We start from the raw sequence: 57671 nt of genomic DNA, 5'->3' as shown, positions 1-57671 counted from the left end.
GGATACCCATCCCCGCAACCGTCTCGGCGACCCCACCGCTCCCTAATCCGAAAGAGGCGCATAACCCCTGCTCCCTGAGGTGCGAGGAGCGCAAGCGACGAGCCACGAAGGGTCAGCGCACCGTGATCCCGAAGCCCGCCACCGTCTCGCCGATCACCGGGTAGCCCGGGACCTCGCCGACCACGAGCAGCCCGCCCGAGGTCTGTGCGTCCGCGAGGAACAGCAGGTCGTCCTCGGCGACACCGGAACCGACCGTGAGGTGCGGACGCACCCAGTCGAGATTGCGGCGGGTACCCCCGGACACGAAACCGTCCCGAAGTGCCTGCGCCGCCCCGTCGACCGCGGGCACCGAAGCGCGGTCGACTACCGCGCCGACCCCCGACGCGCGGCACAGTTTGTGCAGATGCCCGAGCAGGCCGAAGCCGGTCACGTCGGTCGCCGCGCGGACGCCGGCCGCGACCGCGGCGCTCGACGCATCGCGATTGAGCGTCGTCATCAGGGCGATCGCCTCGTCGAACACCTCGCCGGTCTGCTTGTGCCGGTTGTTCAACAGTCCGACCCCGATCGGTTTGGTCAGGGTGATCGGCAGCCCCGGCTCGGCCGCGTCGTTGCGCAACAACCGGCCGGGTTCGGCCACCCCTGTCACCGCCATGCCGTACTTCGGTTCCGGATCGTCGATGGTGTGCCCGCCGATCACCGGACAGGCGGCCTGCGCCCCGACGTCGAGACCGCCGCGCAGCACCTCGGTCATCAGCTCCATCGGCAGCACCTCCCGCGGCCAGCCGACCAGGTTGATGGCGACGACGGGGGTGCCGCCCATGGCATAGATGTCCGACAGCGCGTTGGCCGCGGCGATGCGGCCCCAGTCGTACGGATCGTCGACGACCGGGGTGAAGAAGTCGGCGGTGGAGAGCACCGCGACGTCGTCGCGGATACGCACTGCCGCGGCGTCGTCGCCGTCGTCGAGTCCGACGATGATGTCGTCGCCGACCTGGCCGGTGAGTCCCGCGACCGCCTGCTCGAGCTCGCCCGGCGGGATCTTGCACGCGCATCCACCACCGTGGGCGTAGCCGGTCAGTCGGATGGGTGTCTCGCTTCGCACGGTCACCGTGTCGAGGGTAGCCCTCCGGTAATCTCCGATGCTGTCCTCCGGCGATCGCTACCATCGGGCTCATGAGGCAAGCAGACGGCGAGTACTACGTCACGGCCGGCGAGCTGCAGGCGTTCTGGGAATCCGGTCACCACTACTGGTACATGCGGGAGGACGGGTCGACCGACCTGTACGCCGACGAACTCGATATCACCCACGGCTGGCCCATCTTCCTGATGAAGCGCGACGAGGAGTGGTTTGCGAAGTGGGACGGCGATTTTGAGCGTGCCGTCGATGACGATCTCAACCCGAAGTTGATCCGCCACTTCGAGGAACTCATCACCGAGGGCAACTGGCCGCACCGGCAGGACTGACCCGGCCGCACGTCGGATAGGTTGGGACCGCGTGGAGGCGTATGGGTCCTGGTGGGCTCCCCGGTCTTCAAAACCGAGGAGGTCGAGTATCTCGGCCTGGCGGGTTCGATTCCCGTCCGCCTCCGCCAGGGGGGTCGACCGTGACCCCCGCCGGCTGAGCCGGTGACGAGCGAAGCGAGAGCCACCCCCGCCGGCTGAGCCGGTGACGAGCGAAGCGAGAGCCACCCCCGCCGGCTGAGCCGGAGACGAGCGAAGCGAGAGCCCACCCCCCGCCGGCTGAGCCGGTGACGAGCGAAGCGAGGAGCCGTGTCGAAGCCCCCCGTCACCGATCCGCGCCGTCGAATTCCGCGAACCGACGCACTGTTGGCCCTGCCCGCGGTGTCCGCGGCGCGTGCACGACTGGGCGACACAGCGATTCGCGACATCATTCGCCAGGCCCAGGACGCGGCCCGCCGCGGCGAGACGCCACCGGATGACGTCGAGCGGATCGTCGTGGAATCGGTCAGCGCGTCGTATGCCTCGTCGATCCGCCCCGTGCTCAACGCCACCGGGGTCGTCGTGCACACGAACCTCGGGCGGGCACCGCTGTCACCCGCGGCGCTCGACGCCGTCGGCGCGGCGTCGGGTTACGTCGACGTGGAACTCGATCTCGAGTCCGGCACCCGGTCGAAGCGCGGGGCGGCCACCCGCAGCGCTCTCCTACGAGCCTGTCCCGCAGCGGAAGACGCGCTGATGGTCAACAACGGTGCGGCCGCATTGGTACTGGCGACGACCGCGCTGGCGGCCGGGCGTGCAGTCGTCATCAGTCGTGGCGAGATGATCGAGATCGGCGCAGGTTTCCGGCTCACCGAACTGATCGCGTCGACAGGCGCCCGGTTACACGAGGTCGGCACCACCAACCGCACCCACGCACGCGACTACGCCGACGCCCTCACCGACGACGACGTCGGAGCAATTCTCAAGGTGCATCCGAGCAACTTCCGGGTCGAGGGCTTCACCAGCGAGACATCGCTCTCCGAGCTGCGCGGCCTCGCCCGGGCGCACGGCGTGCCCGTCGTCGCCGACATCGGCAGCGGACTCCTGCAACCCGACCCGCTGCTGCCCGACGAACCCGACGCCACCACGACACTCGAATCCGGCGCCGACCTCGTCATCGCCAGCGGCGACAAACTCCTGGGCGGACCACAGGCCGGACTCCTCCTCGGCGATGGAGCGCTCGTTCAGCGTCTCGCGAAACACCCACTCGCACGGGCCGTTCGCGCGGACAAGCTGGCACTGGCTGCGATGGAGGCAACCGTCGGCGGGCCACGACCCCCCGTCTGGGAATACCTCCACGCCGATCCCGACAGACTTCGCGTGCGTACCGAATCCCTGGGCACGGCAGTCGGATTCCCGATCGTCGCCCATGACGGACGGGTGGGTGGCGGTGGCGCACCCGGCGTGCCGCTGCCGGGGTGGGCGGTGCGGCTTCCGGTCGCAACGGCCGCCCGCCTACGCGTCGGCGATCCGGCCGTCCTACCCCGCGTTCACGACGACGCGTGTCTGGTGGACCTGCGCTGCGTTCCCGAAGCCGACGACGTGCGGGTACTCGCCGCGATCCGACAGGCTCTGGGCGCGTCGTGAAGTCGCGCTCGTGAAGTACGTGGTGGCCACCGCCGGACACGTGGACCACGGGAAGTCCACACTGGTGCGTGCTCTGACCGGGATCGAGCCGGACCGATGGGAGGAGGAACGACGCCGCGGGCTGACGATCGACCTCGGTTTCGCCTGGACCACACTGCCTTCCGGTGCCGACGTGGCCTTCGTCGACGTCCCCGGCCACGAGCGGTTCATCCCGAACATGCTGGCCGGCCTGGGCCCGGCGCCCGTCGTCCTGTTCGTCGTCGCCGCGGACGAGGGATGGAGCGCCCAGTCCGACGACCACCGTGATGCCGTCGCCGCCCTCGGCATCGAGTACGGGCTGCTGGTCATCACCCGAGCCGACCGGGCCTCGCCCGACCGCGTTCGTGAAGTGATCGATCTGTCGCGTGATCGCCTCAGCCGCACCGGCCTTTCCGATGCGCCGGCGGTCGTGGTGTCGGCGCCCGATCGCGTCGGAATCGACGAACTGCGCACACGGCTCGACGCCGTCTTGGCCGGGACATCACCGCCGTCGACCTCGGGGCGTGTCCGGTTCTGGATCGACCGGGTCTTCACCCGCACCGGCGCCGGCACCGTCGTCACCGGCACCCTATCCGCCGGGACCATCTCGGTCGGCGACACCCTGGACCTGCTCACGGTTGACGGCCGCCGGCGACTCGATGTCCGTGGATTGCAGAGCGAGGGTGCAACTCTCACCAGCGCCGGCCCGGTCAGCCGAGTCGCGATCAATCTGCGCGGCGTCGGCGTCGACGACGTCTCGCGCGGCGACGCACTCGTGACGCCCGGAGCCTGGCACACCTCCGCAGTCGCCGATGTCCGGCGCGTGAGCGGCATGTCCTTCGAGGAGGCACCGGAACACCTCGTCGCACACATCGGCACAGCGGCGCTACCGGTTCGGTTGCGCCCCTTCGACGGCGACCACGCGCGTGTGACCCTCGCCCGTGCCGTGCCGATGTCGCGGGGCGATCGGGTGGTGCTCCGGGATCCCGGCCAACGGATTGTTGGCGGTGGCGTCGTGCTGCACCCCGATCCCCCGGCGCTGACCCGGCGCGGCGACGCAACACGGCGCGCTGCCTCGCTGGCGGCCATGTCCGACGGCGCCGGGGCCGCCGAAGAAGTGCATCGGCGTGGCGCGATGCGCGTCACCGATCTGACGCGACTCGGCCTGGTCGACGACGCCGAGCCCGCTCCCCACGGCGTACGAGTGATCGGCGAGTGGTGGGTCGCCGAAACCTCCCTCACCGCCTGGGCGGAACGGCTTCACGCCGCCGTCCGCGAACTACATCAACGAGACCCGTTGTCGGCCGGGCTCTCTGCGGCCGGCGCACCCGCGCTGCTCGGGCTCCCGGACACGACGCTGCTGGCGACCGTCATCTCGGAAGCCGGGCTGTCATCGTCCGACGGGCACCTGGCAATCCCGGGTCACAAGCCCTCCCTGGGTGATGCCGACGACGCGGTCAGCGCACTGGAGCGCCGGCTCGCCGACCACCCGTTCCGTGCACCCGAGGCCGATGACCTCACCGCACTCGGCTTGGGCGCCCGAGAACTCGCCGCCGCCGAGCGCACGGGCCGAATTCTCCGTTTGCGCGACGGTGTCGTGCTGTTGCCGACCGCCCCCGCCCTGGCGATGCGCATCCTCGCCTCGCTCGATCAGCCGTTCACCACCAGCGCCGCTCGTCAGGCGCTCGGAACCACTCGGCGCGTGGTCATTCCGCTACTGGAGTACCTCGACGCCCGCGGTTGGACCCGCCGTCTTGACGCCGGGCACCGGGAGGTCGTGCGCTGAGCAACGGGCGGTGGTCCTGTCGTACAGGTCGCCGTGTGAATCGCGGGAAGAGCTTCCGTCCGAGGCCCCTACCACACGACACCGACAAGTCGACATCAACGAATAGCATTGCACAGCAGTATGTTTGGCCTTGCCGCACGTCTGGATTGGTGTACACTCGAACCTACATTCGCAGCAACGGTTCTCGGAGGAGGTGACCGTCATGCCCAGCACCGCACACGTCGGTGGCGACTCGACAGCGCCGCAACCGCGTGCCGTTGAGTTGGTGGCCGATCTCCACCGCACCCTCGACAAATTGCAGACCGTGGATCTGTCGCCGTGTACCGATGCCGAACTCGCTGAGGTGGCCGCGGAGACCGAACGCGCCATCGCTCGTCTGACCGTCGCCGGGGACCGGCAGATCGATCAGGCCGTCGCCCGCGACCTGCCACGCAAGGCCGGCTGCCGCACCCTGATGCAGTTCATGACCCACCGGCTACGAGTGTCGAACCCGATGCGCCGCCGTAAGCATATGGACGCCACCGCCCACCGGACCAGCCTCGGCGGCGAGGTCCTCCCACCCGAATACCCCTGTCTCGCCGAAGCGTTCGCACAAGGCACGGTCGGCACCGCGCACGTCCAGGCCGCATTGGACGTCCTCGACCGCATCCCGGGCACCATCGACCACGACATCAAGGTCGCCGCTGAACGACAGATGGCCGAAATCGCCGAAGCCCACACGCCTGCCGAGATCACCCGGCTCGGCGCGCGGCTGCTCGCCCATCTCGACCCCGACGGCACCCTGGCCGACGACACCGACCAGAAACGACGCCGCGGCCTGTGGATCGGTCGGCAACGCGCCGACGGCACCGCCAAGATATCGGGCACCCTGACACCCGAACTCGTCGCCCGGCTGACGATGATGTTCGCCGTCTGGGGCAAACCCGGACTCAACAACCCCGACGACCCGCAGTCGCCTCGCGGACCGGCCGGCACCGCCGACCCCGACGCCCTGGCCTCGGCAGCCGACCGCGACGGCCGCACTCTCGCCCAGACCAATCACGACGCCCTCGACGCCGCACTGGCCGCAGGCTTCGCCGACGGAACACTGGGAACCTCGCACCGAGGCCTGCCCGTGCAACTGATCATCAAAGCCGACCTCTCCGACCTGACCCGCGAAGCCGGACTCGCCACCACCGCCACCGGAACCCTGCTGCCCATCCGGGACTTGATCGCGATGGCCGCCGACATGCAACCCTGGCTCGCGATCTTCAAAGACGCCACCACCGTCCCCCTGCACTTCGGACGGGGCAAACGCCTCGCCACCCGCGAACAACGCCTGGTCTCCTTCGCCCGACCCGACGGCGAGGTGTGCTCGGCTCCCGGGTGCGATCAGCCCGCCACCCAGGTCGAGCTTCATCACGCCGAACGAGACTGGGCCAAGGGCGGACTCACCGACATCGATGACCTCGCACCGGCCTGTCCCCGCCACAACCGCATGGTCGGCGACCAACCCGGCCAGTACACCACCCGGATCGTCCGGTCCGGGCCAGACGAAGGCCGCTGCGCCTGGCGACTCAACGTCGAACCCGGCGCACCGCCCAACCCCGAATACATCAACCGCCGACCCGACATACCCAAGCGGTTGCAGGCCCACCTGGCACAGGTGCGGCGAGAGATCCACGGACGCACCACGTCCGGCGACGAGCCACGCCCACATGACGCGCGCCGCTCATGGCTGAAAACCAGCCACGTCATCGACGTCCGACCACCCCGACCCGGACCACGCACGCCCCGGCCCTCCCTCGTCGAAGCACACCTCATGGAGTTACTCGCCACCTCGTGAAGTTCGCCGGCTCATCCGCGGTGGTCAGCGCGTGAGGACCACCTTGCCGATCGCCCCTCCGGATTCGGAGACTCGGTGCGCTGTACGAAGATTCTCGATCGTGAAACCAGCCAGTTCACGGTTGACAGTGCTGCGAATCTTGCCGGCGTCGACGAGTTCGGCGACCCGGCCGAGGATCTCGTGTTGTGAGTCGTCTTCCGGTGCGAACAACGGCTTGGAGAACATCAACTCCCAATGCCAACTCTGGCTCTTCTGCTTCAGCGGGAGGGTATCGAGACCTTCGGGCTCGTCAATGGCGACGACCTGACCGTGTACACCCATGATGTCGGCATAGGACTCGACATTTCCGTCCGAGTGGGGCGAGAAGATGTAGTCCACACCGCGCGGAGCGTATGCCCGCACGTCCTCGCGCAGGCGTCTCGGGTCGACGACGTGGTGGGCACCGAGTCCTCGCGCCCATTCCTGCGACTCAGGCCGTGACGCGGTTGCGATCACGGTGAGATCAGTCAGGGTCCGGGACAACTGAATGACCATCGAGCCGACGCCCCCGGCACCCGCCACCACGACGATCGTTCCCGAGTCCGCGGAATCGACCCGCAGCTTCTCGAACAACGACTCCCAGGCAGTGATCGTGGTCAACGGCAGTGCGGCAGCCGCGCCGAAGTCGAGGGACGACGGTTTGCGCCTGACGATCCGCTCATCGACAAGATGGAACTCGGCATTCGTTCCCGGCCGATCGATCGAACCGGCGTAGTAGACCTCGTCCCCGACGGCAAACCTCGACACCTCGTCGCCGATCCCGACGACAATCCCCGCCGCGTCGAATCCCAGAACACGCGGCGGATCGGAGTCACGCAGGCCTGCACGCACTTTGGTGTCCACCGGGTTGACCGAGACCGCGCGGACCTCGACGAGGAGATCGTGCGGACGGGGGGCCGGCACCGGCATTGTCGTCTCGGCGAACGCGCTCGGGTCCTCGACGGAGTTCGCAGCGACCGCGACCAGGGCTGTCATCTCTCGTGTCATGGCGCTAAGGTATCCCCACGACCCCAGTTACCCGCAAGGGCTCCTAGTATCCAATAGAAAGCATCGAGGCCAGCGCCATGTCACTGCCGTCCCATCGCGGAGACGCCTACTCTGCGTCGTGTCCCTGCCGAGGGATGCTCGACCTTCTCGCCGACAAGTGGAGCGCCCTGGTCATCGGCGCCCTACGCGATAGACCGATGCGGTTCGGAGAGCTCCGCGTGCGGCTGGACGGGATCAGCCCCAAAGTCCTCACGGCGACTCTGCGTCGGTTGGAGACAGCCGGGATGCTCACCCGCACCGTCTATCCGGCGGTCCCGCTGCACGTCGAATACGAACTGACGGAACTCGGGGTGGACGCCGCCGGGCCGCTGGACGCACTGCGCCTGTGGGTAGAGGACAACCTCGACCGCTTCCCACATCCGTAGCCGGCGCAGACAAAGGGACCCATCCCGAAGGATGGGTCCCTTTGTCATTCACTTGTCAGTCACGAACTCAGCCCAGTACCAACGACTCTCCGTCGGCACTGACGTTGACCGGCACGACGTCACCGTCGCGGATGTCGCCGGCGAGCAGCTGCTTGGCGAGCTGGTCACCGATGGCCTGCTGCACCAGGCGGCGCAGCGGGCGAGCACCGTACAGCGGGTCGAATCCGCGTGCGCCCAGCCATTCCTTGGCCTTGGTCGACACCTCGAGGTCGAGGCGACGCTGCGCGAGGCGCTTCTTGAGCTGGTCGAGCTGGATGTCGACGATCGACACCAGTTCCTCCGGGCTCAGGGCGTCGAAGATCACCACGTCGTCGAGACGGTTGATGAACTCCGGCTTGAACGCCGACCGCACCGCCATCATGACGTGATCCTTGTCGCCCCCCGCACCGAGGTTCGAGGTGAGGATCAGGATGGTGTTGCGGAAGTCCACCGTCCGGCCCTGACCGTCGGTCAGTCGACCTTCGTCCAGTACCTGCAGCAGCACGTCGAACACGTCCGGGTGAGCCTTCTCGATCTCGTCGAACAGGACCACCGTGTACGGACGACGCCTCACCGCCTCGGTCAGCTGGCCGCCGGCCTCGTACCCGACGTAACCGGGCGGAGCACCGACGAGCCTTGCCACGCTGTGCTTCTCGCCGTACTCGCTCATGTCGATGCGGACCATCGCCCGCTCGTCGTCGAACAGGAACTCGGCGAGCGCCTTGGCCAGCTCGGTCTTACCGACACCGGTGGGGCCGAGGAACATGAACGAGCCGAGCGGCCGGTTCGGGTCCGCGACACCGGCGCGGGCACGACGCACCGCGTCGGACACCGCCTGCACCGCATCCTTCTGACCGATGACCCGGTGTCCCAGTTCCTCTTCCATGCGCAGCAGCTTGGCGGTCTCGCCTTCGAGCATGCGTCCGGCCGGGATTCCGGTCCACGCCGACACGACCTGGGCCACGTCGTCGGGTCCGACCTCCTCCTGCAGCATCACGTCCTGAGAAGGATCCGTGCCGGTCTTCTCGATCGCGGCCTCGAGCTCCTTCTCCAGTCCGGGGACGCGACCGTACCGCAGCTCGGCGGCGCGTCCGAGATCACCGTCGCGCTCCGCGCGATCAGCCTCGCCGCGAAGCCTTTCCAGCTCCTCCTTGAGGTCTCGGACCGCGTCGATCGCGGTCTTCTCCGACTGCCACCGGGCGGAGAGCTCGTTGAGCTTCTCCTTCTGGTCGGCCAGCTCGGCGCGGAGCTTCTCGAGCCGCTCCTTCGACGCCGCGTCGGTCTCCTTCTGCAAGGCGACCTCCTCGACCTCGAGACGGCGGACGATCCGCTCGACCTCGTCGATCTCGACGGGGCGCGAGTCGATCTCCATCCGCAACCGCGACGCGGCCTCGTCGACGAGGTCGATGGCCTTGTCGGGCAGGAACCGCGAGGTGATGTAGCGATCGGAAAGCGATGCGGCAGCGACCAATGCGGAGTCGGTGATGCGCACGCCGTGGTGCACCTCGTACCGGTCCTTCAGGCCGCGGAGGATGCCGATGGCGTCTTCGACCGACGGCTCGCCGACGTACACCTGCTGGAAGCGACGCTCTAGTGCGGCGTCCTTCTCGATGTACTTGCGGTACTCCTCGAGGGTGGTGGCACCGACCAGCCGCAGCTCACCACGGGCGAGCATCGGCTTGATCATGTTGCCGGCGTCCATCGCGGAATCGCCTGTCGCACCGGCTCCGACGATCGTGTGCAGCTCGTCGATGAAGGTGATGACCTGTCCGGCCGAACCCTTGATCTCGTCGAGCACGGCCTTGAGCCGCTCCTCGAACTCGCCACGGTACTTCGCGCCGGCGACCATCGAACCCATGTCGAGGGAGATGACGGTCTTGTTGCGCAACGACTCCGGCACGTCGCCGGCGACGATGCGTTGCGCGAGACCTTCGACGATGGCGGTCTTGCCGACGCCGGGCTCACCGATGAGGACCGGGTTGTTCTTGGTCCGCCGGCTGAGCACCTGCACGACGCGCCGGATCTCGGTGTCGCGGCCGATGACCGGGTCGAGCTTGCCCTCGCGGGCGGCCGCGGTCAGGTCGGTCGAGTACTTCTCGAGAGCCTGGTAGGTCGATTCGGGATCCTCGGAGGTGACCCGTGCGCTGCCGCGCACGGCGACGAACGCCTCGCGCAGAGCCTGCGGTGTCGCACCGAGGTTGTGCAGCAGTTTGGCGACGTCGGAGTCACCGGTCGCCAGGCCGACGACGACGTGCTCGGTCGAGACGTACTCGTCGTCGAGCTCACCGGCCAGCTGCTGAGCTGCGGTGACGGCCGCGATCGATTCGCGGGATAGTTGAGGCGTCGAGCTGGCGCCGGACACCGTCGGCATGCGATCGACCAGAGCCTGGGCCTGCGCACGAACGCTCGACGGGTCCACGCCCACTGCCTTGAGCAGCGGCGACGCGATGCCGTCGGACTGATTGAGCAGTGCCACGAGGATGTGGGCCGGTCGCACGTCGGGGTTGCCAGCACTGGCCGCCGCCTGCACAGCAGAACTCAATGCTTGCTGCGTCTTGGTGGTGGGGGTGAAGCTGTCCACTCGCGTGCACCTTTCTCTTAAGTCCAACAGGCTCAAGTATGAGCCATACGCGGTCTACAACGCCAACATAGTTGAGTGCATTCCGCTCAAGCCTGAAGTTTCTGTGACATAGACCACTTGCTCCAGGATGTCGGGGGTTGGCGATCCCCCGCCCTCACAGCCGTCCAGGCTCGGGACCCGACGCCACAGACTCTCCGGAACGCGACAAACCGATCCGCAGTATTGAACGACGCACAAGTCGGGCGCCTATTCTTGAGCCCGATGTCACAGCTTTCACGCGACAAGAAGAAGCGCCGCGCCCAACGTAAGCGCAAACACGACTCCGGCAGTGGCAACCACTCCAACGTGGTACCGCTTTTCGGCACAGCAAGGCGACACGTTGCTCCCGAATCATTCAAGTCGTGGCTCCGCGATGAGGTCTTCCCCGGCGACGAGGAAGCTGTCACCCACATCGGGGCGTACGCGTTCATCGTGCTCGACGCCGTCGGGCAGACGAACCCCGGTTTCGATCCGCTCTCCTGGACTACCGACGACGTCGACACCATGGTGTCGATGCTCAACCACATCGAGTCGAACCAGCAGCAGGACGCCAAACCGCTCGCCATCGCGATCGAGACGCTGCGCCGCTACCTGGTCGAGACCGGCATGTGGCTCAGCACCGAATCCGTATCGGCCTATGCCGCCGAGCAGTTTGCCCTTGCCTCCGGGCTCGAGTTACGGACCACGACAATCGAGGAAGTCGACGAGGCCACCGAACGCGCTGCCCTCCTGGACACACAGCCCGTCCGGCGGGTCACCGAGCTGTTGGACTGGCTGGGTCCGCACCGCCCCACCACGCAGAGTCGGTGGCTCAAACCGGCCGAGGCCCGCGACCTCGCCCGCCGACTCGACATCGACTTCCCCGCTCACGTCAAGAGCATGAGCGACGTCGCGTCGTTACATCACCTGTGGGGCTTTGCCCAGGCCCTCGATATCGTCGAAGCCAATACCTCGAGCGCACGTCCCGGGCGCGCCGCCCATCTGTGGCGGGACGAGCCCCGGATCGACGTGCTGCGGGTGGGTCTCACCGCATGGGTTCGGTCCGGCTTTCCTCGGGAATACAACCCCGACATCGACTTCTCGTCGTCCTTGATCGGCGTGGTCATTAGCGGACTCGGCGATTCACCGCTGAGTATCGCCGAGATCAACGCCTGGGTCCCCAAACTCGGACTCAGCGAGTTCCTCGTCGAGGCAATCCATCGTCGGCTCGAGTTGTACATCGAAGAAGGCTGGCTGACGCTCGAGGGCGACAGGTACGTCGTTCCCGTCGCGTTACGCCCTGCCGTGGTATCTGCGCTCCCCCTGCCAGGACCTCCGCAGGACTAGACTTGGCCGGCGGCGCAGGGATCCGCTGACGTCCACAGTGCGCGATCGGTAACGGAATCCAGCACACATCCCGCACTCTGCACATCTGTTCGCGCAATATGGATTGAGTGACCACAGACAACTCCACCGGGCCGGTGATCTTCATCCTCTTCGGGTCGACGGGCGACCTCGCCAAGCGGATGGTCCTGCCGTCGCTGTACGAACTCCACCGGCGAGACCTGCTCCCCGACGGATGGCAGCTGATCGGCAACGGACGCGGCGACCGGACCGACGATGAATTCCGGCAACATGTGAAGGACGCGATCGAGGAGTTCGGTCCGGACGGGTCGGTGTCATCGGACGAATGGGAAGCGTTCGCCGAGACCATCCGCTTCGCCGGCGGCGGGTTCACCGTCGACGACCCCGGCCGTCTGCCAGAGGTGATCGACGCGGCCCGTGACGCCGTCGGCGACGGTGCTCAACTGGTCCACTATCTGGCCCTCCCACCGACCACCTTCGTCGACTACACGAAAGCCATTGCCGCGCACGATCTTGCGAAGGGATCCCGAGTCGTCTACGAGAAGCCGTTCGGTACGTCCCCCGACGGCTTCCGGACTCTCGACAAGGCGGTCCACGAATCCCTGGACGAGAAGCAGATCTACCGGATCGACCACTTTCTGGGGAAGGAGAGCACCCAGAACCTTCACGTCCTCCGTTTTGCCAACGGGTTGTTCTCGGGGGTGTGGAACCGCGAACACGTGGCAGAAGTCCAGATCGACGTCCCGGAGACCCTCGACATCGCCGACCGCGCCGCCTTCTACGACGCCACCGGCGCATTCCTGGACATGATCGTCACCCACCTGTTCCAGGTGGCGGCCGAAGTCGCGATGGAACCCCCGGTGTCGCTCGGCGCCGACGACCTGCTCGACGCGCGGGAGTCGGTCATCGCGGCGTTCCGGCCGCTGGACCCCACCGAGGTGGTCTTCGGCCAGTACGAGGGGTACCGCGACACCGACGGCATCCCCGCGGACTCCACCACCGAGACGTTCGCGGCAGTCCGCCTGTGGGTCGACACCAACCGCTGGCACGGCGTCCCGTTCCTGCTGCGGACCGGCAAGATGCTCGACCACAGCTCCCAGCGACTCAGCCTCGTGTTCCGCTCCCCCGCCGACGGTCCGCTGACCGATACCCCTGAGGACGGCACCGTGCTGACCTTCGATCTGGCCGGCGATGGTGCCATCGATCTGGCGGTCACCGTCAAGGAACCCGGTTCGGGCACCGACCTCTCCGTCGCCCACATGACCGAACAGCTCGACAAGGTGGCCGACGGCCTGTCGCCCTATGCCCGACTCATCGTCGACGTGCTGCGCGGCGATCGGTCGCTGTTCACCCGACCCGACGGCCTCGCGCATGTGTGGGAGGTGGCCGCACCGGTGCTGGCGAATCCGCCGGCGCCGCAACCGTATGCGGCTGGATCGACCGGCCCCGCGGCCGCCGACGACCTGTGCGGCGGGTCCGGCTGGATCTGAGCGCGGCGCTTCGCGCCTAGTCGCCAAGGCGCCGGTCGAGGTTGATGGCCGCGCTGATGAGGGCGAGGTGAGTGAACGCCTGCGGCATGTTGCCGAGCTGTTCACCGGTCAGGCCGACCTGCTCGGCGTACAGACCGAGGTGATTGGCGTGGGTGAACATCTTCTCCAGCGCCAGACGGGCGTCGGCCAGGCGGCCGACCCGGGTGAGCGCCTCGACGTACCAGAACGAGCACAGCGAGAACGTTCCCTCGGCTCCGTCGAGGCCGTCGTGGCCACCGTCGGTGTCGTACCGGAACACCAGGGAGTCGCTCACGAGTTCCTCCTCGATCCGCTCGAGGGTGCGGACGAATCGGTCGTCGGTGGGCGACAGCAACTTCACGGCGGGGATGAGCAACAGCGCGGCGTCGAGCCGATCGGAGTCGAGCGTCTGGACGAAGGCCCCCACGTCGTCGTTCCAGCCCCGCTCCATGATCTGCAGGAAGATGTCGTCGCGGGCCTTCATCCACCCGGCGACGTCGCCCGGTAGACCGCGCTGCCGACTCATCCGGATCATCCGCTCGAGGGCCACCCACGACATCACTCGCGAGTAGACGTAGTCCTGCGGCTTGCTCCGCACCTCCCAGATGCTCTGGTCCGGACGATCCCAGTTGTCGACGAGCCATCCCGCCACCGTGCACAGATGCGTCCAGGACCCGAAGGAGATCCCCGGTCCGTACTTGTTGTACAGGTACACCGAGTCGATGAGCTCGCCGTAGATGTCCAGCTGGAGCTGGTCGGCGGCGGCGTTTCCGACCAACACCGGCGAGGTCTGCCGGTAACCCTCCCAGTGGTCGAGTTCGGTCTCCTTCGGCGGCGGATCCCCATCGACGGTGTACATCAACCGCAGCGGTCCCAGATCTCCCGCTTCATCGGCGCCGTCGTCGAACCGGCAGGTCAGCCAGTCCATGAACGCGCCCGCCTCGTCGGTGAAACCCAGCCGCAGTAGCGCGTAGAGCGTGAAGGCGGCATCGCGGATCCACACGTAGCGGTAATCCCAGTTCCGTTCGCCGCCGATCTCTTCGGGAAGCGCGGCGGTCACCGCGGACACCACCGCCCCCGACGGTTCGTGCGTCAGCAGTTTGAGCGTGAGCGCCGACCGGTGCACCATCTCCCGCCACCGGCCCGTGTAGGAGGAGCGCGAGACCCAGTCCTGCCAGAATGCGACCGTCGCGGCGACGACCGCGGGAGAACTGTCGTGGTCGAGCATGTCGGACCCGATGGGGTCGGGGGCGAGGACGAACGTCACGCACTGACCGGTCTCGACGGTGAAGTGGGCCTGTGCATCCCGGTCGTCGACGGTGTCGACATCGACCGTCGACGCGAGATGCAACACCAGATCGTCGGTCTCGAAACGGAGTCGGCGTTCGTCCTCGACGACGACGGTGTGCGCCTGGCGCCCGTAATCGAACCGCGGCGCAACCGTCACGCGGAACTCCACGGAGCCGCGCACGCAGGAGACCCGACGGATGATCCGCGTGCGATGGTCGGGATCGTGCGGGCGCGCGATCGGCATGAGGTCCTGGACCTCGGCGACACCGTCCTCGCTCAGGAAGCGGGTGACGAGCACGTTGGAGTCGGGGAGGTAGAACTGCCGCGTGGTGACCTCTCCGTCGATGGGTTCCACGGTCCAGGCACCGCCGCGGCGGGCGTCGAGCAACGAACCGAACACACTCGGCGAGTCGAACCGCGGACAACAGAACCAGTCGATCCGCCCGTCGACTCCCACGACGGCCGCGGTACGCAGGTCCCCGATGACACCGTGGTCGGCGATCGGCAGATAGTCACCGGTGGCGTCGGCCGTCGTCGCGCCGTCGCATCGAGCCGTCGCAGCCGCGTCCTCGCCTGATTCGGAAGGGGTGCTCATGCCGGCCATTCGGTGCCTGCCTCATCTCGGATGGGCGACCGGGTTCCCCAATACGCCGGTCTGAAACCCGCCGATACCGGACACTCGACAGCGATCGACCCTCGACGGAAGGACAACGGTGCCGACAAGCAGCGTGGACACGAGCATGACCGACGACGCCGCCAACGTCTTCGCCGACGCCAAGGCCTACGCCGACGAGCCGCGACTGCACGCCGCGATGGCCCACCTGCGGGCACACAATCCGGTACCGCGTGTCGACCACGGCCCCTACCGGCCGTTCTTCGCGATCACCAAGCACGCCGACATCATGGACATCGAGCGCGACAACAACCTTTGGCTCAGCGAACCGCGTCCGGTGTTGACCACCGCCGCCGCCGACGATGTGGCACGTGCTCAGCTGGAGTCCGGTGCCGGACTGCGCACCCTGATCCACATGGACGACCCGCACCACCGCAAGGTCCGCGCGATCGGCGCCGACTGGTTCCGTCCGAAAGCCCTACGCGACTTGCAGACCCGCGTCGACGAGCTCGCGAAGCGCTACGTCGACAGGATGCGCGACATCGGACCCGAGTGCGACTTCGTCGAGGAGGTCGCGGTCGGCTTCCCGCTGTACGTGATCCTGTCGCTGTTGGGCCTCCCCGAGGAGGACTTCCCTCGGATGCACCAGCTCACACAGGAACTGTTCGGCGCCGACGACGTCGAGTACCGGCGCGGCGCAACGCTCGAGGAGCGGATGACGACGCTGCTCGACTTCTTCGCGTACTTCAGCGAACTCACCGCATCACGACGCGCCCACCCCACAGACGACCTGGCGTCCGCAATCGCCAACGGCCTCATCGACGGCGAGCCCCTGTCCGACGTCGACACCGCGTCGTACTACGTGATCGTGGCCAGCGCCGGGCACGACACCACCAAGGACGCCATCTCCGGCGGTCTGCGGGCGCTGATCGAGAACCCCGGTGAACTCGAACGACTTCGACGCGAGCCCGAACTCTTGGGGACCGCGGTCGAGGAGATGATCCGGTGGACCACACCGGTCAAGGAGTTCATGCGCACCGCTGCCGAGGACACCTCGGTGCGAGGTGTGCCCATCGCCAAGGGCGAATCCGTCTATCTCGCCTACACATCGGGCAATCGGGACGAGGAGGTCTTCGACGACCCGTTCACCTTCGACATCGGCCGCTTCCCCAACAAGCACCTGTCGTTCGGGTACGGCGTCCACTTCTGTCTCGGCGCCGCTCTGGCCCGGATGGAGATGCGGAGCTTCTTCGCCGAACTGATCCCGCGGCTCGACTCCATCGAACTGGCCGGGACGCCCGAACTGGCCGCAACAGTGTTCGTCGGCGGTCTCAAACACCTGCCGATCCGGTATTCACTGCGCTGACGCCGCTCTAGTTCGAGGACCCCGTCAGGTCTCGACGCTCAGGCCTACCCGCTCGTCGTAGAAGCAGACGAGGTCCCGCACGGGTTCGGCGTCGGTCAGCGGATCGGCGTAGGTCCATGCCACGTCGGGAATGACCTCGTCGCCGACGACGGCCGACCAGTAGGTCGCCTCGCCCTTGTATGCGCACACCGTGACGGTGTCGGACGGCACGAGCAGATCCATCCGGACGTCCTCGCGCGGCAGATAGTGTCGGGGCGGCAGATGGGTTTCGAGCAGCAGGGTCGGGCGTCGGCTGTCCGCCAGGACCGAACCTCCCACCGTCACCATCACATGTCTGCGGGTGTCGAGGCAGTCGATGCGCTGAAACGGATCGTGCGGATGACCGATCGCCGTCTGCTCCTCTTCGCGCCACTCGTCGAAGGCCGCCCAGTCCAGCAGGACGTGGCCGGCGAGATCGGCATCGTCCGGACGGAACGCGGCGCCGGCCAGAGTCCGTTCGCCTGCCACGAGGTCGCAGGTCGTACCGGGCGTCGTGTGCACGTCGAAGGGATCGACCGGTGTGAGGATCGGCCCGTGGTCGTCGGCGGCGTCGACTGACTGTGCATCGGTCAGCGGCGCAACGACATCGGAGACGGGCATCGCGTAGCATCCGACCACCCGGTAGGGCTCCCACACCTGGATGGCCCTCGCGGAGTCGACGACGACTTCTCCGTCGACCAGCGCGCGCACCCGTCGCCGCATGTCCGCCCAGCGCAGTGAACTCAGCTGGGACATCGTGAACTCGTCCATCGACGTGGCCATGGTCCGATCGTCCTCCCGTTACGCCGTGCGCGCCAGGCAATCGGGCTGCTCGCAGTTCGCCGGTGGTGCCCGGTCCATCGTTCGGCGGGTAGCGGAAGTTCGTCCATCTCAGCTCCGTGGAAGGGCCTATAGCAGTAACCGCTTCGAGACTCCACCGCACCGCTCGACGAGACCCCGTGGTGCGACGATGAGCAAATGACCAGCCCGTCGGACCTCGACCCCACCAGACCCGGGTCCGGCGACGCCGCGTGGAATCACGCCCAGCGCGACGAAACGGAAACCCAACGCCTGGATCGCAACTGGAATTCGCTGCTGCAAGAGCTGCGGGTCGTGCAGACCGGCGTGCAGATCCTCACCGGATTCCTACTCACGCTGCCCTTCCATGACGGTTTCGAAGAGCTCGGCGGCACGTTGCGAGTGATCTACCTGATCACGGTGTCGTGTGCCGTGGGCGCCGCGATCCTCCTGGCGGCGCCCGTGGCGCTGCACCGGGCCCTGTTCCGTCAGCACCAGCTCGCGCTGATCGTCACCTACGCGCATTACCTGGCTTTCGCCGGCCTCACCCTGCTCGGCCTGGCGCTGTCCGGTGCGGTCACCGTCGTCTTCGGAGCGACCGCCGGACCGGTTCCGTCGGCGATCGCGGGCATCGTCACCCTCGTGACGTTCTCCCTCGCGTGGCTGATCGTGCCGCTGTGGCTCCGCGCAGTGACCGGCGCGCGGGATGACTCCGTCGACGAACCCCGCCGTTGACAGTATTCCCCCGCCGGGGTACGCAGACGACGTGACCCTCGCACCGAGTTTCATCGAGAACCGCTACGACGAGGTGACCGTGCTCGCGTCATCGCATGGCGGTGCGTTTCCCTACGGCAACACGGTCGTGGTCCGCGGCTCCGCCGGGACCTTGGTGGTCGATCCCTCCCTCGAGGTCGACCACGACCCGGTGCAGCCCGACGCGGTGATGATCAGTCACGCACACGAGGACCACATCGCCGGCCTCCGGTACTTCTCCGCGGACAAGTTCGCCCATCACGCCGACGTCGACGGCGTGCGATCCCTGCAGGTCCTTCTCGACAACTACGGCCTGACCGACGAGGAGAGGGCCGGCGTCGATGCCCAGATCGGCGACACCTTCCAGCTGACGTCCGGCTTCCCCGAGGCCGCCGGGGTCGAGGACGGACACGCCTTCGAACTCGGCGGGGTCACCGCGACGGTCGTCCACCTGCCCGGGCACACCGCCGGGCATTCCGGCATCCTCGTCGAACCCACGGGCTTTCTCTATCTCGCCGACATCGACCTCACCTCGTTCGGACCGATGTACGGCGACCTGGGGAGCAGCGTAGACGACTATCTCGCGTCGATTGCGCGAGTACGCGACATCGATGCCCGCTGGTACGGCACCTTCCATCAGAAGGGCGTGGTCACCGGCGCCGACGAATTCCGATCACATCTCGCCGACTACGAGGCCGTCATCCATCGACGCGAGGAACGCCTGCTGGAGTTGCTGCGCCGCCCACTCACGGTCGAGGGGATCGCCACCGAGCGGCTGGTGTATCGCCCGCATGTCCAGCTGCCCTTCGTCGACGCGGTGGAGAAACGGACAGCCGAACTCCACCTCGAACGGCTCGTGCGCCACGGCCAGGTCACGCGTTCCGAGGACGGCGTCTACCACCGCTCGTAGGGCGGTCGTGACCCCTCCTGACGTTTACCGGATGTCCGGTTCGGACACCCTCGGTGTGTCAGCGACACAGCGAGAGTGAGGAGCGAGTAGTGCACACCGACACCACCCGCGCAGACACCTGGGATTTCGGTCTGGGCAGCGCCATCCCCGACCTCGGAGACCCCGGCGACGTCGAGATCTCGTCGACGGATTTCAGCGACACGTACTACGACACCGAGGACCGGGACCTCCTCGCGCACGGCACCACGGTCGTCTACGTCGACGGGGACGACGGGGACGAGCGTCCGGCCGGCTGGCGGGTCGTCACCCCCTCCCCCGCTGAGGCCATCACCGAACGAATCGATGCCCCCTCGACGGCCGTCCCGCCGACGATTGCCGATGCCCTCTGGGGGCTGAGCGGCGGCAAACCGCTTCGCGTCGCGGCGATCGTCCACACGCACCGAACCCGCCACCGCCATCTCGACGCGAACGGTGAGACCGACTACGAGGTGATCGACGACACCGTCTCCGCCACCGCCACCGGCCCGGTCGCCACCGCCACGTCCTGGCGCGAGGTCGCGGTGCGCTCCGCGTCGAAGGATGCGGTGCCCAAGGGTGTACGCAAACGGATGGTCGGGGCCGGCGCGCGTCCGGCGTCGGCGTCGTCGACGTACGAGCGCGCCATCGGTCACGAGGCACCGCACCGAGCCGGCTCGGCGTCGCCGGCCGCTGCCGCCGCACTGGACTACGTCCACGAGCAGATCGCGACCATCTTCGCCGGCGATGTCGCGTTACGTCGCGGTGAGAACCCGGTGCACGGCGTTCGCGTCGCCATCCGCCGTCTCCGGAGCACGCTGCGGACCGCGGCACCGCTGTTCGAGCCGAGCGACCTCGTGGGACTCGACGACGAACTGCGGTGGTTCGCAGGGGTTCTCGGCGAGGTGCGCGACCGGGAGGTCCTGCGCGCACGATTCGCCACCGCCCTCGCCGAACTGCCCGACGAGCTCGTGCTCGGACCGGTTGCGGCGCGGATCGAGGAGGAACTCTCCGCTCAGCAGCATCACCATCGAGAGAACGTCGCCACCGAGATGACATCGGACCGGTATCGCCGGCTGCTGTCGACCCTCACGACCTGGAACGAGGCAGTCCCGCTCGTCGACGACCAGATCTCGAAAAAGCAGGTCCGTCAGATCGCCACCCGCGCGGCGCGCAAGGCGGACAAGCGGTTGAAGCAAGCCCTCGCCTCCGGGCACGAGGAAGATCTGCATCGGGCGCGCAAGGCGGCCAAGCGGGCCCGTTACGCCGGTGAGCTGGCCACGCCGGTCGTCGGGTCGATCGGTCGTGCGCAGGCCAAGCGCCACAAGAAGATCCAGACCGTCCTGGGGGAACACCAGGATGCCGCCGTTGCCGCCCGCGCCCTGCGGGAATTGGGCGCCGCCGCGGGAATCCGTAAGGGCGAGAACGGTTTCACCTACGGCATCCTGTATCAGCGCGAGCTCCATGCGGCCGCCGCGGCCCGCGACGCCGTTCTGTCCGGAAAGAAGTGATCGCCCGTTCAGCTCGACGTGTCGAGGATCGCGCGCCGTAACTCGGTGTGATCGTCGAAGAACGACGTCTCGGTCCCGTACCTCCGGAAGGTGTCGCTGCCCCGGCCGGTGACCACGACCACGTCGCGGTCACCGGCCATGGACGTGGCCGTCGAGAATGCGCTCCGCCGGTCGGGTTCCTCGATGACGACCGCCGACGCTTCCCGGTGCGCGCCGCGCAGCACACTGGCCCTGATCTCGCCGGGGTCCTCGTCCTCGGGGCTCTCGTCGGTGACGATCACGACGTCCGCGTAACGCGCCGCGACCTGTCCCAGTGGTTCTCGTTTCCCTGGATCGCGTCCGCCGGTTGCCCCGACCACGACGATGAGCCGACCGTCCTCCGTCAACGACCTCAGGTAGGGGAACATCGCGTGTTGTCCCGCCGTGTTGTGCATGTAGTCCACGATGGCGCGATACGGCTGTCCGGCATGCACGGGTTCGCACCGTCCGGCGATGCCGGTCACCGAGGAGACGCCCTCGGCCGCAGCGGCGAGGTCGACGCCGTCCGCCACCACGGCGGTGAGCGCCAGTAGAGCGTTGCCGACCTGGTGAGGCCCCAACACCTGCAACCCGACCCGGGATCGCCCGTGTGGCGTGTGGACGGTGAACTCGGCGCCGAGACGCCCGGCCCGGATATCGGTGGCGACGACGTCGGCGTCCGTGCGTCGAGTCGAGCACGTCCAGGTCTCCGTCGTGGTCCCGGCAGCCAGACGCACACCCCAGTGGTCGTCGATGTCGACCACTGCGATCTGCGTCCGCTCCGGCGTGAACATCGCGGCCTTGGTCGCGAAGTAGCCCTCCATCGACTCGTGATAGTCGAGATGGTCGTCGGACAGGTTGGTGAACGCCATCACGCGGAATGCGGTGCCGTCGACCCTTCCCTGATCGATCGCATGCGAGGAGACCTCCATCGCGCAGCAGGTGACGCCGTGGCGTCGGAAGGTCGCGTCGATGTCGCGGACCACCGTCGACCCGGCTGTGAGGTCGCCGAGGATGGCGGTGTCGAGGTGGTCGGCGATCTGCGCGACCGTCACTCCGGATCCCAGGTCGGGGTCCGCCTGGCGAACACTCCGCTCCGGGTGCATCGCCGCGAGGTACCCGTGACGAGGGCGAAACCAAACCTCGACGTACGGTCTGGCCGGCCCGACGCAGGCCCGCTACCACACAAATCTCGGCAAACGGTCATAGCGCACGCCCTCGTTGACCGTTGTGACGCGCCTCACAATTCGTAGAACCCGCTGTGGCTCAACGTGTTCGAGTCGGCGCGCCGGGTTGATTCACACCGGGGTGTTACATCTGCCCTCGTCGTGGCAACACTCGGGTGTAACCGATCCAACCCGTTCAAGAGGGGAGCAAGAACCGATGACCGTTTCCACCACCACCGTTCACCAGCAACTTCGCGCGATCCTCGCGTTGACGCACACCGAGATCCAGATCGCCGAGACCCGGCAGGCCCAGGCCCGAACCGATGCGATCCGCAAGGAACTGGCCCAGAACGCCGAGAACGCCCGCGAGCGCGCACTCACCATCGAGACCGCCCTGCGTGACCGCGGCGGACTCGTCGATGTCGTCCGGCCGGTACTCGGCCGTGTCGGTGCCGTCGCCAAGACGCTGGCCGAGCAGACCCAACCGCTGGACGAGGCCCTGCTCGACGACCTCGCACTAGAGCAGCGGCTCGTGGCACGCGCCACGTACCTGAAGGCACTGGCCACCGGTCAGGATGACCAAGCACTCGTCGGCCTGGCCGACAAGCTCATCGACGCCCACACGGCGACCGTCCACTGGCTCACGACGGTTCTCGCCGAAGAGGCTCTCGGCGGCCCGGCCGCCCTGCGTCGCGGCCCGTCGCAGTGGGCGAGCGGCCTCGCCGCGCGCGCCTTGACCGCCCCGGCGCTCGGCGCATCGTGGGCGATCGACCGCACCGCCGAGTTCGCCCGCCAGCTCCCCGACCCCGTGGAGACCCTGCGCAGCCGGTTCGGACGAGCAGTCGACGACGCGACCGAGACCGCCTCGCGAGCCGGTGACGCCGTCAGCAACGCCGGTGCCGCGGTCTCGAAGACCGTGGCCGCCGGCCGTGACGCCGCCCTCGAGGCAGTCGAGGACAGTGCTCGCGACAGCGGTGCCGAGGGTGCCGCCGACGCGCTCCACCAGCTCCGCGAGATCACCGGAACCGTTGAGGCGGAAGACCTCCCGATCGAGGGCTACGTCGATCTCAACGTCACCGACGCGGTGGCCGCGGTCAAGGAGTTGACCAAGCCGGCCGACCTGCGGGTCACCCTCGCCTACGAGGAGGCGCACAAGAACCGCCAGCGCGTGGTCTCCGCGGTCGAGATCCGCTTCGCCGAGATCGCCAAGGACCTGGTCGGCATCGACAGCTGATCTGCCGAACCGACCGACCCCGACGGCCGCCATCGACCTGATGGCGGCCGTCGGCCTGTCGGAAGCATCTGCAGATGTCGCGAAACGTGGCGCCAGACGCAACGACACACGACAACTGGCGTCGGCCCCACCCACCTCTGCACGAATTTGGATCAGATCCAGAAAAACCGTGCGAAGTGGCGGTCACGCCCCTATGGTGGGGGACGTGGCATCGACATCGGACCATGCCCAGCAACTCCGGGCCGCAGATCTTCGTGTCACCCAGCCTCGGGTGACGGTGATGGCCGCCGTCGACAAGCACCCGCATGCCGACACGGACACCATCTATCACGCGGTACGCGAAACCCTGCCCACCGTCTCACGTCAGGCCGTCTACGATGTGCTGCACGCCCTGACCGAGCGCGGGCTCATCCGCCGCATCCAACCCTCGGGTTCGGTGTCGCGCTACGAGTTTCGCACCGGAGACAATCACCACCACGTCGTCTGCCGCGCCTGCGGTGTCATCGCCGACGTGGATTGTGCAATCGGGGAAGCCCCATGCCTGACCCCCTCGGAAGACCACGGTTTCGCACTCGACGAGGCCGAGGTCATCTTCTGGGGCCTGTGCCCCGATTGCCTCAGCAAGGCCCCGACCTGATCACCTCCCGTGATCGCAGCCTGTCAGTCCCCTCGAAAGGAATGTCGTGACCTCCGACAGCCGCCCGCCCAACTCCGACGCCGACACCGCAGGTGCCAGCGAGAGCGAGAACCCGGCGATCCCCTCGCCGAAGCCGAAAGCGCATGCGCCGCTGACCAACAAGGACTGGTGGCCCGAGCAGATCGACCTCTCGATCCTGCACGCCCATTCCTCGCTGTCCAACCCGCTCGGCGAGGACTTCGACTACGCAACGGAATTCGAGAAGCTCGACGTCGAGGCCCTGAAGGCCGACCTGGTCTCGCTGATGACCACGTCCCAGGACTGGTGGCCCGCCGACTACGGCCACTACGGTGGCCTGTTCATTCGCATGAGCTGGCACGCCGCCGGTACCTACCGCATCTTCGACGGCCGCGGCGGCGGCGGTCAGGGTGCACAGCGGTTCGCCCCGCTGAACAGCTGGCCGGACAACGCCAACCTGGACAAGGCCCGTCGTCTGCTCTGGCCCATCAAGCAGAAGTACGGCACCAAGCTGTCCTGGGCCGACCTGCTGGTGTTCGCCGGCAACGTCGCACTGGAGTCCATGGGCTTCAAGACCTTCGGCTTCGGCTTCGGCCGCGAGGACATCTGGGAGCCCGAGGAGGTGTTCTGGGGCCCGGAGGACGCCTGGCTCGGCACCGACAAGCGCTACTCCGGCGAACGTGAGCTCGCCCAGCCCCTCGGCGCCACCACGATGGGTCTCATCTACGTCAATCCCGAAGGCCCCGAAGGCAAGCCGGACCCGATCGCCGCCGCCGAGGACATCCGCGAGACCTTCGGTCGCATGGCGATGAACGATGAGGAGACCGCGGCACTCATCATCGGCGGCCACAGCTTCGGCAAGACCCACGGCGCCGGCGACGCCGACCTGATCGGACCCGAGCCCGAGGGCGCCCCGATCGAACAGCAGGGCCTGGGCTGGAAGTCGGGCTACGGCAAGGGCAAGGCCGAGGACACGATCACCAGTGGTCTCGAGGTCGTCTGGACCTCCACCCCGACCCAGTGGGGCAACGGATTCCTCCAGAACCTCTACGGTTACGAATGGGAGCTCACCAAGAGCCCCGCGGGGGCCTGGCAGTACGTCGCGAAAGACGGTGCGGGAGCAGGCACGATCCCCGATCCGTTCGGCGGTCCCGGTCGCGCGCCCACCATGCTGGTGACCGACGTCGCCCTGCGCGAGTCTCCCATCTACGCCGACATCACCCGTCGGTGGCTCGACCATCCCGAGGAGCTCGCCGAGGCCTTCGCCAAGGCGTGGTACAAGCTGCTGCACCGCGACATGGGTCCGGTCAGCCGTTACCTCGGCCCGTGGGTTCCCGAGCCGCAGATCTGGCAGGACCCGGTGCCCGCGGTCGATCACGAACTGATCGACGCCGACGACATCACCTCTCTCAAGGGCACGTTGCTCGACGCGCTGTCCCCGACGCAGCTCATCAAGACGGCCTGGGCGTCGGCGGCCAGCTTCCGCAGCACCGACAAGCGGGGCGGTGCCAACGGCGCCCGCATCCGTCTCGAGCCGCAGAAGAACTGGGAGATCAACGAGCCCGGCGAGCTCGCCAAGGTGCTGCCGGTACTCGAGCAGGTCCAGAAGGACTTCAATGACTCGGCATCGGGCGGAAAGAAGGTCTCGCTCGCCGACATCATCATCCTCGGCGGTGCGGCGGCGATCGAGAAGGCCGCCGAGGCAGCCGGTTTCCCGGTCACCGTGCCGTTCACCCCCGGCCGTACGGACGCCTCGCAGGAGAGCACCGACGTCGACTCATTCGAGGTCCTCGAACCGCGCGCGGACGGGTTCCGCAACTTCAGCAAGGACGGCGAGAAGACTCCGCTGGAGTCGCTGCTCCTCGACCGTGCCTACATGCTGGACCTCACCGCGCCGGAGCTGACCGTCCTCGTCGGTGGTCTCCGCGTGCTCGACACCAATTACGGTGGCAGCAAGCACGGCGTGTTCACCGACCGGCCCGGCGTCCTGTCGACGGACTTCTTCCGCAACATCATCGACATGAACACCGAGTGGAAGAGCGGTTCCGACGAGAACGTCTACGAGGGAACCGACCGCGCCACCGGCGAGAAGAAGTGGACGGCAACGGCTGCCGACCTCGTGTTCGGCTCGCACTCGCAGCTGCGCGCACTCTCCGAGGTCTACGCGCAGGACGACTCGGCGGAGCGCTTCGTCAACGACTTCGTCAAGGCGTGGGTGAAGGTCTCGAACAACGATCGGTTCGATCTGGCCTGATCCGTCATCTCACGATCGAGAACACCCCGTGGACACCTCGCCCGCGGGGTGTTCTGCTCTGCCGGTGAGGTTCTCGAATCACCGTTCCCGCAGGCACGCGACGACCTCGGCGAGCACCTGCTCGACCCGGGACCCCGTGAGCGCGGAGGCCGCGCCGGTCACCAGGACCTGCAGCTCCCCCTGTGCGGTCGGCGAGCCCTCGATCTGCAGCATCCATCGCGTGGTCCGCGGTGGGAACACGTACAGGTGACCGCCCACGCTCGGCCGGGTGATCGTCGGGGTCCAGCCGAGCAGCACCGGCACCGGGAAGAGGCGCCCGTCGACGACCGGCCGGCCCAGTACGTCCAGCACGTCCTCCATCGGCCCGGTCGCCGCGGCGATGATGCACCGACGGGTGCGCTCGACCGAGCCGCGGACATCCTCGCGCGCGTCGAGCGGTGTGACCGCAGCGACGACGAAGTCGCCCACGGTGCCCTCGGCGCCCGCCGGCCGCGTCGACGCCGCGGTGGCCGCCATCACCCGGTCTTGTCCGGTCAGTCGCGCGAGCGCCTCCGACACCGATCTCCCGAATGCCTCGAACGGGGTCATGCCCTGCTCGGACGCACCGGCACGGAACCGTGCGTAGACGTCGGCGTCGACGAGAGCCCGGCGACGAACCGCCGTGGACTGCGCGCAGGAGACGGGGGCCAGCCCGTCCAGGGTGAAGGACCCCGCGGGCGGCTCGCCGAGTAGTTGGTGCCACGACCGGCCGTCCATGTCGTCGTCAGTGCGTGGTGCGCGCGGCGAGATGGGTTGCATTGCAGGGACATCCACTCCGCGGGCGATCAGGTCCGCCTCTCGGGCCAGCGTTCCGAGCGAGTGCCCGTCGACCGCGATGTGATGGAACACCGCGACCGCGGCCATCACACCGCCGTCGGCATCCGCCAGGATCCGCACGCAGAACGGCGGCGCGACCCGGACATCGAGCGACGCCGACATCTGTTCGGCGTGTGCGCGTAGGATCTGGCGTCCCGGGTTCGGGTCTGGGTCCGAAACCACCTGCACGGCAACATCGACCGCTGCGTCAGCGCCGCCGGCCAGCGCCCGCTGGACCGGCCCGGCGGGGGTGTCCGGATAGCTCGACCGCAGGGCGGGGTGCCGATCGGCCAACGCGCGGAGCAATTCTCGCAATTCGGGAGCGGTGGGCCGCCCGGTCTCGGGTGGAACCCATCCGACGCGGACCAGCTGCCCGTGCGGGTGTCCCGGTGCGCGTTCGACCGTCCGTTCTGCGGACGTGAGCGGACGATCGTCGTCCGGTGCGGCCGGTCGCCGTACGGTGTCGTCCGGGCGGACCGGCTCGACCATCCGCTCGGCCAGCGTCTCCAGGTCGGGCGCGGTGAGCACGTCGTCGGGCCCGATCTCGGAATGTCCTGCCGCGATCAGCGATCCGACGACCCGCATGACCGCCAGGGAGTCGCCGCCCTGCTCGAGGAAGCCGGCGAACAGATCGACCTCATCAGTGCCCAGCGCCTCGCCCACGACCCGAACCAGCAGGGTCTCGTGCGAGCCGACGGGTCCGCGCACCGACCGGCGACCGGGGAGCGGGTGGTCCACCAGCTTTCCGACGTCGAGCTTGCCGTTGCCGGTACGGGGTAGCGCGTCGATGCCGATGATGAGCGCGGGCACCATGTACGACGGCAGGACACCGGCGACCGCGCGACGCAGCCCGGGTGCGTCGACATCCGTTCCGGTTCGCTGCGGCACGACGAATGACACCAGAGCGGTACGGCCCGACGGCAACTCGCGCAGAATCGTCGCGGAACTCCGCACGTCGGTGCATCGTCCGAGCGCAGCGTCGATCTCAGCGAGTTCGATTCGCAAGCCCCGCAGGGTGATCTGTCCGTCGCGGCGTCCGAGCAGTCGGATCTCACCGGCCTCGGTCCACTGGGCCAGGTCGCCGGTCCGGTACATCACCTCCTCGGCCGAGAACGTGCTCTGCACGAAGGCCTCCGCAGTGGACGCCGAATCGTCGAGATAGCCGTCGGCCAATTGCGGTCCCGCACAGTGGAGCGTGCCGATCGCCCCGGGAGGTTGTGGCCGGCCGAGGCGATCCAGGACCGCCTCGTCGACTCCGACCATCGGCGGGCCCACAGTGATCGCCTCGCCCGGCAGCAGCGGAGCGGAGATGTTGATGCTGCACCGGGCTTCGGTGGGTCCGTACGCATTCCGCAGCCGGACGCGACCCGACCAGCGGTCGGCCACCCGCGGCGACGGCGGTTCGCCACCGATGATCACCTGCACCAGATCGTCGGCCAGATCCAGGGGCAGGGTGTCGAGGACCGACGGCGTGACGATGAGGTGACTGACGCGATGCCGTCGGATCAGCTGTGCCAGTGCATCACCGCCGGGTGCCGACCTCGGCGCGACGACAACTGTCGCCCCACAGACGACCCCGCACAGCATCTCGACGATCCCGGTGTCGAAGGTCGGGGACGACGCGTGCAGGATGCGTGACCCGGGTGCTAGAGCGTACGTCTGTCGGATCTCCGCGATCAGGGCGGGCAGGCCGCGGTGGGGCATGATCACGCCTTTGGGCGTTCCGGTGGAACCCGACGTGAACAGCAGGTAGGCGGCATCGTCGGGCCCGCGTTCCAAACCCGGCCACCGATCGGGGATCGGGGAGCCGGGGTCGTCGTGCTCGAGGTCGAGCCACCGGATCGAGCCCGGGTGTGGGGCGCCCGGCACGCACAATCCGACCTTGGCGCCGGAGCGATCGAGCAGATCCCTCGTTCTCGCGTCCGGTGCGAACGGATCGCCGACCGGCACCCATACGCCGCCCGCACACAGCACCGACCAGAACGCGACAACGGAGGCCGCCGACCGCTCGATGGACACCGCCACGCGGTCGCCCGCACCGACCCCGGCCTCCAGGAGCAACCGGGTCCCGCGAACGACCCGGCGCGCGAACTCGCGTCGGGACACCGACACCTCACCGTCGATGATCGCGATGGCCTCCGGGTCCGCCGAACGGTGGTCCTCCAGGTGGCTCACGGTCGGCGTGAAGGGCGGTGCCGGTGGTCCGCTCCGGCACCGAAACCGCTCCCACTCCCCGTCGACGAACACCGAATCGTCGGGAACCGTTGGGCCACCGTCCAGTTCGCGCAGCGTGGCGGTGAGGTATCGGTCGAAACGTCGGGCGAGGGTGGCCAGCGCATCGGTGTCGACGACGGCGTCCGGGGCTTCCCAGGTCACCGCCCGGCGACCGTTCTGATCGGCGGGGTGCAGGGTCACCGCGACGTCGGAGATCGGTCCGGTCCGCATCACCTCGAGTCCCCAGTGCAAGCCGTCGACAGCGGGCGGTTCGAAGCCCGGCAGGAGGTTGACCACCGCACCGAAGCCGTTGAGCCCGTGCTGCTTTCGCAGCATGTCCTCGCGATGGTGGCGCTGGTGACGCAGTGCCTCGATCAGGGCCAACGACACGTCGACGAGGGCCTGCCCGGCGTCGCGGTCCCCGATTCCGTCGAGGCGCAACGGCACGACGTTCGAGACGGGCTGCACCGCTCGTAGACGTGCCGCCGAGGTACGTGCGGCGACCGGGAGACTCAGCCCCACGTCGGGGGTGTCGAGGAGCCGGGCGCACAGGCCCGCGAACGCGGTGACGAACTCGGCCGACGATGCGGTCCGCGGACTTCTCAGGGTTTCGGTGACGCGCACGATCGACGACGTGAAACGCGGGACGGAACCGGCCAGCAGGGACGGCGCGAGGCCGTCGAGCCGTCGGGCCCAGTGTTGTTCGTCGGCCTGTCGGCGTCGCGAGTCGCGGTACCTCTCCTCTTCGGCCTCGAGTTCGAGGTCGTCGGCGAGGCGCAACTCGTCCGGGCGCGCCGTACCCGCGTAGACAGCGGCGATGTGCGCCATCACCCGCAGGACGCCGGCGCCGTCGGTGAGCACGTGATGCACCCGCACGACCCACCGGTGGGAGTCGGGGGCGAGAACGTGCAGTTCGCTGCGGAACAACGGCAGTCCGAGGTCGGCACCGGCGGGGTCATCGAGGAAATCCTGGGCGCGCGAGTCGCTCGCAGCCGCCGGATCGGCACACGTGGACAGGTCGACGCATTCCACCGGGTCCAGTCCGGAACCGGCTGAGTGCAGGGGGCGCGGATGACCGTCGGCCGGCGACCGATTCGGGCACAGACGCACGTCGTACCAGCCGACGTGGTCGAGCACGACACCGGCCGTGCGATGCAGTCGTTCGGCGTCGAGCCGGCCGCTCAGGGTCAGGCCGAACGCGACGACATGCGAGACCTCGGGATGCAGCAGTTGCGAGAGCCACAGGCCGCGCCGGGTCACGGTCATCGCGGATCGCCCCCTGGGCCTCGTCGGGTGGAGCCGTGCCCGGAGATCGCGCCCCGACCGTAGGTGCGCCGAGTTGAACGGACGCTGAAATGCGAGGTCCGGCGGTCGACGACGACCGCCGTCCGCGGTGCATCTCCCGCGGCGTCACGCCCCGAGCGCGCGGGCGAACATCGGCCAGGACTCATGCATCTGGTCCTCCCAGTACCCCCAGGAATGCGTACCGGTCGCCGGGAGCCGGACGACGGCCGGGATGCGCAGCGCGGCGAGGCGGTTTGCCATCGTCACCGTGCACGAGCGTGCGGTCGCTTCGGCGAATCCGCCGGCCGCGACCTGTTCGGCGAGCTCCCCCACGTTGCCGGCGATCCGCCGGTCGGACAGATTGTCGTGCGCACCGGGCAATCCGGTCGCCGCACTGATCCACAGGGCGGGGGTGCGACGCCCGAACTTGTAGGCGTTGATCACCGGATCCTGGGCTGCCCACTGCGGGTCCCCGGGCGGACCGTACATGTTGCTGGCGTCGGCGAGTCCGGGGACGAACACCACGTTGCGCAACAGCAACTGCCCGGTGGGCGACGCGGTGTCGGCGCATCCCGAGTAGGAGCCCACCGCCCGGTAGAACCCCGGGTGGTTCTCGGCGATCCGCAGCACCGCCGTACCCGCCATCGAGATCCCCGCGACACCGCGCGAGCGTCCCGGGCCGGATCGTCCCCCGTGCGTGTTCTCGAAGGCGGCGGGCAGCTCCGAGGTCAGAAAGGTCTCCCACCGCAGGGGCCGCGACGTCTTCACGCCGAACCGGAAGTTCGCGGCCGGGTCGACGCGGCGCCAGTCGGCGTAGTAGCTCGCGGCACCGCCGATCGGGGTCATGGTCCACACGTTCTTGTTGGCATAGAACGCGTTGGCGTCGGTGGCGTGCGTCCAGTCGTCGTTGTCCTCGCCACCGGACGATCCACTGAGCAGGTACATCACCGGTGCGGCCTGGTTCCGGTTCGCGGGCGTCTGGACCAGCGACGGGACCTGGGTCTGCATCGACCGTGACCACACCGACACCACGAGATTGCGGGGCGACACCCAGGTCTCCCGGTAAGGCGCGCCGGCCGTCGCCTTGGCGTATCGGACACCGGTGAGGGTGTCCGCCGCCGCGGTTCCCGCCGAGGGCACGAGCACACCCGCCACGCCCATCACCATGGACAGGACGGCGACGCCGACGACCACGACATTCGGCAAGCGAGACATCCGCGGCTCCTCGAGTTCGTACCGAATCATCACCGACTCGGTCCCGTCATCGTATGCACACCGCTCTGTACCCAGGACCGTTCGGGTCAATCGTCCAGGACTGTTGCACAACAGAATCGGACGAATCGGGTATGAGGTGCGTCGGCCCGACGTACGGTCGGACGATGACACCACTCCTGCGCACCGCCGTCGCGACGCTCGCCGCCGCGGCCGCTCTCCTGACGCCGCTCGCGATGTCGTCGGGGACGGCGAATTCCACGCCCTCGTCCGGAATCTCGGCGGTCAGCCTGGCCAAGGCGGACATCCCGGCCGACCTCCTACCCTTCGTGCCCGACGGCGTACACGTGGAGGTCCGGGAGATCACCATCGCCCCCGGCGGCACCACCGGGTGGCACTATCACGACGGCCCGCTCTACGGACTGGTCCGGCAGGGCACCCTTACCCACCCCGGCTCCGACTGCAAGCCGGTGGTGTACCGGACCGGCGAGATCATCGCCGAACCCGGGGGCAAGGCGAACACCCACGAGGGAACCAATCTCGGGACCACCCCTGTCGTGCTTGTCGTCCTGTACCTCATGCCGCTGAACAAGCCGCTGTCCCAGGACGCACCCGCACCGCCGTGTGCGACGGCCACTTCCTGACGGCGGGCGAGCCAGCCCCTGCTTGCTGATCCGAAAGAAGCGACCCCATTGCTCCCTGAGGTGTGAGGAGCGATAGCGACGAGCCACGAAGGGCCTGGTGAGGCATGTTGCGAAGCCCTTCGTGGCTCGCTTCGCTCGCACCACAGGGAGCAGAAGGAGGCCGTCGCTGCACCCCACGGGCCAGCGGTTCTGTGGTTCTTTCGGATCAGGGAGCAGAACGCTGCCGCTGGTCCAGCAACGTACGGAGTTCGGCTGCGAGCGAACGTGAATCAGCGGTCACGAGTTCTCCGTCGCGTACCACCCACCGGCCGGCGACCATGACGTCGCGGGGTCGCCGGCCCGGGCCGGCCCACAGCAGGCCGTCGACCGGGTCGGTGACCCCGGCGTCGAAGACGTCCGAGCAGTCCCACACGCAGAGGTCGGCGGCAGCACCGGGCCGCAGGTGCCCCAGCTCGGTGCGGCCGAGACCGCCCGCCGAACCCTCGGATGCCATCGCGAGAACCGCACGGGCGGTGACCGGTTCACCGATCAATCCCGAGACCTGAACGGCCAGGCGGGCATCGGCGAGTAGGTGCCCGGCATCGTTGCTCCCGCCGCCGCTGGTGCCGAGTCCCACCCGCACACCCGCGGACACGAGCGCCGCAACCCGCGCGACGCCCCATCCCATCGGCACGTCGCACCCGGGCGCGTGGGTCGCAGACGCTCCCGATCGCGCGACCAGAGCCACTTCGTCGTCGGTGATCTCGCACAGATGCGCCAGCGTGACGTCGTCGGCGAGCCAACCCCACTCGTCGAGCAACTCGAGGGGACGCCGCCCATATCGTTCCGCGGCGACCTGCACATCGACCTGCTCGTTCGCCTGCGTACGACGACGCAGGCCGAGTCGGGATGCGACCTCGCCGAGCGTCGCGAAGGTCTCCGGCCCGTCGCTGTGCACGCCGGACGGGCCGACGGCCAGCTGCAGCATCCCGTCCGCGCTCGTGCCGGTTGCCCCCGCACCCAGATGGGTTCGGTGGATGTCCTCGACCGATGTGGCTGCGGCTTGCGGGTCGTCGCGAGCAGTGCCCCGGACGAAGACCAATCGCGCACCGACCCGTGCGGCGGCATCGATGGTCCCTCCGGCCAACGCGACCGGGTCCTGACCACCGGGCCAGGTCAGATGATGGTCGGCGACCGTGGTCACACCGCACAGCAGGGATTCCGCGAGCCCGGCAGCCGCTGCCGCGGCGACGAGCTCGGGGTCGACACCGACCGATGAATAGCGTTGCGCCATCAGGCCGAGCCACTGCGGCATCGGTACCGACCGGCTCTCCGGACGCGACCGGAACGCGGTCTGCAGCAGATGGTGGTGCGCGTTCACGAGACCGGGCGTGACGACGCACCCCGAGACGTCGACGACCTCGTCCGCGGCGGCCCGGCCGCCGACCGCGGCCCCGATCCGCCGGTCGTCGACCACGACCGGATCGCGCGTGACCATCGACGCGTCACGTAGGACCGCCACGGCGCCGGTGAGCACCGTGACCGTCACAGCTCGAGCACCAGACGACCGCTCGTACACCGCGACACGCAGATCATCATCGATTCGTTCTCGGACCGCTCCTCCGGCGACAGGATCGAGTCGCGGTGGTCCACCTCGCCGCTGACCACCCCCGTCTCACAGGTTCCGCAGACACCTTCGCGGCACGACGACGGCGCCACCACCCCACGTCCGTCCAAGACGTCGAGGATGGTGCGATCCTGCGGCACCGTCACCGTCACGCCCGAGAAGGCAAGGGAGAGTTCGAACTCCGCGTCAGCCGCGGACTGCGTCGTCGTGGCGGTGAACTTCTCGGCGAACGAATCCACGGCCGGTTGCGGCTCACACACTTGCGCAACGGCTTCCAGCATCGACGGCGGTCCGCAGGTGTACACGGCGGTGCCGCGGGCGAGCCCGGCCAAGACGCCACCGAGATCCAGGCGCCCCGAGTGGGCCGACTCGTGAATCGTGACCAGTCCGGGGTACCTGGGTTCGATCTCGTCGACGAAGGCCATCTCCGCCCGGGACCGTCCGACGTAGACGAGCCGCCACGGCCGCCCGGTACGGCGGGCCTCGTCGACGAGGGCGAGGACGGGGGTGATGCCGATACCACCGGCCACGAACACATAACCGAGTGCACGTGTCAGCGCGAAGTGATTGCGCGGCGGGCTGATCCACACCTCGCCGCCCACCTGGATGTCGTCGTGCACGGAGTCCGAACCGCCCCGGCTGTCGATCCGCCGCTCGACGGCGATCCGGTACGTACTCGTGTCGTCAGGGAAGGAACACAACGAGTACTGTCTGACCGGGCCGGCCGGTGTGTGCAGATCGACGTGCGATCCAGCGGTCCACGACGGCAGCGCGGCGACACCGACCGGCGCGAGGACGAATTCGTCCACCCGACGGGCGAGCCGGCGCCGTGACACCACACGGACACGCAGTCCATCTCGAAGGTCGTTCGCTGACACAGACATCGGAGATCTCCTAGGTATTACGATCTCCGCCGGGATTCCCAGCCACGGGAACCACCCCCACCGTCGCGGATCTCCGACACCTGCGTTGACGCCTGGACAACGACGAGCCGAGCGGCCTCGGAACCGGTGAGCCGCCACCGGTGGGGAATGCCGCCAGCGTAGTAAAGGCTGTCGCCTCTTCGCAATTCGAGGAGACTTCCGTCGCCGAGGTCGACCTCGACCTCGCCGTCGACGACATGCAACCACTCGTCCTGCTCGTGCTGGAAGTACTCGCCGTAGTCCCGCCGGTTCAACAACTGCTCCTGGGGGAAGAACGCGGCGTCCCCTCGAACGAGCAACCGGGCGTATCCGGCGTTGTCGCCGGCCTGCGGAAGGACCGCGCCCTCGCCGGCACGCACCAGTTGCGTCCCGACGGGTGCCGGAGACGGTGCCCCCGCCACGTGCGCAGGGTCCGCGGCCAGCATCAGACTGACCTGGGTGGTGTCCAGCGCCCTGGCGATCCGTTCCAGGGTCGTCATGCTCGGACGCGCGTATCCGCGCTCGAGCTGCGACAAGAACGGATGCGAGATACCGGCCTGCGCAGCCAGATTCGTCAACGTGAGGCCATGCTGCTTACGTCGTCGGCGGATCTCGGCACCCAGCGACACCTGCGCGACGTCCGGCTCGTCGAGCGCCATGTGGCTCACACCCTTCCTGCAGAACCGATGGTTACACGCCCGCAGCGCTGGTTAACGTCGTGGCAACAGCGCATTCCTATATTCGGACGTGTTGACGTGATCAACAAGTATCACGAACCGCCCCACCCCCGCCGACCCCAGCCACAGCGGGACCACCGACCCAGTCGTGCACCGTCGCACGCCATTTCGATGTCCTCGAGGAAGTGTCATCAATGCCGACTCCGCAGACAGCGCCCGTGCCGGGCATCACCGGTTCACTGGCCGACGGGTCAGTGGTCGATGTCGAGCTGTCCGCCGACGCCGACGGTATCCACCGCGTCCGCGCCGTCTCACCGTTCTCTCCCGATGCCCCGCATCCCGCCGAATGGTTGGATCTCCGCGACCACCTGCTGCTCCCACCCGCCGCCGAACCCCATGCCCACCTGGACAAGGCCCTGTCGTGGCCGGAGTTGTCACCGCCGAGCGGCGACCTCAACGCCGCGATCGCCTCCTGGCGGGCCGGCAGTGTCTCCCTCGATGAGCAGTCCTTCCGGACGCGCGCTCTCCGGGCGACCTCGTCCATGCTGCGCAACGGCATCACCGCGGTGCGCACCCACGCCGACGTGCTCTCGCACGACGACCCACTGCGAGCCGTCCGCGTGCTCACCGAGGTCCGAGAGCACCTGCGCGGACTGATGGACATCCAGGTCGCGGTCCTGGCGAGCCCACTCACGCCCACCGCGCACATCGAGGCCGCGCTCGACGCCGGCGTCGACCTCGTCGGCGGGGCCCCGCACATCGCCGACGACCCGCTCGCCGAGCTCACGAGACTGCTCGACCTCGCCGAAGCGCGCGGTAGCGGCGCCGATCTGCACGTCGATGAATTCCTCGACGGCGACCACCTGACCATCGAGGCCTTCGCCGACCGCGTCGCCGACTGGCCCGACGACCGGATACGCACGGCCGGCCACTGTTGCCGCCTCGACACCCTGGCCGCCGACGATCTGCAACGGGTCGCGCGGGCGCTCGCCCGGGCCCGTGTCTCGGTCGTCGCACTGCCGGTGACGAACCTGTACCTCCAGGGCCGATCCGGACCGTCCGCGGGGCGACGAGGCATCACGCCGATCGACGTGCTGCGCGACCACGGCGTCCGCGTCGCCGGCGGTGCGGACAACATCCGCGACCCGTTCAACCCCGTGGGCCGGGCCGACCCCCTCGAGACCGCCGCCCTGCTGATCACCGCGGCGCATCAGAACCCGGACACCGCAACGGATCTGGTCACCTCCGAGGCACGTGCCGTGCTCGGACTGGAGCCCGCGGGCCCCGTCGTCGGAGCCCGCGCCGACCTCGTCGCCATCCGCGGCGCCGATCTCGCCGAGGTCATCGCCACCGCGCCGGCCGACCGGGTCGTGATCGTGAACGGAGCCCCGGTCGCACGCACCGAGTCCACGACCTGGACGGCGTTCCCGGTCGCGTTCACGTCCCCGGCAGCAGCATCGCCGGCCGAAATGTCCTCAGCCGCAGCATCACCGCTGGGCCTGTCCCCCGTCGGCATGGAGAGATGATGAGTTCACCAGCAACGACCCCCAGACCGGCACTCGGTCACCCGCTCGTCGGCTTCGAACACGTGGAGCTCACCTATCCGGACGGCACCCACGCCCTCCGCGACGTGAACCTCACCGTGCGCGAGGGCGAGTTCGTCAGCGTCGTGGGCCCATCGGGTTGCGGCAAGTCGACCCTCCTGCGGTTGTCGTCGGGACTGGAGACGATCACCGACGGTTACCTGCAGAGCGGTGCCGAACGGATCGGTTACGTGTTCCAGGACGCCACCCTGCTCCCGTGGCGGACCGTGGCCGACAACGTCGCACTGCTGGGCGAGCTCGATGGTGCACCGAAAGCCGTACGGCGCGAGCGGGTTCGCGCGGCTCTGGAAACCGTCGGGCTGACCGGGTTCGACAAGCACCTGCCGCACATGCTGTCCGGCGGCATGCGGATGCGGGTGTCGCTGGCCCGCTCGCTGACGCTCGATCCCGACCTGTTCCTGTTCGACGAACCGTTCGCCGCACTCGACGAACTGACCCGCGAACGGCTCGGTACCGACCTGACCGAGCTGTTCGCCGTCAAACGCTTTGCCGGCCTGTTCATCACCCACTCGGTCGCCGAGGCGGCGTTCCTGTCCACTCGTGTCCTGGTGATGTCGGGACGCCCGGGAACCATCGTCGACGAGATCGAGGTCCCCTTCGACTATCCCCGGTCGCCCGATCTGCGTTTCGAGCCGGAGTTCGGCGCGATCGCCGGCCGGATCTCCCGCGCACTCCGAGAGGCACATTCATGAGCGCCCCCGATACCGGCACCGAGACCGCCCCGGGCGTGCGGGCCCCGAAAACCGGCAAGGGCGGTACACCCGACCCTGGGTCCACCACCGAGCTCGCCGTGGCCGCGCGCACGGGTCGACGGGGCCGTTCCCGGTCGAAGATGGTCGGAGTCGCCGCACCGCTCGTCGTGCTGGCGCTGGTCATCGGCGCGTGGTACCTCGTCAGCTACGCGGTGCTCGATCCCGGCCGTCGATTCCTGATGCCGCCCCCGCACCAGGTCGTCACCGACGGACTGCTGGGCGACTCCGCCCAGGCGATGTGGGAGGCCCTGAGCCGCACGGCGACTGTCGCGTTGACCGGCCTGGCGATCGCCGCGATCATCGGCATCACGTGGGCGGTGATCATGTCGCAGTCGCGGCTGATGGAGAATGCCCTCTTCCCGTATGCCGTGGTCCTGCAGTGCGTCCCGATCCTGGCGCTCGTCCCCCTGGTCGGATTCTGGTTCGGATTCGGCTTCAGTGCACGGGTTTTCGTGTGTGTACTGATCTCGCTGTTCCCGATCGTCTCCAACACCCTGTTCGGCCTGCGATCGGTCGACCGGCAGATGCGGGATCTCTTCGCCCTGCACCATCCGAGCCGCGTCACCATCCTGCGGAAGCTGGAGTTCCCCGCCGCCATGCCGGCCATCTTCGCCGGTCTCCGCATCTCGGCGGGCCTGTCGGTCGTCGGCGCCATCGTGGGCGACTTCTTCTTCAAGCAGGGCAATCCCGGCATCGGCATCCTGATCGACAACTACCGGTCACGACTGCAAGCCGAGGAACTGTTCGCCTCGATCGTGCTCGCCTCACTTCTCGGCGTGGCCGTCTTCTGGTTCTTCGGCTGGCTCGGCAACCGCATCGTCGGACGCTGGTACCAGCACTGACCTGACCTCTCGCCGGGTGGTTTCGACTCGGCTCCTCGCTGCGCTCGGTGCCGGCTCAACCAGCGGGTGGGTCCCCTGTCGTCGACACCCCATGATCCTCCATTCAACTTCCGAAATCTCTCAGCCCGAAAAGGAACTCATCTCATGAACACACCCGTCTGGCGTCGCCTGTCCAAGACCACCGGTGTCGCCGTCGTCGCCGCCGCCCTCGCCTTCACCGCCGCATGCAGTTCCGGGGAGAGCACCGAATCCTCCGGTTACACGGGGGCGGTCGGCCCGGTCGACCTGAGCGCCAACTGTCCCGACAAGGTCGTCATCCAGACCGACTGGAACCCGGAGGCCGAACACGGCCACCTCTACCAACTCCTCGGCCCCGACCCCACGATCAATGCCGGCAACAAGCGCGTCGTCGGTCCGCTCTTCGACCGCGGCCAATACACCGGCGTCGACATCGAGATCCGGGCCGGCGGACCCGCCATCGGCTTCCAGTCGGTGACCTCGCAGATGTACTCCGACCCGGAGATCCTCCTCGGCTACGTCGACACCGATCAGGCCATCCAGAACTCGAAGGACAACCCGACGACGGCGGTCATGGCACCGCTCGACATCAGTCCGCAGATGATCATGTGGGATCCCGCCACCTACCCGCAGGTCCAGGGGATCGCCGACCTCAAGGCGGCGAACGCACGCGTCCTGTACTTCGAGGGGGCCACCTACATGGACTACCTGACCGGGTCGGGCGTCCTCTCCCCCGCGCAGGTCGACGGCAGCTACGACGGGTCGCCGGCCAACTTCGTCTCCGACGGCGGCAAGACCGCCCAGCAGGGGTTCGCCAGCTCCGAGCCGCAGGTCTACCAGGAAGAGGTGGAGGGCTGGCAGAAGCCGGTGAAGTACCAGCTGATCCACGACGTCGGCTTCCCGTCCTACAAGTCGTCGGTGGCGGTTCGCTCGGACGCACTGGAGGAGAACGCCGCCTGCCTCGAGCAGCTGGTGCCGGTGTTGCAGCGCGGTTCGGTCGATTACCTGGCGTCGCCACAGGCGGCCGACGCGGTCATCCTCGACGCCGTCGAGCAGTACGACACGGGGTGGGTGTACTCCCAGCGGAACGCCGACTACGCGCGGGAGACGATGGCCGACCTCAACCTGGTGAGCAACGGCACCGACACGACGATCGGCAACTTCGACACCGCGCGCGTCGCCCGGGTGATGGAGGTGACCGGGCCGATCTTCACCGAGCAGGGCACGCCCGCAGCCGACGGCCTGACGCCCGAGGCGATCGCGACCAACCGCTTCATCGACACCTCGGTGGGCCTGCCGTCATGACCGCTCCGGTGGTCGCGGTCGGTACCGACGAGGGACGCCCCGACTTCGGCCCCGAGGACGTCGATGCGCTGGCCGACGACCTGCTCGCGATCGTCGGCCCGCGTGGCATCAGCTCACTTCCCCGCGCGCTCGAACGCGCGGCCCGCGACGGCTCGGGGATGAGTCCGATCCTGTCGGCGCAGGATCTCGGCCGACCCGATCTCGTGTGCTACCCACGCACGGCCGACGCGGTGCCCCACATCGTCCGCGCGGCGGTCGCCCGCGGCGTACCGATCACCACGCGCGGCAAGGGAACCGGGAACTACGGCCAGGTCATCCCGCGCTTCGGCGGACTCGTCCTCGACATGACGTCGCTGACCGCGATCGGGGACGTCACCGACCGTTCGGTCACCGCCCAGGCGGGCGCGCGGATGATCAACCTGGAACAGACCGCATGGTCGCACGGCAGCCAGCTGTGGATGTACCCGTCGACCGTCCAGTCGACGCTCGGCGGGTTCCTGGCGGGAGGTTCGGCCGGTACCGGCACGATCGTGCACGGCCGCAACCATCAGGGGTTCGTCGACGCACTGGATGTCGTCCATGCGACCGGCGAGGCCGAGGTGGTCCATCTCGAGGGCGACGACGCGACCCCGTTCGTGCACACCTACGGGGTCGCCGGCATCATCGTCGGCGCCACCGTCCGGGTGGAACCGCTGCAGGAATGGCGCTGCGTGTACGCGAGTTTCGGCTCCACACGCGAGGCGTTCGACGCGGCGCTCCGACTGGCGGCGGTCGAACCGAAGCCGCGTCTGCTGTCCGCGGACGGCCCCGTCATCACGGGGGCGCTGCCCGACGACCCCGCGCTCGTCCGCGGTCGCGCCAGCGTGCGCGGGATCATCGACGCCCGGGCATTGGCGGAGACCACCGACCTGGTCGTCGCCGCCGGCGGCCGCGTCGAAGCGGTCCGCGAGGGCATCGCCGAGACGGTCAAGCTGTCGACGCTGTCCTACAACCACCCGACGTGGTGGTTACAGAAGTCGCAGCCGGACAGGTGGTTCCACATGGAGGTACGCGGGGACGCACTCGTCACCCGGCTCGAGGAGGTGGAGAAGGTGTACGAGGGCGGCATGCTGCATCTCGAGGTCGGCCACGAGATGATGTTCGGGATGCTCAACGGGATCTACCGCAGTCCGCAGCAGGTCATCGACGGCGTCGCCGCACTCGAGGATCTCGGGGTCGGCGTCCACTCCCCGCACCAGTGGTACGTCGATCTCGATGCCGAGCGCGTCCGCGCGCTGGCGCACCAGACCGACCCGAAGGGTCTGCTCAATCCCGGAAGGTGGATGTGAACACGGTGACCACCAGGACGACGCGCCCGGCCGCGCATCGGCGTTATGCCGAGCTGACCACCGAACAGATCGGCACCACCCTGTCGCGGGACTCGATTCTCGTACTACCCACGGGCGCAATCGAACCGCACGGCCCGCACCTGCCGTTGGCCACCGATCTCATCGTCGCGGAGTCGGTCGCCGAGGCCGTCGTGGACCGCGGTGCCGCCGCGGGGCACGATGTCTGGCTCCTGCCGGCGCTGGGTTACACCAAATCCGACGAGCACTCGCGGCTCCCGGGCACGATCTGGCTGCGGGCGAGCACCCTGTTCGAGACGATCGTCGACATCGGGGCGTCGCTCGCTCAGACCCCGGCGCGTCGTGTGCTGTTCCTCAACGCGCACGGCGGCAACTCCGCACTGATCGAGGTCGCCGCGCGCGAACTCCGACGACGGTTCGACCTGCAGACCTTCTTCTCCTCCGGCCCGGGTCACCCCGGTCCCACCGAGCGCGGACTCGGCATCCACGCGGGCTGGGCGGAGACCTCGATGATGCTGCACCTCCGGCCGGATCTCGTGCACATGGACAAGGCGGTCGCGACGGTGGCAGACGCGGTCGCCGACGCCGGGCACGTCGGTTTCGCCGGCACCGTCCGATTCGGTTGGCTGTCCACCGATTTCGCCGAGTCGGGGGTGATCGGCGACCCCACTGGAGCCGACGCCTCGATCGGCGCGAAGCTTTTCGACGAGCGCGTCGAGGACCTGGTCGCCGCGCTGCCGGAGATCGCCACCTTCGACCCGGGCCGGGTGGGGCGTTGATCACCAGCGGTACCGGGTTCGGAACCGATTGCGCGAGCGCGGATCAGCTCGCCGTCGACCCCATGGCGCTGCTGCACCGCTGGCTGCCCGCACCGGACGAGCCGCGTCCGCTGATGGCGCTGGCCACCTGCGGCCGCGACGGGTATCCGCGGGTCCGGCATGTGCTGATCACCGAGGCCGACGACACGGCGGTCTACTTCCACACCGACACCAGGTCGTCGAAGGTCGCCGAGTTGGCCGAGAATCCCCGCGCCTCGGTGGCGATCGCCTGGCCCGCCGTCGGCCGGCAGGTCGTTGCGCACGGTGATGTCCGTCGTGCGCCGGATGACGAACTGCTGCATGCGTACTCGCGGCGGTCCCGTTATCTTCAGCTGCTGGCGTGGCTGAACGACGACGACCTGGCCGCGCTGTCGCCGGACGAACGACGGCAGCGGTGGGCCGCTTTCGATGCGTCCCATCCACGCCTGACCGCACCGCCCACCTGGACCGGGTTCGCCGTCGACCTGCGGGAGATCACCTTCTGGCGGGGCGACCCGGACGGGCCGTCGCAACGAGTACGGTTCACCCGCAACGACAATCACTGGAAATCGGAGGTACTACCGGGATGACCGGCACTTACCACAACGCGCTGATCCTGCCGGTCGACGGAGACAAGCCCTGGTTCTGGGGCTGGCTGTCGGTGGGGGATGACGGCCGGATCTCCGGGATGGGCGAGGGTTCCCCGCCCGCCGACGCGCCGTCGCCTCGTCATGACCTCGACGGCGCTTTCCTCGCTCCCGGTTTCGTCTCCGCACACAGTCACATCTACACCGGCGGGATGCGCGGGGTGGCGCCCAACAGCCCACTCTATGAATGGGTCACGCTGAACAGCACGATGCTGCTCGGCGCCGAGGCGGAGGACCTGTACTGGATGACGCTGGCCGGCGGGCTCGACCACCTGTCCTCGGGAATCACCTCCGTGTACAACTTCACCCAGTCCCGCGTCCTGGCACTCTTCGACTACGAGGAGTCCGTCCTCAAGGCGGCTCGGGTGCATTCTCCGGAGTTCGTCACCGCGCAGGTGGACGGCCTGGCGGCCACCGGGATCCGATTCGTCACCAGTGTGCGACTCGACGACGAGCAACTCGGCGAGGACGCCGCGTTCGCCGGTTTCGACGAGGTGATGACCCACCTGACGACCGTCGACCGCGACCTCGATCTGGGTGGTTCGGTCTACGGCTCGGTGCAATGGTCGTCGTCGCAGGCGACTGCCGAACGCGAACGGGCACTGATGGACCGGTACGGGATCACCAATCAGGCGCACTTCGTCGAGACTGCCGAGCAGATCGAGATCCAGCAGTCGAAGTTCGACTGGTACGATGCCGCAGGCGTTCTGGGCCCCGGCTTCGCCTTCGGACACTTCGTGCACCCGACCGAGAACATGGTCGCGCGTGTGCGCGACACGGGGTCGGCGGTGGTGTGGCAGCCGATGTCGAACGGTCGGCTCGGTTCCGGCATCGCCGACATCCCCCGCCTGCTCCGGGATTCGGTGACCGTCGGCGTCGGTGTGGACGACCAGTCGTGCACCGACGTGTCGGACCCGTTCGAGAACATGCGCACCGGGCTGTTCCTGCAGCGCGGAAAGCACAGCGACGCCGAGGTTCTCACCCCCGTCGACATGCTCACCCTCCACACGCTCGGGTCGGCGTCGGCGATGGGCGTGGCCGACAAGGTCGGTTCGCTGGAGGTCGGGAAGTTCGCGGACTTCCTCGTCGTCGATCCCCGGTCCCCCCACCTCGGCCCGATCTGGGACCCCGTCGCCACCTACGTGCTCGGTTGCGGACTGCGCAACTTACGCGAGGTCGTGGTGGGTGGCCGCACGATGTGGGACCGCGACCTGGCCGATCCGCAACGCGCACAGGCCGATTCCGAACTCACCGAGCGGATGATCGCGTCAGCGGCGCAGTCGGGGATTCATGCGGTGGTACCGGCTCACCGGGGCCAGGACCGCACGAGCGTCGACGACCAGCGGTCGGTGTAGTCGGCGATCCGTGAATCGGTGGTGTAGGTCGAGTCGATCAGGTACAGACCGGGTGCCGGGCACACCGCTCCGAGCTCCACCAGGACCGGTTTGAGCAGCAGATCGGGTGCCATCGCGTGCGCGAACCGGGCTTCGGGTTCCCGGCGACAACAGTGGTGGTCATGGTCCGCCTCTCGAGTATGGGTCCCGGCTATCGTGCCGCAGCAGGAGCGGGCACACCCGCCCGACGCCGCAGTACCGTCACTGCCGCGGTGGTCACGACCAGCGCGACGATCGTCCCGATCGCGACGCCGACGACCGCCGTTGTCTCGCCCTCGGCGGCCACGATGATCCCGACGAGCGCCCAGATCAGCGTGAGCGGGTACGCGACGAGCACCGACCCGACGGCGGCGGTCACGGCGAGGCCGAGCAGGGCGCATGCGAGCAGGATGGTCAGCTGCCATCCCAGGGACTGCGGATCGGCGAGGTCGGCACCGATCGCGGCGGCCCAGTTCTGGAAGACCGCCGCGGTGGCCCAGGCCGCATAGACACCGACGAGGATGCGGGTCAGGACGATGAGCCACCGGGGCGCCGCGTCGTCGGCCGGTCTCGCGGCGATGCGGGCGGCGTCGAGCAGGACCACCGTCATGACCGTCAGCACGATCGGTGTCACCCACGTCCACTCCGCGGCCGACACCAGAATCCACAGCGCAGCGCCGGCGAACGCGACTTCGAGGTCGATGAGCAGACGCCGCGGGTCGTCGGTCCCGGTGGCACCTTTCCGCACCACGGCAATGGCGAAGACGATCGACAGCAGGTAGATGAGACTCCAGATCGAGAACGTGTAGCCCGCCGGGGTGATCAACAGATCTGTGGTCGACTCGTTGGGCGAGGCGCCGAAACCGGAGAACGGGACCACGGGCGCGACCACCTGCGCGACCGCCAGGAACACGGCAAGCCAGGTGATCGGACCGGAGATGCGTGTGGGTGTCATGTGATCCAAGGTAGGCACAGGTGTCCGGTTTGCGCCGCGAATGTGCTTGGGGTGGGAGCGAAGCACCCCGATCACCCCCGGCTCCCCGAGGTGCGCGTGGAGCTTGCGGACCGCCAGACTTCAACTCGACTCCTAGACCTCGATCGAAGTCTGCCGGTCGAGTTGAAGTCTGTCGGTCGCCGGCGCGTATCGGCCCAGTCATCGATTCTGGGGAGCCGCCATCACACCTGCGGTACTGCGGACTTTCGGATCGGGGCGCGGAAAGGTTCGTCGAACGACCAAACCGATGGCGACGGCCGCGACCGCGGCGTAGACGACGCCGGTGACGATGGCGCCACCGAGGGTCCCGACTGCCTGGCCGGCGACACCGTCGAGCACCACCATCACACCCGCACCGCTGTAGGCGAAGGCGGAGAACCGCGATGCCACACGGCCCTGCTCGACGGCGCCGAGACCGCGGGTGACAGCGGCGAGCGCCACTCGGTACCCCCCGGCCTGACCGATCCCGCCGACGACCGTACCCAGGACGATCACGTCGAGCCGGCCGAGGACGAGACCCACCACCGCCGTCGACCATCCGACGACCATGAGCACGCCGACCGCCGGTAGCGTCGTCACGAGCCGCACCCCCACGCCGGCGAGACTCGCGACCATCGAGACCAACAGACATGCGCCACCGACGCATTGGGCCACGAGGAGCGAGTCGCTCGCTCCGGTGGCGAGGATCGCGGCGGGCATCGCGCCCACCGCGAGCGTCCCGATCGCCCACGCCAGCGCGCCGACCAGATAGGCACCGGGATCTCGACGACGCGTACCCGCAACGTCGAGGTCGCCGTTGTGGACGTCGAGGTCGCCGGTGTGAGCGTGTGTCGACTGCGGCGCTGAGCCATCGTCCGTCGACGAATCATTGCCATACGCAAGCAAACCGGGAGCCAGACGCAGACCGACGAGCAAGACGATCAGGCATACCGCGGTCGCCGCGGCGTGGATCGCGTACACCGTGACCAGCTGCCAGGGCAGGAACACGGCTATCGCGATGGCCGCGACCAGCCCGCTTCCGGCGCCGATGAGCGAACCGGAGGCGATGAACGCACGACCCCGTTCGCCGCTGGCGGCCACCATGATCGCCGCGGCGGCGCCCGTGCTCAGGCCCACCGACGCCCCGGTGAGGAACCGTCCCGGGAACAGCAGCACGTCGACCGATGCGCCGACGATCTGCAGGAGGTCGCCGACGATCGCCGCGAGGAGAGCGAGCGGTAACACCGTGCGGCTGTGCCGGATGAGCGGGCCGCGAGCCGAGATCAACAGGATGATGATCAGGGCGATGAAGTAGGTGGCGAACAGCACCGACGCCGCGGCGGGCCCGAACTCATGGGTGTCCATGTATCCCGGGAGCAGTGGCGTCATCGCATTCGAGCCGCAGATGGCGAGAATGAACCCGACCCCGGAAGCGCCTGTGAGCACACGGATTCCACGGTCGGATCTCAGAGCGACTGCCATGGGGAGAACTCAAACCGACGTCTGTGACCATCGGGCAACCCCGTCGTGGCCGTCGTATTGCGCACCTCGTCGCCCCGACGCCGAGGCGCTGACCTGCCACGTTCTGGCGGGTGACGACGATGGCGCCGGTCGCGCCGGAAACTCAGCCCACGGGGCGAAGGTCCGGGGTCGCCCCCGGACGGGGTCCCCAATACCTCTCGACCCAACTGCCCGACCCGGCCGGTTCATCGGTCTCGGTGATGTCCCAGTCCACGAACTCGTGTAGATCGCCCGCCATCTCGGCGATGACGTCGCGCAGTTCGAGGGGCTCCAGCCAGCGCGGCGGGATGGCCTCGACCCCGTCGCGCGCACCCAGCAGGTTGCCTGCGATCGCGCCGGTGGAGTCCGAGTCGCCGTCGTGATTGACCGCGATGATCACCGCGTCCTCGAGGTCGTCGGCCACCAGCGCGGAGTAGACGGCGATCGCGAGCGCCTCCTCTCCGACCCAGCCCCCGCCGAGGCGCGTGATCGCCGACTCGTGGGACAGGCCCGAACCGGCGAGGACTTCCGCGGCCTCCAGTGCGGCAAGGGTCTCCTCGTGACCGGCCCGATCCCGGAGGATGCCCTTCGCCGTCGCCAGCGCCTCCGGCAGGCCGGCTCCGTCGATCAGCTCGCGGACCGCGACCGCGAGAACGCCGGCGGGAAGCGAACCGGAGGGATGGCCGTGGGTGAGCGCCGCGAGTGTGGTCGCGAGGTCGAAAGTGCCTGCGGCAGACCAGTCCGCGCGGGCCGCGAACAAACCGACCGGCGCCACCCGCATGACACCTCCGCAGCCCTTGCTGTCGTTGTCGGCCGGGACGCCCGGACGAGTGGTCACCCGGAGCGCCTCGAGACAGGTGGTGCCGGGTGCCCGTCGGCTGTGCATCTGCTGGTGCCCTGCCAGCCAGCTGGACCGTTCGGTCGTCGCCAGCACGCCGTGCCGCGGATGGCCGCCCTGCGTGATGAACCACCGCAGGTATGCGCGGGCCGTCGTGGCCGCGTAGCAGGAGATGCCTCCCGCGCAGTCGCGGGCCCAGGCGCGCAGCAGACCCTCCGCAGTGAACAGCGTCATCTGGGTGTCGTCGGTGATGGTGCCGAGGCCGCCGTACGCCTCGGAGTAGGAGGTGATGCCCGCGGGTCCGAACCTCTCCAGGATCGCGTCCCGAGTCGAGAACTCGACTGCCCCGCCCAGCGCGTCGCCGGCAGCACCGGCGAGCAGACATCCGGTGAACCGATCCATGTTCGCCCCCTGTGCTTTCCCCGGCGTTCATCCATGGTCACACGGTTGCGCCGACTCTGCTGGACAGCGGACCGCGAACGGGTACTTTCAGAGGACCTCGAGACGAAGGGGCTCCGATCGTGCTCTCCCTCATCCCCGGTTCACAGCGTCGCAGCCTGGACGAGATCGTCGAGCGCCTCGACTTCTCCGTCGGCGACCGCACCGCCAAACGCAGCGCCTTCTGGTTGATGCTCACGCTGTCCGGCGTCATCGCGGTCTCGGGAGTCGTCGCCGACAGCACGGCGACCGTCATCGGGGCGATGATCGTCGCGCCGCTGTCGACACCGATCCTCGGCATCGGACTCGGAATCGCCACCGGCCGTGGTCGACTCATGCTCGCGAGTGTCGGTTACGTGATCGCCGGGGTCATCCTGGTGACGATCCTGGGCGTCGTGTTCGCTCAGTTGCTACCCAATCCGACGAACGTGCTCTCCAACTCACAGGTGCTGGGCCGGACGTCACCGACGCTCGTCGACCTCCTGGCCGCCCTCGCCACCGGCCTCGTCGGCGCGATCGCCATCACCCGTCGCGACGTCGGTGATGTGCTGCCCGGCGTGGCCATCGCCATCTCCCTGGTGCCGCCACTCGGGGTCGTCGGCGTCTGCCTGGGGTCGGGAGCCCCGTCGCTCGCACTGGGCGCCTTCGTGCTGTTCGCGTCGAACGTGGTCGCGATGATCATCACGAGCCTCGTCGTGTTGACGATCGCAGGCTATGGCCGAGAGGCCGCCGATCTCGCCGGTGCGGAACATCCGAGGGCCCCTCGACGCCGGGCCTACGCGGCACTGGCCGTAGCTCTCGTCGTCGTCACCGTCCCGATGGTCGCGAACTCGCTCTCGTCACTGTGGTCCCGGCAGATCGCGACCGCGGCGGAGTCGTGGCTCGGATCGGGCGGGAACGACTCGTCCGAGGTCACCGGTGTCAGCTGGACCGGCAGTACGGTCACCGTCAGTGTGCTCGCCCCACAGGACCTGCCGCCGATCGACGAGCTCCAAACGACGGTCGACGAGTTGGTCCCCTGGGACCCCGAGGTCGTCGTCGTCCACACCGTCGGCGAGCGGTCGGGTGTCAACTGAGCGTGCCGAACCCCGGCGAGGCATCCGCGCTTCTGACAGAGTGGTACGTACGCATCGCTCACCGAGAACGTCACCGTACGCACTCAACCGAGAACCGACGAGGTCAAGCACATGGCTCTCTCTCGAGACGCATCCCCTGCTGTGGCACAGGCGAATTCGTCCGCCCACGATCACCTCCCGTTCCAGGACACCCACGACCTGGACGCCGCCACGCGCGGACTCGTCGCCGAACTCGATCCCCCCGCCATCGCCGGCCAGGACGGGAAGCCGGTGTGGGATTGCGATGAATTCTCCTTCCTCGCCGAGGAGGCGCCTGCGACCGCCCATCCCAGCTTGTGGCGGCAGTCGGGTCTCGTTGCCCGACAAGGCCTCTTCGAGGTGACCGATCGGATCTACCAGATCCGCGGCCTGGACCTGTCGAACATGACCGTCGTCGAGGGCGACACCGGCGTCATCGTCATCGACCCACTGATCTCACAGGAAACCGCGGCCGCCGGCCTCCGCCTCTATCGGGAGCATCGTGGCGATCGTCCGGTCACCGCCGTCATCTACACGCACTCGCACATCGATCATTTCGGCGGCGTCAAAGGAGTCACCACCCAGGAGGCCGTCGACGCCGGCGAGTGCCAGATCATCGCGCCCGCAGGCATGGTCGAGCACGCGGTCGCCGAGAACGTCTACGCGGGAACGGCGATGGGCAGGCGCGCGGCGTACATGTACGGGGCCGCGCTGCCGAGGGGCCCGCGCGGTGCGATCGGCGCGGGCCTCGGCCAGTCCACGTCCACCGGCACGGCGACCCTGATCGCCCCGACCCTCGACATCACCACCACCGGACAGGTCGAGACCATCGACGGGGTCACCATCGAATTCCAGCTGACGCCCGGCACCGAGGCACCGGCCGAGATGAACTTCTACTTTCCGCAGATGCGCGCGCTCTGTATGGCCGAGAACGCCACCCACACCCTGCACAATCTGCTCACGTTGCGGGGTGCCCTGGTCCGTGATCCGCACGTGTGGTCGCGCTACCTGACAGAGGCGATCAACGATTTCGCGGCGCGCTCCGACGTGCTCTTCGCGTCGCATCACTGGCCGACATGGGGCACCGCGGAGCTCACGGAGTTCCTGTCCCTCCAGCGCGACCTCTACGGATACCTCCACGATCAGACCCTTCGGCAGCTCAACAAGGGCCGGACCGGTCTCGAGATCGCCGAGGACATCCGATTGCCCCCGGCACTCGAGAACGCCTGGCACACACATGGCTACTACGGCTCGGTGAGCCACAACGTCAAGGCCATCTACCAGCGTTACATGGGATGGTTCGACGGGAATCCGGCGCACCTCTGGGAACATCCGCCGGTGGAATCCGCGACGCGGCACGTCGAGTTCATGGGCGGCGCGGACGAGGTGGTACAGAAGGCCCGCCGGTCGTTCGAGGCGGGCGACTTCCGCTGGGTCGCACAGGTCCTGAACTACGTCGTCTTCGCCGACCCGGCGCACGAGGAGGCGCGGAGTCTCCAAGCGGACACGCTCGAACAGCTCGGCTATGGCTCGGAGAACGGCACGTGGCGCAACTTCTACCTCATGGGGGCGTACGAGTTGCGCCACGGACCCGTCGGGACGCCGACTACGACGGCGGCCACGGACATCGTCGCCGCCCTGTCGGTCGATCAGCTCTTCGACGCCGTCGCCCTGCGAGTCGACGGGCCGGCGGCCTGGGACGCCCACCTCGTCCTCGACTGGCACATCACCGACGCCGACCGACGCCACCGGTCGGAGCTGCGCAACGGCCTCCTGGTCCATTTCGACGTGGATCAGGCAAGCGCTGACGACCGCGTCGCAGCCACGTTCACCCTGACCAAGCAGACCCTGCTGACGCTGCTCCTCGGGCTCGTGGATCTCGGTACGGCCGTCGAAGCGGGCGACGTCGGCGTCGACGGTGATCCGAGTGCATTCGGCGAACTCGCCGGCTACCTGGACGACCCGGATCCCGATTTCGCGATCGTGACACCCTAGTTCCCGCCGGGCGGCCCGGCCGACCCGACCGAGGGTGACACTGCTCGAACACACGTGCGAAACTGACTGAGTGGGCATGAAGTGGATTGGCGGGGACAACGGCCAACCACACCGGCCCGCCTTCGTGCGGGTCGGCCACAAGGCAGTGCTCATCGACCTCGGCGCGCTCTACCCCAATGCACCGCATTTCAGCGGCGAGTACCACCCCGACGGTTTACAGATCCGGTCGGTGCACCTCGGCGTCCTCACCGAGTGGGGGCGCGACGAATGGGGTGCCTGGTACGGCAAGGTCACCTACACGATCACCTCGAAGGACCGACAGGAGAAGGTCACGCACTGGGTGCCGTCGTGGGCGTTGCGCCCGGCCGGTGATCGGCCGCCCGGGCGACGGTGACCGCCCCCGAGGAGCGAGCTTGCGAGCGTCACCCCCTGCTCCCTGAGGAGCGAGCTTGCGAGCGTCACCCCCTGCTCTCTGAGGAGCGAGCTTGCGAGCGTCACCCCCTGCTCCCTGAGGAGCGAGCTTGCGAGCGTCACCCCCTGCTCCCTGAGGAGCGAGCTTGCGAGCGTCACCCCCTGCTCCCTGAGGAGCGAGCTTGCGAGCGCCACCCCCTGCTCCCTGAGGAGCGAGCTTGCGAGCGTCACGAAGGGTCCTGGTGAGGCGGGTTGCGAGACCCTTCGTGACGCGCCCTCCGCAAGCTCTGGGCGCTCAGCGGATGAGCGGGTCGCGCGGCAAGCCGAGGATGCGTTCGGCGATCTGGTTGCGGGTGATCTCCGACGTCCCGCCGGCGATCGACATCCCGCGGGCCCCGAGGATCAGCAGGCCGGCCAGCTTGCCGGGACCGGACGAGAACGCGACGTCGGGTCCGAGCAATTCCGCGGCCAGGTGCGCGCGGTCGCTGAGATGCTCGGCGAGAAGCAGTTTCGTCACGTTTCCCTCGGGTCCGGGAGCGGCGCCGACGACCGATCGGGCGGCGCGACGCAGATTCAGCAGTCGCAGCGCATCCTCGACGGCGAGGAACTCACCGACCTTCGTCGCCGCCCCCTCGACCCGGTCCCCGTAGCCCTGGACGAGTGCCACCATCTGTTGGACCGCACCCTCGCTACCCGGCGCACCGCCGCCGATGCTGACCCGCTCGTTGCCGAGGGTCGCGCGGGCCACGGCCCAGCCGTCGTTCGGTGTGCCCACCACGTCTTCGTCAGGGACGAAGACGTCGGTGAAGAACACCTCGTTGAACTCGGAGCCGCCGGTGATCTGCCGCAGCGGACGTACCTCGACACCGGGCGCCGACATGTCGATCAACACCGCGGTGATGCCCTTGTGCTTGGGGGCTTCCGGGTCGGTCCGCACCGTTGCCAGCCCTCGCCGGCACAGGTGGGCGCCGCTGGTCCAGACCTTCTGGCCGTTGATGCGCCATCCGCCGTCGACGCGCGTGGCCCTCGTGCTGACCGCCGCCGCGTCCGACCCGGCGCCGGGCTCGGAGAACAACTGACACCACACCTCGTCCCCGAGCAGCGCCGGCCGGACGAACCGGTCGATCTGGTCCTGCGTGCCCTGCTGGATGAGGGTGAGGATGACCCACCCGGTGATGCTGTAATCGGGCCGCTTCACACCCGCGGCCGCCATCTCCTCCTCGATGACGAGTTGTTCGACGGAATCCGCCGCGCGTCCCCACGGCCTGGGCCAATGCGGCATGACGTAACCGGTGTCGATGAGCTTCTCGCGCAGCGCGGACTCGCCGACGCCGGCGATCTCGGCGATGTCGGCTCGAACGCGCGCGCGCAATTCCTCGGCCTCGGGTGGGAGGTCGAGGCTGTTGGCACGGGTGACGCCGCCCGCGGAGAACTCGTACACGTCACGAGCCGGCTGTTGTCCGCCAAACAGCGCCTGCAGCACGGTGGCGCGGCGCAGATGCAGGTGCGCGTCGTGTTCCCAGGTGAAGCCGATGCCACCGTGCACCTGGATGTTCAGCTCGGCGTTCGTCGTGTACGTGGGCAGTGCCAGCGCGGCCGCCGATGCCGCGACCAGCCCGAGCGCGTCGGCGTTCTCGTCGGCCGCTCGCGCCGCGTCCCACACCACCGCGGTGGCGGCCTCCGCGCCGACGAGCATGTTCGCGCAGTGGTGCTTGACGGCCTGGAACGCACCGATGGTCCGGCCGAACTGTTCGCGGACCTTCGCGTAGGCCACCGCGGCGTCCAGCGCGTCCCGCGCCCCGCCGACGGCTTCGGCCGCGACCAGCGTCCGGGTGAGCGCCAGCGCGGTGGCCGCCAGTCTCGGCAGACGGACGGCGGCAGCACTCGACAGCGACACCCTCGCCGACAATCGGGTCGGGTCCAGATCGGCGTGCGCGCCCACCTCGACACCGGAGTCCGACGACTCCACCACCAGCACATCGTCGTCGCCGATGAGTACCAGCAGATCCGCGAGCGGTGCGCCGAGTACCGCGTCGACCTGACCGGAGACCGTCCCACCGGCCTCGGTCAGTTCCGGCACCACCGCCACACCCGCGGTGACCGTGCCGTCGACGAGCGGCCGCAGCCAGCGGGCAGGCGTCTCGTCGTCGGCATGAGTCAGGATCGCCGAGGCGATCACGGTGGGCAGGAACGGACCCGGCGCCACCGCGCGGCCCAATTCCTCTGTCACGACGACCAACTCGGCGATCCCGAAACCGGAACCGCCGTACTCCTCGGCGACGTGCAGACCCAGCCAACCGAGTTCGGCGATCTCCGCCCAGAACGTGGGTCTGGCCTCCTCGGGCGCGTCGAGTCGGTCGCGCGCCTGCGCCCGCACCTTTCGGTCGACGGCGAATTCGCGCACCACCGAGGCGAGTTCGACGTGGTCATCGGTCAGGGCAATACTCATGGCGACTCCCGGGATCGTCGGTCACCCGATCACACCATCTACCCCCGGTCCGGGGTGGACGCTTGAGACAAACTCATCGAATCCGTTCCCGACGCGCCCGTTGCACGACCGGGTCCGGGAACGGCACGGCATCGACGAGGTCCCTGGTGTACCGGTCCTCGGGCGGTGAGGACGGTGCGCGTTCCGGCCGATGTCCGTCGCGAGATCGACGACGCGGCGGAGGCCTCGGCGGACTGAAGCGTTCCGATCACCGTGAGCGTTTCCCTCGATAGCACCGCCATCACGGTGGTCTGATGAATTCGATTGCCATCAAACGACATTGAGAAGAGGACGAGAGATGACCCTGGCGCAGATCGAGGACCGGACCGAGCGCGAGCAGGCAGCTCAGCAGATCTACCGCGACGCGGGGATCACCGTCGACAAGCTCGGCGAGCACATCGGGGCACGCATCGGCCAGGTGCGGCTCGGCGGCGACCTCGCCCCGAAGCAGGTGGAGGCCATCCGCCTGGCGCTGGCGATCAACAAGACGATCGTCTTCGAGGGCCAGGACCAGCTCGACGACGACAGCCAGTACGCCTTCGCCGAACTCCTGGGCGATCCCACCGCGCCGCATCCAACGGTGACCTCACGCGGCGAACAGCTGCTGACCATCGAAGGCGCCGCGAACAGCTGGCACTCCGATGTGACGTTCGTCGATCGCATCCCGAAGGCGTCCATCCTCCGGGCGGTGACGCTGCCGAGCTACGGCGGCGCGACGACCTGGGCGTCGACGGTGGCCGCCTACGAGCAGCTGCCGAAACCGCTGCGCGCGTTGACCGAAGAGCTGTGGGCCACCCACACCAATCTGTACGACTATGTCGGCCAGAAGGAGCCCTCGGGTGGTGTCGACGTCAGCCGCAAGGCCGAGCACTACAAGGAGTTCACCAGCTCGGAGTACCAGACGCTGCACCCCGTCGTCCGCGTCCATCCCGAGACCGGCGAACGCAGCCTGCTGCTCGGACACTTCGCCAAGGAGTTCCGCGGCCTCAAGAGTTCCGAGTTCGCCGACCTCTACCAGCTCCTCCAGGCACGTATCACCAAGCTGGAGAACACCTTCCGGTGGAACTGGAAACTGGGCGACGTGGCGATCTGGGACAATCGCGCCACGCAGCACTACGGCATCGCCGACTTCGGCAACCAGCAGCGTGAACTGCACCGCATCACCCTCGCCGGCGATGTGCCCGTCGACGTCCACGGTCAGGCGAGCCAGGTTCTCCAGGGCGACGCGACGCACTACTCGGTCGTCGAAGAACCCGCCCGACTGTCGGTGTTCGCGGCCTGACCCGTCAGGGCCGGTCGCCCTCGGCGACCGGCCGTTCCGGGTCCGACGACCACTGCGAGAACGAACCCGGGAACAGCGCGGCGTCGATCCCCGTGATGGCAAGCGCCGCGATCTGGTGCGCGGCATTGATCCCGGAACCGCAGTAGACGACGACATCGGAGCCGGCCCCGCCGTCGATACCGACATCTGCGAACCGGCGTCGTAGCTCCTCCGCCGGACGGAAGCGGCCGGAGGTGTCGACGTTGTCCGCCGTCGGGACACTGATCGCCCCGGGGATGTGGCCGGCGCGCTGATCGACCGGTTCGACGTCGCCGCGATAGCGTTCGGCGGCCCGGGCGTCGAGCAGGTGTGCCGGCCCGGCCGCGACGTCGTCGATCGTCGCGACCGGCAGGTGTCCGGGGCTCAGGGTCACGTTGCCCGCTCGCGGCCGACCGCCGTCGCCCGTCGTCGTGCGCAGGCCTTCGGCACGCCACGCCGCGAGGCCGCCGTCGAGAAGTCGCACGTCGGCGACACCCGCCCACCGCAGCAGCCACCAGGCGCGCGCGGCCGCGAGGTTGCCGGAGTCGTCGTAGACCACCACCGGGACGGCGTCGTCGATCCCCCATCGCCGGGCCGCCTCCTGGAGGTCGGCGACGTCGGGCAGCGGATGCCTGCCGCCGACCGGCCCGGAGGGCGGGGCCGCCAGTTCGGAGTCGAGGTCGACGTAGACCGCACCGGGGATGTGACCCTCGCGATAGGCGTGCCGACCATCGAAGTCGCCCAGCTGCCAGCGCACGTCCAGCAGGATCGGCGGAGTCGCCAGCAGCATCTCGGCCAGCTCGAGCGGGGTGATGAGGACCTCGGCCATGGCGGCGAGGGTACCAACGCGAACCGATGGCAGAATGGGGCAATCCGCCCATGACCGGGCACCTGGCCCTCCGTCGCCCTGCCGTCACCACCCTCAGGAGTCCATCCCGTGGCGTTGTTTCCTGCCGTCGTCTTCGGACTCATCACGTTCTGGCTGCATCGGCGCATCGTCCGCGCGACCGCGATGCCGCGCCCCTGGTCGATCATCGCCGACGTGGCGCTGGTCGTCCTGTGGGCGCTCGCCCTCATCGGCTTCGCCACCGGACGGGTGCTCGACCCGTCGTGGGCGCGGCCCATCGGCACGATCGGGCTGATCTGGCTCGCCGCCGTCTTCTACCTGTTCCTCGGCCTCGCGGTGGTGGGCCTCGTGTCGTTCGCCGCACACATCGTCCGCTGGATCCGGCGACGTCGATCCGGAGTGCAGGACAACCCCTCGTTCGCGGCCCGTCGGCTCAGCAAGCTCCGGGTCGCCACGGCCGCGGTCGTGGTGGTCGCGCTCGGGGTCACCGGCTACGGGGTGTGGGAAGCATCTCGCCCCCAGGTCGTCGACATCGACGCCACGTTCGCGAGCCTGCCGCCGCAGTTCGACGGAACGCGCATCGCGGTGATCTCCGACCTGCACGTCGGCCCGGCCCGTGACGCGTCGTTCACCCAGCGCGTCGTCGACGACGTCAACGAGCAGGAGCCGGATCTCGTCGTCCTCGTCGGCGACCTCACCGACGGCACCATCCCGAACGTCCGCGACACCCTCGAACCCCTCGCGGATCTGGATGCGCCTCTCGGGGTCTTCGGTGTGAGCGGCAACCACGAGTACTACGCCGACGACGGTGGCCGGTGGCTCGACGTCTGGGAGGAATTCGGCGTGCGCACGCTGCGCAACGCACGAGCGCCCATCGAGGTCGACGGCGCGACCATCACACTCGCCGGCGTCCACGACGCCACCGCCCCCGAACCGTACGAGCCCGACCTCCCGGCGGCGTTGGCGGGAACGTCTCCCGAAGACTTCACCCTGCTCCTCGCCCACCAGCCCAAGCAGGCCGTCGAGGCATCGGATCTGGGTGTCGACCTCCAGCTGTCCGGGCACACGCACGGCGGCCAGCTCTGGCCCATCCGCTACCTCGTCCGTGCCCAGCAGCCGACGATCACCGGGCTCGACCAGATCGGGAACACCACGATCTACACCACCCGCGGCGCCGGCGCCTGGGGCCCGCCGGTCCGTGTCCTCACGCCGCCGGAGATCACGATGCTCACCCTGCGATCGGCGCCGCCCGCCTCCTGAGGCGAAAGAACCACATAACCGCAGGTCCCAGCCCCTTGCTCCCTGAGGTGCGAGGAGCGATAGGGACCCAACCCCTGCTCCCTGAGGTGCGAGCGAAGCGAGAGGGTCCTATAGCTTGTCAAGTGCTCCGAGGTCAGTGGTGAGGTCGCGGAACACTTCGCGGGCGATGT

At 68.4% G+C, this 57671-nt stretch carries 44 protein-coding genes, 1 tRNA gene and 1 pseudogene; 29 read left to right on the top strand and 17 right to left on the bottom strand.

Going from position 1 to position 57671, the window contains the following annotated elements; genetic code table 11:
• Positions 1 to 112: 112 nt before the first annotated feature.
• Positions 113 to 1102 carry a selenide, water dikinase SelD gene (selD, locus tag ACFUEJ_RS17965; protein WP_374100851.1) on the bottom strand — a complete coding sequence of 330 codons (990 nt, stop codon included), beginning with the start codon at positions 1100 to 1102 and terminating at the stop codon, positions 113 to 115.
• A gap of 71 nt (positions 1103 to 1173) precedes the next feature.
• Between selD and ACFUEJ_RS17960 the strand changes: the two genes are divergently transcribed.
• From ACFUEJ_RS17960 to ACFUEJ_RS17940, 5 genes are all read left to right on the top strand, one after another.
• The gene (locus tag ACFUEJ_RS17960) at positions 1174 to 1464 is read left to right on the top strand and encodes a hypothetical protein (RefSeq protein ID WP_137810378.1); all 291 of its coding nucleotides are present in this window, start codon (positions 1174 to 1176) and stop codon (positions 1462 to 1464) included.
• 33 nt (positions 1465 to 1497) lie between these two features.
• Positions 1498 to 1592: transfer RNA gene (locus ACFUEJ_RS17955), tRNA-Sec, on the top strand.
• Positions 1593 to 1770: 178 nt separating this feature from the next.
• Complete coding sequence (selA, locus tag ACFUEJ_RS17950; protein WP_068971196.1) at positions 1771 to 3087, top strand: L-seryl-tRNA(Sec) selenium transferase; 1317 nt, start codon at positions 1771 to 1773, stop codon at positions 3085 to 3087.
• A gap of 10 nt (positions 3088 to 3097) precedes the next feature.
• Positions 3098 to 4891, top strand: a complete 1794-nt coding sequence (gene selB, locus ACFUEJ_RS17945; protein ID WP_068971197.1) for a selenocysteine-specific translation elongation factor — start codon at positions 3098 to 3100, stop codon at positions 4889 to 4891.
• 202 nt (positions 4892 to 5093) lie between these two features.
• Positions 5094 to 6716, top strand: a complete 1623-nt coding sequence (locus ACFUEJ_RS17940; protein ID WP_205333958.1) for an HNH endonuclease signature motif containing protein — start codon at positions 5094 to 5096, stop codon at positions 6714 to 6716.
• A 24-nt stretch (positions 6717 to 6740) separates the two neighbouring features.
• Here the strand turns inward: ACFUEJ_RS17940 and ACFUEJ_RS17935 are convergent, their stop codons facing one another.
• On the bottom strand, positions 6741 to 7742 hold the full coding sequence (locus tag ACFUEJ_RS17935; RefSeq protein WP_388030924.1) for a zinc-binding alcohol dehydrogenase family protein: 1002 nt from the start codon (positions 7740 to 7742) through the stop codon (positions 6741 to 6743).
• A gap of 134 nt (positions 7743 to 7876) precedes the next feature.
• Here ACFUEJ_RS17935 and ACFUEJ_RS17930 point away from each other — a divergent pair, with 134 nt between their 5' ends.
• Positions 7877 to 8167: a helix-turn-helix domain-containing protein gene (locus ACFUEJ_RS17930; RefSeq protein WP_139115427.1), complete on the top strand. Its 291-nt coding sequence runs from the start codon at positions 7877 to 7879 to the stop codon at positions 8165 to 8167.
• Positions 8168 to 8234: 67 nt separating this feature from the next.
• On the opposite strand, the gene clpB is transcribed toward ACFUEJ_RS17930, so the two are convergent.
• Positions 8235 to 10787, bottom strand: a complete 2553-nt coding sequence (clpB, locus tag ACFUEJ_RS17925) for an ATP-dependent chaperone ClpB (RefSeq protein ID WP_388030921.1) — start codon at positions 10785 to 10787, stop codon at positions 8235 to 8237.
• Positions 10788 to 11048: 261 nt separating this feature from the next.
• On the opposite strand from clpB, the gene ACFUEJ_RS17920 reads away from it, so the two are divergent.
• Both ACFUEJ_RS17920 and ACFUEJ_RS17915 read left to right on the top strand, forming a co-directional pair.
• On the top strand, positions 11049 to 12152 hold the full coding sequence (locus tag ACFUEJ_RS17920) for a hypothetical protein (RefSeq protein ID WP_068970186.1): 1104 nt from the start codon (positions 11049 to 11051) through the stop codon (positions 12150 to 12152).
• Positions 12153 to 12259: 107 nt separating this feature from the next.
• The gene (locus ACFUEJ_RS17915) at positions 12260 to 13660 is read left to right on the top strand and encodes a glucose-6-phosphate dehydrogenase (NADP(+)) (protein WP_068970185.1); all 1401 of its coding nucleotides are present in this window, start codon (positions 12260 to 12262) and stop codon (positions 13658 to 13660) included.
• Between the two features lie 16 nt (positions 13661 to 13676).
• Here the strand turns inward: ACFUEJ_RS17915 and ACFUEJ_RS17910 are convergent, their stop codons facing one another.
• Positions 13677 to 15572 carry a glycoside hydrolase family 15 protein gene (locus ACFUEJ_RS17910; RefSeq protein ID WP_388030917.1) on the bottom strand — a complete coding sequence of 632 codons (1896 nt, stop codon included), beginning with the start codon at positions 15570 to 15572 and terminating at the stop codon, positions 13677 to 13679.
• Between the two features lie 136 nt (positions 15573 to 15708).
• Between ACFUEJ_RS17910 and ACFUEJ_RS17905 the strand changes: the two genes are divergently transcribed.
• On the top strand, positions 15709 to 16947 hold the full coding sequence (locus tag ACFUEJ_RS17905) for a cytochrome P450 (RefSeq protein WP_388030914.1): 1239 nt from the start codon (positions 15709 to 15711) through the stop codon (positions 16945 to 16947).
• A gap of 24 nt (positions 16948 to 16971) precedes the next feature.
• Here ACFUEJ_RS17905 and ACFUEJ_RS17900 read toward each other — a convergent pair whose 3' ends face one another.
• Positions 16972 to 17748, bottom strand: coding sequence for a DUF427 domain-containing protein (locus ACFUEJ_RS17900; RefSeq protein ID WP_338855856.1), 777 nt, complete (start codon positions 17746 to 17748; stop codon positions 16972 to 16974).
• 195 nt (positions 17749 to 17943) lie between these two features.
• Here ACFUEJ_RS17900 and ACFUEJ_RS17895 point away from each other — a divergent pair, with 195 nt between their 5' ends.
• The 3 genes from ACFUEJ_RS17895 to ACFUEJ_RS17885 all read left to right on the top strand — a co-directional run bounded on the left by ACFUEJ_RS17895 (position 17944) and on the right by ACFUEJ_RS17885 (position 20952).
• Positions 17944 to 18498: a DUF6328 family protein gene (locus ACFUEJ_RS17895; protein WP_247450208.1), complete on the top strand. Its 555-nt coding sequence runs from the start codon at positions 17944 to 17946 to the stop codon at positions 18496 to 18498.
• A gap of 31 nt (positions 18499 to 18529) precedes the next feature.
• Positions 18530 to 19426 carry an MBL fold metallo-hydrolase gene (locus ACFUEJ_RS17890; RefSeq protein ID WP_388030910.1) on the top strand — a complete coding sequence of 299 codons (897 nt, stop codon included), beginning with the start codon at positions 18530 to 18532 and terminating at the stop codon, positions 19424 to 19426.
• Positions 19427 to 19515: 89 nt separating this feature from the next.
• Positions 19516 to 20952: a CHAD domain-containing protein gene (locus ACFUEJ_RS17885; protein ID WP_388030908.1), complete on the top strand. Its 1437-nt coding sequence runs from the start codon at positions 19516 to 19518 to the stop codon at positions 20950 to 20952.
• 8 nt (positions 20953 to 20960) lie between these two features.
• Here the strand turns inward: ACFUEJ_RS17885 and ACFUEJ_RS17880 are convergent, their stop codons facing one another.
• The gene (locus tag ACFUEJ_RS17880; RefSeq protein WP_388030905.1) at positions 20961 to 22025 is read right to left on the bottom strand and encodes a Mur ligase family protein; all 1065 of its coding nucleotides are present in this window, start codon (positions 22023 to 22025) and stop codon (positions 20961 to 20963) included.
• A gap of 328 nt (positions 22026 to 22353) precedes the next feature.
• Here ACFUEJ_RS17880 and ACFUEJ_RS17875 point away from each other — a divergent pair, with 328 nt between their 5' ends.
• The 3 genes from ACFUEJ_RS17875 (at position 22354) to katG (ending at position 26279) form a co-directional block, all read left to right on the top strand.
• Positions 22354 to 23370, top strand: coding sequence for a hypothetical protein (locus tag ACFUEJ_RS17875; protein ID WP_065631427.1), 1017 nt, complete (start codon positions 22354 to 22356; stop codon positions 23368 to 23370).
• 193 nt (positions 23371 to 23563) lie between these two features.
• A complete protein-coding gene (locus tag ACFUEJ_RS17870; RefSeq protein WP_058249784.1) occupies positions 23564 to 24007 on the top strand; it encodes a Fur family transcriptional regulator in 444 nt (147 codons plus the stop codon).
• Between the two features lie 46 nt (positions 24008 to 24053).
• A complete protein-coding gene (gene katG / locus ACFUEJ_RS17865; RefSeq protein WP_388030902.1) occupies positions 24054 to 26279 on the top strand; it encodes a catalase/peroxidase HPI in 2226 nt (741 codons plus the stop codon).
• Between the two features lie 78 nt (positions 26280 to 26357).
• Here the strand turns inward: katG and ACFUEJ_RS17860 are convergent, their stop codons facing one another.
• Both ACFUEJ_RS17860 and ACFUEJ_RS17855 read right to left on the bottom strand, forming a co-directional pair.
• Entirely contained in the window at positions 26358 to 30614 is a 4257-nt protein-coding gene (locus ACFUEJ_RS17860; protein WP_388030899.1) for an AMP-binding protein, read from the bottom strand.
• Positions 30615 to 30758: 144 nt separating this feature from the next.
• A complete protein-coding gene (locus ACFUEJ_RS17855) occupies positions 30759 to 31847 on the bottom strand; it encodes an alpha/beta hydrolase (protein WP_388030897.1) in 1089 nt (362 codons plus the stop codon).
• 164 nt (positions 31848 to 32011) lie between these two features.
• Between ACFUEJ_RS17855 and ACFUEJ_RS17850 the strand changes: the two genes are divergently transcribed.
• Positions 32012 to 32488: a cupin domain-containing protein gene (locus ACFUEJ_RS17850; RefSeq protein ID WP_338855867.1), complete on the top strand. Its 477-nt coding sequence runs from the start codon at positions 32012 to 32014 to the stop codon at positions 32486 to 32488.
• A gap of 205 nt (positions 32489 to 32693) precedes the next feature.
• Here the strand turns inward: ACFUEJ_RS17850 and ACFUEJ_RS17845 are convergent, their stop codons facing one another.
• The 3 genes from ACFUEJ_RS17845 to ACFUEJ_RS17835 are packed head-to-tail and all read right to left on the bottom strand — an operon-like array spanning position 32694 to position 35655.
• Entirely contained in the window at positions 32694 to 34016 is a 1323-nt protein-coding gene (locus tag ACFUEJ_RS17845) for an amidohydrolase family protein (protein ID WP_338855868.1), read from the bottom strand.
• Positions 34013 to 34978 (bottom strand): PDR/VanB family oxidoreductase, encoded by a 966-nt coding sequence (locus ACFUEJ_RS17840; RefSeq protein ID WP_226514078.1) that lies wholly within the window; start codon positions 34976 to 34978, stop codon positions 34013 to 34015. The genes ACFUEJ_RS17845 and ACFUEJ_RS17840 overlap by 4 nt, the downstream gene beginning before the upstream one ends.
• 17 nt (positions 34979 to 34995) lie before the next feature.
• Positions 34996 to 35655, bottom strand: a complete 660-nt coding sequence (locus tag ACFUEJ_RS17835) for a helix-turn-helix domain-containing protein (RefSeq protein WP_226514079.1) — start codon at positions 35653 to 35655, stop codon at positions 34996 to 34998.
• Between the two features lie 212 nt (positions 35656 to 35867).
• On the opposite strand from ACFUEJ_RS17835, the gene ACFUEJ_RS17830 reads away from it, so the two are divergent.
• The 8 genes from ACFUEJ_RS17830 (at position 35868) to ACFUEJ_RS17795 (ending at position 44339) form a co-directional block, all read left to right on the top strand.
• On the top strand, positions 35868 to 37199 hold the full coding sequence (locus ACFUEJ_RS17830) for an amidohydrolase family protein (protein WP_388030891.1): 1332 nt from the start codon (positions 35868 to 35870) through the stop codon (positions 37197 to 37199).
• Positions 37199 to 37969 (top strand): ABC transporter ATP-binding protein, encoded by a 771-nt coding sequence (locus ACFUEJ_RS17825; protein WP_338855870.1) that lies wholly within the window; start codon positions 37199 to 37201, stop codon positions 37967 to 37969. Before ACFUEJ_RS17830 ends, ACFUEJ_RS17825 begins: the two co-directional genes overlap by 1 nt.
• On the top strand, positions 37966 to 38871 hold the full coding sequence (locus ACFUEJ_RS17820; RefSeq protein ID WP_338855872.1) for an ABC transporter permease: 906 nt from the start codon (positions 37966 to 37968) through the stop codon (positions 38869 to 38871). The genes ACFUEJ_RS17825 and ACFUEJ_RS17820 overlap by 4 nt, the downstream gene beginning before the upstream one ends.
• A gap of 144 nt (positions 38872 to 39015) precedes the next feature.
• Positions 39016 to 40194: an ABC transporter substrate-binding protein gene (locus tag ACFUEJ_RS17815; protein ID WP_226514082.1), complete on the top strand. Its 1179-nt coding sequence runs from the start codon at positions 39016 to 39018 to the stop codon at positions 40192 to 40194.
• Positions 40191 to 41522 carry an FAD-binding oxidoreductase gene (locus ACFUEJ_RS17810; RefSeq protein ID WP_058249772.1) on the top strand — a complete coding sequence of 444 codons (1332 nt, stop codon included), beginning with the start codon at positions 40191 to 40193 and terminating at the stop codon, positions 41520 to 41522. Before ACFUEJ_RS17815 ends, ACFUEJ_RS17810 begins: the two co-directional genes overlap by 4 nt.
• On the top strand, positions 41519 to 42319 hold the full coding sequence (locus ACFUEJ_RS17805) for a creatininase family protein (protein WP_058249771.1): 801 nt from the start codon (positions 41519 to 41521) through the stop codon (positions 42317 to 42319). Before ACFUEJ_RS17810 ends, ACFUEJ_RS17805 begins: the two co-directional genes overlap by 4 nt.
• The gene (locus tag ACFUEJ_RS17800; protein WP_338855875.1) at positions 42316 to 42927 is read left to right on the top strand and encodes a pyridoxamine 5'-phosphate oxidase family protein; all 612 of its coding nucleotides are present in this window, start codon (positions 42316 to 42318) and stop codon (positions 42925 to 42927) included. Before ACFUEJ_RS17805 ends, ACFUEJ_RS17800 begins: the two co-directional genes overlap by 4 nt.
• Positions 42924 to 44339 carry an amidohydrolase family protein gene (locus ACFUEJ_RS17795; RefSeq protein ID WP_338855876.1) on the top strand — a complete coding sequence of 472 codons (1416 nt, stop codon included), beginning with the start codon at positions 42924 to 42926 and terminating at the stop codon, positions 44337 to 44339. The genes ACFUEJ_RS17800 and ACFUEJ_RS17795 overlap by 4 nt, the downstream gene beginning before the upstream one ends.
• Here ACFUEJ_RS17795 and ACFUEJ_RS17790 read toward each other — a convergent pair.
• From ACFUEJ_RS17790 to ACFUEJ_RS17775, 4 genes and pseudogenes are all read right to left on the bottom strand, one after another.
• A pseudogene (locus ACFUEJ_RS17790) lies at positions 44291 to 44461 on the bottom strand (NADPH-dependent oxidoreductase); the annotation flags it as partial. The gene ACFUEJ_RS17795 and the pseudogene ACFUEJ_RS17790 overlap by 49 nt on opposite strands.
• Before the next feature lie 68 nt (positions 44462 to 44529).
• Entirely contained in the window at positions 44530 to 45312 is a 783-nt protein-coding gene (locus tag ACFUEJ_RS17785; protein ID WP_338855877.1) for an MFS transporter, read from the bottom strand.
• A gap of 198 nt (positions 45313 to 45510) precedes the next feature.
• On the bottom strand, positions 45511 to 46776 hold the full coding sequence (locus tag ACFUEJ_RS17780) for an MFS transporter (protein WP_280360185.1): 1266 nt from the start codon (positions 46774 to 46776) through the stop codon (positions 45511 to 45513).
• Positions 46777 to 46954: 178 nt separating this feature from the next.
• Complete coding sequence (locus ACFUEJ_RS17775) at positions 46955 to 48070, bottom strand: ADP-ribosylglycohydrolase family protein (protein ID WP_388030884.1); 1116 nt, start codon at positions 48068 to 48070, stop codon at positions 46955 to 46957.
• Positions 48071 to 48189: 119 nt separating this feature from the next.
• On the opposite strand from ACFUEJ_RS17775, the gene ACFUEJ_RS17770 reads away from it, so the two are divergent.
• The 3 genes from ACFUEJ_RS17770 to ACFUEJ_RS17760 all read left to right on the top strand — a co-directional run bounded on the left by ACFUEJ_RS17770 (position 48190) and on the right by ACFUEJ_RS17760 (position 51589).
• Positions 48190 to 49182, top strand: a complete 993-nt coding sequence (locus ACFUEJ_RS17770) for a TIGR00341 family protein (protein WP_065631445.1) — start codon at positions 48190 to 48192, stop codon at positions 49180 to 49182.
• Between the two features lie 111 nt (positions 49183 to 49293).
• Positions 49294 to 51195 carry an alkyl/aryl-sulfatase gene (locus ACFUEJ_RS17765; RefSeq protein ID WP_388030882.1) on the top strand — a complete coding sequence of 634 codons (1902 nt, stop codon included), beginning with the start codon at positions 49294 to 49296 and terminating at the stop codon, positions 51193 to 51195.
• 76 nt (positions 51196 to 51271) lie between these two features.
• Entirely contained in the window at positions 51272 to 51589 is a 318-nt protein-coding gene (locus tag ACFUEJ_RS17760; protein WP_010842754.1) for a hypothetical protein, read from the top strand.
• Positions 51590 to 51901: 312 nt separating this feature from the next.
• Here the strand turns inward: ACFUEJ_RS17760 and ACFUEJ_RS17755 are convergent, their stop codons facing one another.
• The gene (locus ACFUEJ_RS17755; protein WP_388030878.1) at positions 51902 to 54055 is read right to left on the bottom strand and encodes an acyl-CoA dehydrogenase; all 2154 of its coding nucleotides are present in this window, start codon (positions 54053 to 54055) and stop codon (positions 51902 to 51904) included.
• A 337-nt stretch (positions 54056 to 54392) separates the two neighbouring features.
• On the opposite strand from ACFUEJ_RS17755, the gene ACFUEJ_RS17750 reads away from it, so the two are divergent.
• A complete protein-coding gene (locus ACFUEJ_RS17750; RefSeq protein WP_065632420.1) occupies positions 54393 to 55376 on the top strand; it encodes a TauD/TfdA family dioxygenase in 984 nt (327 codons plus the stop codon).
• Positions 55377 to 55380: 4 nt separating this feature from the next.
• Here ACFUEJ_RS17750 and ACFUEJ_RS17745 read toward each other — a convergent pair whose 3' ends face one another.
• The gene (locus ACFUEJ_RS17745; protein ID WP_165629570.1) at positions 55381 to 56223 is read right to left on the bottom strand and encodes a sulfurtransferase; all 843 of its coding nucleotides are present in this window, start codon (positions 56221 to 56223) and stop codon (positions 55381 to 55383) included.
• Between the two features lie 108 nt (positions 56224 to 56331).
• Between ACFUEJ_RS17745 and ACFUEJ_RS17740 the strand changes: the two genes are divergently transcribed.
• The gene (locus ACFUEJ_RS17740) at positions 56332 to 57501 is read left to right on the top strand and encodes a metallophosphoesterase (protein ID WP_165629569.1); all 1170 of its coding nucleotides are present in this window, start codon (positions 56332 to 56334) and stop codon (positions 57499 to 57501) included.
• The last annotated feature ends 170 nt before the right edge of the window (positions 57502 to 57671 follow it).

It is taken from the genome of Gordonia sp. NPDC057258, from assembly GCF_042668985.1.
GTDB classification, from domain to species: Bacteria; Actinomycetota; Actinomycetes; order Mycobacteriales; family Mycobacteriaceae; genus Gordonia; species Gordonia hongkongensis.
The sequence above is the reverse complement of the archived record's forward strand: the minus strand, read 5'-3'. Positions and strand labels throughout refer to the sequence as shown.

Bases quoted from the DNA above. Each gene is read 5' to 3' on its own strand.
- ACFUEJ_RS17815 (WP_226514082.1), top strand. From the start codon at position 39,016: ATGAACACACCCGTCTGGCGTCGCCTGTCCAAGACCACCGGTGTCGCC.
- ACFUEJ_RS17840 (WP_226514078.1), bottom strand. From the start codon at position 34,978: ATGTCTGTGTCAGCGAACGACCTTCGAGATGGACTGCGTGTCCGTGTG.
- ACFUEJ_RS17810 (WP_058249772.1), top strand. From the start codon at position 40,191: ATGACCGCTCCGGTGGTCGCGGTCGGTACCGACGAGGGACGCCCCGAC.
- ACFUEJ_RS17830 (WP_388030891.1), top strand. From the start codon at position 35,868: ATGCCGACTCCGCAGACAGCGCCCGTGCCGGGCATCACCGGTTCACTG.
- ACFUEJ_RS17825 (WP_338855870.1), top strand. From the start codon at position 37,199: ATGAGTTCACCAGCAACGACCCCCAGACCGGCACTCGGTCACCCGCTC.
- ACFUEJ_RS17870 (WP_058249784.1), top strand. From the start codon at position 23,564: ATGGTGGGGGACGTGGCATCGACATCGGACCATGCCCAGCAACTCCGG.
- ACFUEJ_RS17820 (WP_338855872.1), top strand. From the start codon at position 37,966: ATGAGCGCCCCCGATACCGGCACCGAGACCGCCCCGGGCGTGCGGGCC.
- ACFUEJ_RS17795 (WP_338855876.1), top strand. From the start codon at position 42,924: ATGACCGGCACTTACCACAACGCGCTGATCCTGCCGGTCGACGGAGAC.
- ACFUEJ_RS17895 (WP_247450208.1), top strand. From the start codon at position 17,944: ATGACCAGCCCGTCGGACCTCGACCCCACCAGACCCGGGTCCGGCGAC.
- ACFUEJ_RS17860 (WP_388030899.1), bottom strand. From the start codon at position 30,614: ATGACCGTGACCCGGCGCGGCCTGTGGCTCTCGCAACTGCTGCATCCC.
- ACFUEJ_RS17755 (WP_388030878.1), bottom strand. From the start codon at position 54,055: ATGAGTATTGCCCTGACCGATGACCACGTCGAACTCGCCTCGGTGGTG.
- ACFUEJ_RS17785 (WP_338855877.1), bottom strand. From the start codon at position 45,312: ATGACACCCACACGCATCTCCGGTCCGATCACCTGGCTTGCCGTGTTC.
- ACFUEJ_RS17935 (WP_388030924.1), bottom strand. From the start codon at position 7,742: ATGACACGAGAGATGACAGCCCTGGTCGCGGTCGCTGCGAACTCCGTC.
- ACFUEJ_RS17930 (WP_139115427.1), top strand. From the start codon at position 7,877: ATGCTCGACCTTCTCGCCGACAAGTGGAGCGCCCTGGTCATCGGCGCC.
- ACFUEJ_RS17745 (WP_165629570.1), bottom strand. From the start codon at position 56,223: ATGGCCGAGGTCCTCATCACCCCGCTCGAGCTGGCCGAGATGCTGCTG.
- ACFUEJ_RS17850 (WP_338855867.1), top strand. From the start codon at position 32,012: ATGACACCACTCCTGCGCACCGCCGTCGCGACGCTCGCCGCCGCGGCC.
- ACFUEJ_RS17940 (WP_205333958.1), top strand. From the start codon at position 5,094: ATGCCCAGCACCGCACACGTCGGTGGCGACTCGACAGCGCCGCAACCG.
- ACFUEJ_RS17775 (WP_388030884.1), bottom strand. From the start codon at position 48,070: ATGGATCGGTTCACCGGATGTCTGCTCGCCGGTGCTGCCGGCGACGCG.
- ACFUEJ_RS17900 (WP_338855856.1), bottom strand. From the start codon at position 17,748: ATGGCCACGTCGATGGACGAGTTCACGATGTCCCAGCTGAGTTCACTG.
- ACFUEJ_RS17960 (WP_137810378.1), top strand. From the start codon at position 1,174: ATGAGGCAAGCAGACGGCGAGTACTACGTCACGGCCGGCGAGCTGCAG.
- ACFUEJ_RS17835 (WP_226514079.1), bottom strand. From the start codon at position 35,655: ATGGCGCTCGACGAGCCGGACGTCGCGCAGGTGTCGCTGGGTGCCGAG.
- ACFUEJ_RS17760 (WP_010842754.1), top strand. From the start codon at position 51,272: ATGAAGTGGATTGGCGGGGACAACGGCCAACCACACCGGCCCGCCTTC.
- ACFUEJ_RS17875 (WP_065631427.1), top strand. From the start codon at position 22,354: ATGACCGTTTCCACCACCACCGTTCACCAGCAACTTCGCGCGATCCTC.
- ACFUEJ_RS17910 (WP_388030917.1), bottom strand. From the start codon at position 15,572: ATGGCCGGCATGAGCACCCCTTCCGAATCAGGCGAGGACGCGGCTGCG.
- ACFUEJ_RS17855 (WP_388030897.1), bottom strand. From the start codon at position 31,847: ATGTCTCGCTTGCCGAATGTCGTGGTCGTCGGCGTCGCCGTCCTGTCC.
- ACFUEJ_RS17920 (WP_068970186.1), top strand. From the start codon at position 11,049: ATGTCACAGCTTTCACGCGACAAGAAGAAGCGCCGCGCCCAACGTAAG.
- ACFUEJ_RS17765 (WP_388030882.1), top strand. From the start codon at position 49,294: ATGGCTCTCTCTCGAGACGCATCCCCTGCTGTGGCACAGGCGAATTCG.
- ACFUEJ_RS17750 (WP_065632420.1), top strand. From the start codon at position 54,393: ATGACCCTGGCGCAGATCGAGGACCGGACCGAGCGCGAGCAGGCAGCT.
- ACFUEJ_RS17905 (WP_388030914.1), top strand. From the start codon at position 15,709: ATGACCGACGACGCCGCCAACGTCTTCGCCGACGCCAAGGCCTACGCC.